Annotated in this window: 39 protein-coding genes; 18 read left to right on the plus strand and 21 right to left on the minus strand. The window is 63.1% G+C overall.

The features are described from left to right. Window positions 1–932: YvcK family protein (locus PLU72_16205; protein ID HOT29720.1), on the minus strand; the 932-nt coding region annotated here is incomplete at its 3' end. Further along, on the minus strand, window positions 932–1,855 hold the full coding sequence (hprK, locus tag PLU72_16210; protein ID HOT29721.1) for an HPr(Ser) kinase/phosphatase: 924 nt from the start codon (window positions 1,853–1,855) through the stop codon (window positions 932–934). The genes PLU72_16205 and hprK, both read right to left, overlap by 1 nt. A 209-nt stretch (window positions 1,856–2,064) precedes the next feature. Between hprK and PLU72_16215 the strand changes: the two genes are divergently transcribed. Continuing rightward, window positions 2,065–2,898, plus strand: coding sequence for a hypothetical protein (locus tag PLU72_16215; GenBank protein ID HOT29722.1), 834 nt, complete (start codon window positions 2,065–2,067; stop codon window positions 2,896–2,898). A gap of 112 nt (window positions 2,899–3,010) precedes the next feature. Then, complete coding sequence (locus tag PLU72_16220; protein HOT29723.1) at window positions 3,011–3,589, plus strand: phospholipid scramblase-related protein; 579 nt, start codon at window positions 3,011–3,013, stop codon at window positions 3,587–3,589. A gap of 124 nt (window positions 3,590–3,713) precedes the next feature. Here PLU72_16220 and PLU72_16225 read toward each other — a convergent pair whose 3' ends face one another. The 9 genes from PLU72_16225 to PLU72_16265 all read right to left on the minus strand — a co-directional run bounded on the left by PLU72_16225 (window position 3,714) and on the right by PLU72_16265 (window position 21,465). After that, window positions 3,714–4,334 (minus strand): Uma2 family endonuclease, encoded by a 621-nt coding sequence (locus PLU72_16225; GenBank protein ID HOT29724.1) that lies wholly within the window; start codon window positions 4,332–4,334, stop codon window positions 3,714–3,716. Window positions 4,335–4,454: 120 nt separating this feature from the next. After that, window positions 4,455–5,129 carry a hypothetical protein gene (locus tag PLU72_16230; protein HOT29725.1) on the minus strand — a complete coding sequence of 225 codons (675 nt, stop codon included), beginning with the start codon at window positions 5,127–5,129 and terminating at the stop codon, window positions 4,455–4,457. A 5-nt stretch (window positions 5,130–5,134) separates the two neighbouring features. Then, window positions 5,135–5,782 carry a hypothetical protein gene (locus tag PLU72_16235; protein HOT29726.1) on the minus strand — a complete coding sequence of 216 codons (648 nt, stop codon included), beginning with the start codon at window positions 5,780–5,782 and terminating at the stop codon, window positions 5,135–5,137. A 4-nt stretch (window positions 5,783–5,786) separates the two neighbouring features. Next, on the minus strand, window positions 5,787–6,344 hold the full coding sequence (locus tag PLU72_16240; GenBank protein HOT29727.1) for a prepilin-type N-terminal cleavage/methylation domain-containing protein: 558 nt from the start codon (window positions 6,342–6,344) through the stop codon (window positions 5,787–5,789). Beyond that, the gene (locus PLU72_16245) at window positions 6,341–11,794 is read right to left on the minus strand and encodes a kelch repeat-containing protein (protein HOT29728.1); all 5,454 of its coding nucleotides are present in this window, start codon (window positions 11,792–11,794) and stop codon (window positions 6,341–6,343) included. The genes PLU72_16240 and PLU72_16245 overlap by 4 nt, the downstream gene beginning before the upstream one ends. 120 nt (window positions 11,795–11,914) lie before the next feature. Next, on the minus strand, window positions 11,915–14,851 hold the full coding sequence (locus tag PLU72_16250) for a cyclic nucleotide-binding domain-containing protein (protein ID HOT29729.1): 2,937 nt from the start codon (window positions 14,849–14,851) through the stop codon (window positions 11,915–11,917). Window positions 14,852–15,003: 152 nt separating this feature from the next. Continuing rightward, on the minus strand, window positions 15,004–16,812 hold the full coding sequence (locus tag PLU72_16255) for an FHA domain-containing protein (GenBank protein HOT29730.1): 1,809 nt from the start codon (window positions 16,810–16,812) through the stop codon (window positions 15,004–15,006). Continuing rightward, window positions 16,809–19,814: a hypothetical protein gene (locus PLU72_16260; GenBank protein HOT29731.1), complete on the minus strand. Its 3,006-nt coding sequence runs from the start codon at window positions 19,812–19,814 to the stop codon at window positions 16,809–16,811. Before PLU72_16260 ends, PLU72_16255 begins: the two co-directional genes overlap by 4 nt. Window positions 19,815–19,830: 16 nt before the next feature. Then, window positions 19,831–21,465, minus strand: coding sequence for a hypothetical protein (locus PLU72_16265; GenBank protein ID HOT29732.1), 1,635 nt, complete (start codon window positions 21,463–21,465; stop codon window positions 19,831–19,833). 246 nt (window positions 21,466–21,711) lie between these two features. Here PLU72_16265 and PLU72_16270 point away from each other — a divergent pair, with 246 nt between their 5' ends. Further along, a complete protein-coding gene (locus PLU72_16270) occupies window positions 21,712–22,719 on the plus strand; it encodes a ketoacyl-ACP synthase III (protein ID HOT29733.1) in 1,008 nt (335 codons plus the stop codon). Between the two features lie 58 nt (window positions 22,720–22,777). On the opposite strand, the gene PLU72_16275 is transcribed toward PLU72_16270, so the two are convergent. Then, window positions 22,778–23,782, minus strand: coding sequence for a two-component regulator propeller domain-containing protein (locus PLU72_16275; GenBank protein ID HOT29734.1), 1,005 nt, complete (start codon window positions 23,780–23,782; stop codon window positions 22,778–22,780). 23 nt (window positions 23,783–23,805) lie between these two features. After that, complete coding sequence (locus tag PLU72_16280) at window positions 23,806–24,750, minus strand: M55 family metallopeptidase (protein HOT29735.1); 945 nt, start codon at window positions 24,748–24,750, stop codon at window positions 23,806–23,808. Window positions 24,751–24,887: 137 nt separating this feature from the next. On the opposite strand from PLU72_16280, the gene PLU72_16285 reads away from it, so the two are divergent. Continuing rightward, window positions 24,888–26,126 carry a hypothetical protein gene (locus tag PLU72_16285; GenBank protein HOT29736.1) on the plus strand — a complete coding sequence of 413 codons (1,239 nt, stop codon included), beginning with the start codon at window positions 24,888–24,890 and terminating at the stop codon, window positions 26,124–26,126. Between the two features lie 6 nt (window positions 26,127–26,132). Here PLU72_16285 and PLU72_16290 read toward each other — a convergent pair whose 3' ends face one another. The 5 genes from PLU72_16290 to PLU72_16310 form a co-directional block, all read right to left on the minus strand. Then, window positions 26,133–28,211 carry a hypothetical protein gene (locus PLU72_16290; GenBank protein ID HOT29737.1) on the minus strand — a complete coding sequence of 693 codons (2,079 nt, stop codon included), beginning with the start codon at window positions 28,209–28,211 and terminating at the stop codon, window positions 26,133–26,135. 85 nt (window positions 28,212–28,296) lie between these two features. Continuing rightward, window positions 28,297–28,836, minus strand: a complete 540-nt coding sequence (locus PLU72_16295; protein ID HOT29738.1) for a hypothetical protein — start codon at window positions 28,834–28,836, stop codon at window positions 28,297–28,299. Between the two features lie 35 nt (window positions 28,837–28,871). Next, complete coding sequence (locus PLU72_16300; protein ID HOT29739.1) at window positions 28,872–30,230, minus strand: hypothetical protein; 1,359 nt, start codon at window positions 30,228–30,230, stop codon at window positions 28,872–28,874. Between the two features lie 77 nt (window positions 30,231–30,307). Next, complete coding sequence (locus PLU72_16305; protein ID HOT29740.1) at window positions 30,308–31,168, minus strand: hypothetical protein; 861 nt, start codon at window positions 31,166–31,168, stop codon at window positions 30,308–30,310. 195 nt (window positions 31,169–31,363) lie between these two features. Continuing rightward, window positions 31,364–31,924 (minus strand): hypothetical protein, encoded by a 561-nt coding sequence (locus tag PLU72_16310; GenBank protein ID HOT29741.1) that lies wholly within the window; start codon window positions 31,922–31,924, stop codon window positions 31,364–31,366. Between the two features lie 286 nt (window positions 31,925–32,210). On the opposite strand from PLU72_16310, the gene PLU72_16315 reads away from it, so the two are divergent. From PLU72_16315 to PLU72_16325, 3 genes are read left to right on the plus strand one after another with little or no spacing between them, the layout of a single operon-like run. Next, window positions 32,211–32,699, plus strand: coding sequence for a hypothetical protein (locus PLU72_16315; GenBank protein HOT29742.1), 489 nt, complete (start codon window positions 32,211–32,213; stop codon window positions 32,697–32,699). After that, window positions 32,696–33,571, plus strand: a complete 876-nt coding sequence (locus tag PLU72_16320) for a hypothetical protein (GenBank protein ID HOT29743.1) — start codon at window positions 32,696–32,698, stop codon at window positions 33,569–33,571. Before PLU72_16315 ends, PLU72_16320 begins: the two co-directional genes overlap by 4 nt. A gap of 33 nt (window positions 33,572–33,604) precedes the next feature. Continuing rightward, window positions 33,605–35,437, plus strand: coding sequence for a M3 family oligoendopeptidase (locus tag PLU72_16325; protein ID HOT29744.1), 1,833 nt, complete (start codon window positions 33,605–33,607; stop codon window positions 35,435–35,437). Window positions 35,438–35,700: 263 nt separating this feature from the next. Here the strand turns inward: PLU72_16325 and PLU72_16330 are convergent, their stop codons facing one another. Continuing rightward, a complete protein-coding gene (locus tag PLU72_16330; protein ID HOT29745.1) occupies window positions 35,701–36,582 on the minus strand; it encodes a YitT family protein in 882 nt (293 codons plus the stop codon). Window positions 36,583–36,771: 189 nt separating this feature from the next. Between PLU72_16330 and PLU72_16335 the strand changes: the two genes are divergently transcribed. Beyond that, entirely contained in the window at window positions 36,772–37,155 is a 384-nt protein-coding gene (locus tag PLU72_16335; protein ID HOT29746.1) for an STAS domain-containing protein, read from the plus strand. 70 nt (window positions 37,156–37,225) lie between these two features. Here PLU72_16335 and PLU72_16340 read toward each other — a convergent pair whose 3' ends face one another. Beyond that, window positions 37,226–37,360, minus strand: coding sequence for a hypothetical protein (locus PLU72_16340; GenBank protein HOT29747.1), 135 nt, complete (start codon window positions 37,358–37,360; stop codon window positions 37,226–37,228). An 83-nt stretch (window positions 37,361–37,443) separates the two neighbouring features. Between PLU72_16340 and PLU72_16345 the strand changes: the two genes are divergently transcribed. The 10 genes from PLU72_16345 (at window position 37,444) to PLU72_16390 (ending at window position 48,827) form a co-directional block, all read left to right on the plus strand. Next, the gene (locus PLU72_16345) at window positions 37,444–38,796 is read left to right on the plus strand and encodes a cache domain-containing protein (protein HOT29748.1); all 1,353 of its coding nucleotides are present in this window, start codon (window positions 37,444–37,446) and stop codon (window positions 38,794–38,796) included. Then, the gene (locus PLU72_16350; protein HOT29749.1) at window positions 38,793–40,655 is read left to right on the plus strand and encodes a tetratricopeptide repeat protein; all 1,863 of its coding nucleotides are present in this window, start codon (window positions 38,793–38,795) and stop codon (window positions 40,653–40,655) included. The genes PLU72_16345 and PLU72_16350 overlap by 4 nt, the downstream gene beginning before the upstream one ends. Next, window positions 40,652–41,743 carry a hypothetical protein gene (locus tag PLU72_16355; GenBank protein HOT29750.1) on the plus strand — a complete coding sequence of 364 codons (1,092 nt, stop codon included), beginning with the start codon at window positions 40,652–40,654 and terminating at the stop codon, window positions 41,741–41,743. The genes PLU72_16350 and PLU72_16355 overlap by 4 nt, the downstream gene beginning before the upstream one ends. A 185-nt stretch (window positions 41,744–41,928) precedes the next feature. Further along, window positions 41,929–44,238 carry a diguanylate cyclase gene (locus PLU72_16360; GenBank protein ID HOT29751.1) on the plus strand — a complete coding sequence of 770 codons (2,310 nt, stop codon included), beginning with the start codon at window positions 41,929–41,931 and terminating at the stop codon, window positions 44,236–44,238. Window positions 44,239–44,400: 162 nt separating this feature from the next. Further along, entirely contained in the window at window positions 44,401–45,312 is a 912-nt protein-coding gene (locus PLU72_16365; protein HOT29752.1) for a DJ-1/PfpI family protein, read from the plus strand. 10 nt (window positions 45,313–45,322) lie between these two features. Further along, window positions 45,323–46,198, plus strand: a complete 876-nt coding sequence (locus tag PLU72_16370) for an AraC family transcriptional regulator (GenBank protein HOT29753.1) — start codon at window positions 45,323–45,325, stop codon at window positions 46,196–46,198. A gap of 2 nt (window positions 46,199–46,200) precedes the next feature. Next, window positions 46,201–47,211, plus strand: a complete 1,011-nt coding sequence (locus PLU72_16375) for a hypothetical protein (GenBank protein HOT29754.1) — start codon at window positions 46,201–46,203, stop codon at window positions 47,209–47,211. 113 nt (window positions 47,212–47,324) lie between these two features. Further along, window positions 47,325–47,585, plus strand: coding sequence for an AbrB/MazE/SpoVT family DNA-binding domain-containing protein (locus tag PLU72_16380; protein ID HOT29755.1), 261 nt, complete (start codon window positions 47,325–47,327; stop codon window positions 47,583–47,585). Then, window positions 47,582–48,016 carry a PIN domain-containing protein gene (locus PLU72_16385; GenBank protein HOT29756.1) on the plus strand — a complete coding sequence of 145 codons (435 nt, stop codon included), beginning with the start codon at window positions 47,582–47,584 and terminating at the stop codon, window positions 48,014–48,016. Before PLU72_16380 ends, PLU72_16385 begins: the two co-directional genes overlap by 4 nt. A gap of 13 nt (window positions 48,017–48,029) precedes the next feature. Continuing rightward, window positions 48,030–48,827, plus strand: coding sequence for an HAD hydrolase-like protein (locus tag PLU72_16390; protein HOT29757.1), 798 nt, complete (start codon window positions 48,030–48,032; stop codon window positions 48,825–48,827). 3 nt (window positions 48,828–48,830) lie between these two features. Here the strand turns inward: PLU72_16390 and PLU72_16395 are convergent, their stop codons facing one another. Next, the gene (locus tag PLU72_16395; GenBank protein ID HOT29758.1) at window positions 48,831–50,369 is read right to left on the minus strand and encodes a sigma-54 dependent transcriptional regulator; all 1,539 of its coding nucleotides are present in this window, start codon (window positions 50,367–50,369) and stop codon (window positions 48,831–48,833) included. Window positions 50,370–50,482 lie beyond the last annotated feature (113 nt).

Genomic DNA, 50,482 nt, shown 5'->3' on the forward strand with positions numbered 1-50,482 from the left:
CGCTCGGCGATCTCCGGCACCAGCAGGTTCGGAATGACGCTCGTATACAGGCTTCCCGGGCCGAGCACGATCAGGCGGGCGCGGTCGATCGCCGCAAGCGCTTCCGGGTTGGGAAGCGGCTCTTCCGGCCGCAGGCTCATCTCGACGATGCGCTTGCCGGCGGCCGAGATCGCGGTTTCGCCTTGCAGTTCCGCTCCATCCTCGAATCGGGCGATCAACTCGACGTTTTCGCATGTGACCGGCAAGACCTGGCCGCGGATCGAGAGAATCTGGCTCGCGGCGCGCACAGCCGTGCCGAAATCTCCAAGCACGCCCGTCATCGCGGCGATGAACAGATTGCCGAAGCTGTGGCCGCCCATCTCGCCGCCGGCCTCGCCGAACCGGTATTGGAACAGCCGCGACAGCAGGCTCTCGGAGCCAGACAGCGCGACGAGACAGTTTCTGATGTCGCCCGGGGGCAGGATCTGCAGGTCTTTTCGGAGCCGGCCCGACGAGCCACCGTCGTCGGTCACGGTGACGACCGCCGTCAGATCGATCGGAAGCTCCTTCAAACCCTTGAGCAGCGAGCTGAGTCCCGTTCCGCCGCCGACGGCCACGAGCTGGGGGCGCGGCCCCGTCGGCTGTTTCCGGAACATGAGGGCTCGCAGCTTCTCGGACGTCTCGTAGTCACGCATCGAAAGCAGCTGGAAGGAGCTCCGGATGCCGAGAGAAAGCCAAAAAAAACCGAGCAGGAACGCACTGAGCGCCGCAAGCGCGATCGCGAGGGGATCGAAGCTCCGGATGGTATCGAGATGGAACGGCGTCAGCATCATGATCGCGAGGCCGGCCAGGAACACCGAGATACACGCCATCGCGACGCCGCCCGCCAGGAAAATCACCCAGCGGCGGGTCCGTACCGACGGCCCGAACCACCGGCGCAGCGAAAACCGCATCAGAAGTCTCCGGTCATCTTGGCCTGGAGCTTCTTCGCGAACTTTTCGGCTGTCAACACGCCCATGCGCTTGAGATAGAAGTTCATCGCCGCCGTTTCGACCACGACGGCCAGGTTGCGGCCCTCGCGCACCGGGATCGTGGTGCAGGGCACCTCGACCTTCAGCAGCTTCGTCGTGCGCTGCATGATGCCGAGCCGGTCGTATTCCTTGCGATCGTCCCACTTTTCGAGGTTTATGACCATCTCGACCGTCTTCTCGTCGGACGTCGCGGCAATGCCGAACAGCGACCGGATGTCGATGATGCCGAGACCCCGGATCTCCATGTGGTGCCGGATCATCTCGTCGGGCGAGCCGACCACTTTCGTGTCGCTGATTTTGAGAAGCTGGACCGCGTCGTCGGCGACCAGCCGGTGGCCGCGTTTGATCAGCTCGAGCGCACATTCGCTCTTCCCGATGCCGGAAGGACCGATGATCAAAATACCGACACCGTATACCTCGAGGAAAACGCCGTGCACGCTCTTGCGCGGCGCGAACCGGTTGTGCAGGTAGCGCGAGAGCTGATACACGAACTCGCCGGTCCGTTCGGCCGTGCGCAGGATCGGAACCTGCTTCTGGTTGCACAGCTCGATCAGCTCGTCGAGAACGAGCAGGTCGTCACTTATTATAATACATGGTATATTAAAAAAGAGAAGCTGACGGAGCCGGACTTTCCGCGTCTCGGGGGCCTGCTCGCCGAGGTAGGCTAGCTCGGTCCGTCCCAGCACGATGATGCGTTCATAGCCGAAATGCTCGAAAAAGCCCGCCAGTTCGAGGCCGGGCCGGTGGACTTCCGACGAGATGATCTTGCGGTCCAGGCCTTCCTGGCCCGCGATGACCGTCAGCCCGTGATCGCGTGCGATTTCCTTGACCAGTACCAGCGCCATGTTGCGTTGTCCCGTTTCCGTGGTGCGATGACCTGCGCGACAGCGGAAATCCCCTGTCGTGTCGTCGGATTATACCACATCCGACCCCGCCTCGCGATGTGCCCTCTCATGCTCATTCCTGATATTCTATTCCAGCGATGATGTTGCCAATGAATGGCCGCGGGTCTAGAATGTGAACCACAATACTCACGCACCTGGAGAAAAACCGCATGTTTCTCGCCTTGCGCAAGGCTCTGCCGATCTGTGGTCTGCTGGTCGCCCTGGTCTCGGCGCCGGCCCCCGGCGCCCTTCCCGAACTGGTCTCGCCGGGTGAGCCGCCGATCACCGGCCAGGCCGTGCGCGATCACGTGCGACTGATCGAGTACACGCTCGGCACGCGCCTGACGACCGGCCAGAAAGAGCTGTTCCTCGAAACCCTGAAGAAAGAGTGCGCCGACATGGACCCCGAGGGCCGGAAGGCATTCCTCGAAGCCTCGAAGCTGGTCACGTCGATGACCTCGATGAATCCCGACCAGCGCCAGGTTATCCGCGAGATCCTGCGCGAAGACTTCGAAGGCACCGCCGCCGACGATGAAGCCGACCCCGCCGCCCAGCTCTACATGCAGGTTCGCGACGGAACGACGAAGATCATCGCAGCCCAGGGCTCGGACTCGGTCTCCCTCCAGGACCTGGAGGCCTTCACCGAGTATCTCGGTTTCGCTCGATCCCCCGACAAACCCGAAACGCTTCAGCCGGCCGAACGCGACGGTTTCATGCGGGCGATGGCCGACGGCTTTCCGGGTTACACGGAACAGGTCAGGCAGCACCTGAGCGGCTTCGACAAGACCTGGCACCTTCTGCGGGCCGGCTGGCTCGCGGCGGACGAACCGACCCGAAACCGCTGGAAAACCGGGTTGAAAGCGGCTGCCGAGAAAGCCTCTTCCGGAAACGGGCCGGCCGGCGCCGTCGATCCGGCACTCTGGGATGAAATGAAACAGGTCGCCTCGGCGGCCGGAGAGATCCCCGATGGCTGGCAGGCGACACCGACCCTGGCCGTCTGGTGACTGCGGAAACACATCATTGCACCGGCAGTTCATTTCAGGTTCACGATCTGCGTGATCTGCGGATCGTTCTTCGAAGTTGAATCAACGAATCGGGCACAAGGAGAGTGACGAGATGAGCGGATTATTCGAAAAGCGCGTGTATTGCATTCACGAGGCCGTCGGCGCGGCTGAACTTCACGAATCCTACCGGATCACCGACGAAACCGGGAAGGAGCTGTTGGGTGAAGCCGAGGAGCGGTCCTGCATCGGCAATTCCATAGCAAAAACTTTTTTTGACAAAAGCTGGCTTCCCGTCACCGTAGAGGTGAAGGATGCCTCCGGGAACCGACTGCTCGAACTGAACGGTGCCGGCTGGCGCCCCTACGCGAAGATCGTCGTCAAAAACGCGGAAGGCGCCGCCATCGCCGTCCTGAACGAAGCGGGCTGCGCCGTCAAACCACGGCTCGACGTCTCCGCCCCCGACGGCTCCTCTCTCGGGACCGTCCGTGGCGACCTGCTCGGCCGCACGTTCAGCTTCGAGGACACCTCGGGCGGCCGTCTCGCCCGGATCGAGCACCTGTGGGGCGGCCTCGCCCGCGAGCTGATGACGACGGCCGACGATTATCGCATCGACATCGCCGGCGACCTCGCGAAAGCCCCGCTCGTCCTCGCCGCCACGATCGCCATCGACCTCATCTGGCACGAAAGCTGAAAAATAGTTTTAAACCAGCATTAACACCGGGACACAGAGAAAGAAATATTCTTCAAAACGTTGTATCTCTGTGCCTCTGTGTCTCTGTGGTGAAACGTTTTTAGTATATTCGTGGAAACCTGGCCTAGAGGTATCTGGCGGGGCGTTCGCGGACGGTTTTCGGCTGGGCGGGAAAGACTTTGCCGAAATCGACGTTCAGGTCAGGGAACAGGCCCGCCTGCACCGTGTCTTCGTCGGAGTAGATCGCCGGCTTGCCAAACAACCTGTCGGCCCCGAGTGAATAGACGGTTGCCACGCGGTTGGCCGGGTCGACCAGCCAGAACTCGCGCACACCGTGTTTTTCGTATAACGCACGCTTTAGAATGCAGTCTTTCGACGCCGTCGCCGGGGAAAGTATTTCGATGACCAGGTCGGGCGCGCCCCGGCATCCCTTGTCGTCGAGCTTTTTTTCGTCGCAGACCACGAGAAGATCCGGCTGAACGACTGTCTCGATCTCGTCATCGGGCTCGTTACCTTCTGGAAGTCGTACGTCGAACGGGGCATGATATACCTTACAGGACTTTTCTTCGAAATACGCAAGCAGTTGCTTCAGGAGGGCCATCGACAGATCGGCGTGAATCCGGGCCGGAGCCGGCGTCATATCGTAGGCCACGCCGTCGATCAGCTCCCACCGGTCCTCTTCGGACCAGGAACGGTAGTCGCCGTAGGTGAACCGCCCGCCGAGCTTGCGCGCCAGATTCGGCATGGTATTCTCCTTGCTTTCGTTCAGATGACGATTCCGATCATATCATAGACAATATTTTATTTTCAACAAATCCGCGTATCCGTAGGGGCGGGTTTGAGACACCGCCCCTACAGGCACGTGTCACGGAGCCGGCGGAGGCGGGTAGATGACGGGGCGGCCGGTGAAAAATTCGGCGGTCGAGCCATCGTTTTCGACTTCCATGGCGCGGTACCGTTCTAGCTTCACCTCGTATGTGAGCGTGGCGATTCTGAGCCGGGCCAGGATCTGGGCCGAGTAGGTCGCCGTGACGGTCGTCCCGTCCTCGATATCCCGATACATGCCCTGGGATTTCACATAATAATATCCGGGATCCATGGTGACGCTGGCAGGATAGGTTGCCGGATAGCTCGTCACCCGGAACGCGACGGAACTCGCCGTCTCGCCGGACATCAGGAGGCCGGTGGTATCGGGATAGATCCACTGGCTCGAGGCGACGTTTTTGAAGTCCGCCGTCGGCGTCAGGCCGGTGAACCGTATGTTTTTCGATGCCGGCGTCGCATCGTAGGCGAAGTAGAGACGGTCTCCCTTGAGGGATACAGGGGTGTTGTCGACGAGAAACGTGCTGCTGGTCGCCATCAGCCGGGCGATCACGTAGCTGACTCCAGAGAAGGCGGCATCCTTCGCCCGCGCGATCTTGTCGACCGACGTCTGGACGCGGGTTTCCGTCTGGACCATCGTGACGTAGCTCGTCGACACGGCCATCATGAAACCGAGCACGATGATCGTCAGGATCAGGGCCGCCGAACCGCTTCGCATCGAGGTCACCTCCCCGACGGAATGGCGAAGGTCATCGTCGAAAGCTTGCTTTCGACGCGACCGTCCTCGCCGCCCATCGAGCTTTCAATACCGATGGCGATATTTGCCGTCCAGGATGACGTCCGTGTGACGGTGAAGGTCGCCACGTCCCGGGCGACGGTGAACTCGAAACCGACCGGTAACGTCTTTGTATCGACAGAGCCACCGGAATCGGTCGATTCCACGCTGGAGCTAGTGATGATCGTGATTTTCGCCAAACTGTTCCAGACACTTGTCACCGCAGGACTTTTGGCGACAATCCTTCGTCGCAGGGATTTCGAGGAAGGAACCCATTCGAGGAGGAATGTGGCTGTGCCCACATAGGCCGAACCGCTGGAGATCGCCAGATCGTATTTCAGGGCGGAGGATGCCGGCCCGTTCACTTTGGGCTCGAACACTCTGTCGGCCTGCTGGAGCTCGCGCTGGATCGTGTCGGTGACGGACCGGTAATAGGAGCCGACATCCAGTTTCTGATGCCCGGTCTTCCACGCCTGGGAACCATACTGGACGTAGGAGAGAAGCGATACCGCCATCAGGGCGAAAACCGTCGAGGCGATCAGCACCTCGACCATCGTCAATCCTGCCGTGTTCCTGCGAAATCGATACGTCGTCATGGATTCACTCCTCGTAGAAGTCTTCCGACGACCGGATCCCGATCGGCGTGATGTTCACCGTCATCACGGAAAGGCCGTAGCTGAAGGTGGCCAGACAGTCTGGCACCAGGGGAGCTTCGAACGCCGGAGCCAGAACGAGCGTCCCGTCCGGACGGAAAAAAATGGGATCCGCGAAGGGCGGGAAGAACCGAACCGCCGGGTCGAACGCCACGACGTCCTCCCCCGTGATATCGGCCCAGAACACACTGTTCGATGCCGTCCAGTCGTGCGCATGCACTTCCGTCGGTGCGTTCCACCATGCCGGTTTCACATACTCGCCGAGCTTGTATCCAGTTCCATCCGGCATAAAATACAATCTGTGATATATCTGCGTCTCCATCGCCCGATACTGCGCCGTTCGAACGTTCTGGATGAACCGGTTCGCCTCGGCCGCCACTCGCTGCGACGCGAAGAAGTTGTCCATCGCCGGCAGAGCCACGCTCGCCATCGCCGCGATGATGGAAAGCGCGGCCAGTATCTCCATCAGCGTGTAGCCAGCCCCGCCGCGCCGCCTCAGCATCATGGCGTATACCTCAGCACCTGTTTGCTGGTGCCGTTCGCCGTGCCGTTGGAGCCGCCGAGCAGATAGATATAGGGCCCCAGGGGAACCGCGTTGATCCCAAGCGGGGTGTAACTCTCGAGGGCCATTTCAGAAAAGCCCCACGTAGTCTGAAGAGGCAGGTCCTTCAGCCTGCGCACCGTTCTGGTGGCCGGGTTCCAGGCCGCGGCGGTCGAAAGCCGCGTACCGACAGGATTTTCACCGCCGAAGATGAAGATCTCGTCGCCAAAGGAACAGGCACCGGCACGTTGGCGTTTGAACAAGACAGCCGGATCGGTAAACTCATCCGTGTCCGCGGCGGCCGACAACTCCGTCCAGACATTGGTGGCCGGGTCGAACCGGTCGACAGTGGTGAGAATATTCGTTCCGTCACTTCCCCCGACGCGATAGAGCTTGTTTTCATGCCAGACAAGGCTATGATTCACCCGATTTCCCGGCATCGGCGCAAGATCACGCGAGATTCCCAACCATCTGCTTGCGATCAACGCCTGAATCTCATCCTGCGACATGGCGGCAGGAAAGATTCGAAAATCATCGATCAGCCCATTCAGCGAGGCTTCGCCAGCCCCCACAGACTTCCCGATCCTGTTTGAGCAATTCCCGAGATGCGTCAGGTTCACCGTCATGGCCGGATTTGTCCCGACAACGACTCCATTCATGTAGAGCTTGCCGTCAGTACCGGATGCCGTTACAGCCAGGTGGGTCCATACTCCGACAGGTATGGGTTCCGAGGAATCAATTGCAGGCCCCCCCGCCGTATTCGTGACACAGAAACCCGGTTTTCCTGTAAAAGACGACTGGGTTGTTAAAAATCCATAGGTGCTGGCATTGGTAGCAAAATCGCAAACCCGCGCCCAGTTGTGGTTTGCATTGAGATAGACCCAGGCGGAAATTGTATAGCTGGTTGCAGTCCCAAACCCGATCGTTGTTCCGGATGGGATGGTTACATACCCTCCATTGATATTCACCGCATTTCCAAATTTTCCCGAAGTCCAGGTCGACGTGGTCAGAGTCCCATTTTTCCCGTTTCCGGAGGAGTCATTCGCCGTCACTCCCGACGTTTCATTGAACTTGAGGTGAATAAGAGGAACCACCGGTGTTTGAGCCTCTCCGGTGAAACTGAATGAGGCAACGGCGTGGGGCCAGTAGACCTGAACCGACCGGGTTGCCGTCGTGGGAGCATACCCTCCGGCAATCACCGGACCATACGGGGTCATGCACCCGGCATGATTACGCCGCGTAATCACCGTCGCGTTGTCGTCTGCCGCTGTCTGCGACATAAAAGATCCGATCGGTTGAATGCTCGTTTGCAGAAATTTACATTCGACGACACACACACCATCACTGCCGTAATTATTCACTACAAAGAACCGGTAGTATTGGAAAGCCGACATATTCGCCCAAGGGCCGAAGCTTTGCCATCCGCTGGTATTCAGAGCAGTGAATGTCCCAATCACGAAATAATCGGTATTCAACGTTGTCCAGGTATTCGTATTGCTTCCGAGGATTTTGCAATCTTTCGCCCCATAATTTCCAAACGCAGTGAAATTGATCACCTTGAATCCGTTCACGATGACAGGGGTGCCAAAATCCATTTGCACCCACTGATTTGCTGATTTTCCGCTTCCCGCCCACCATGCCGTATAGGGGGGGCTCGTATTTCCTTCCTGACCATCGAAGAGACGCCAAGCCGGTTCGTTGGTTGTCGTCGTACTGTCGCTCGATTTTGTGACGGCGTATGGCGCCGGAGTCGTATAACCGGTCATGACAGGATTGAGAATGGGTGTCGGTGGATCGGCAGAGGTTATCAGGGTATTGGTTGTCGGGTTATATTTTTGAACCCATCCCGTTGGGACGGCTTCCATGCCGTTGAAGACCAGCAATTCGTCGTCATAGGAAACGACGGCGGGGGCTCCTGCCTTTTTCTCGAGAGTTTTTGACAGCAGAGCAATCGAATTGTCGGATGGATTGAATCGAAGGATCGTCGTCAGCGGGTCGGTCTGGTTTGCGGCGGTTCCGCCCAGGAGATAGATGCCGTTCGTCGCAACAGCCGCGATGTTCGAACCCGTGGGCGGCTCGACGGTGAATGTCGCCACGACATCATACACATCCTTCCTGCTGGCAATGCGGTTGAACGGCCGCGCAGCAATGCAGACGGGGGTTTGCGGGAGATCGATGCCGTCGATGATGCTCAGATAACTCGCACGGGCGGGAATCGAGATATCGACCAGATGCACCCGGCTCGGATTCTTCGCAGGAATCAGGAGCATCTGGCCATCAGGGGTGATTGCCAGGCCCTGTCCGGTGTTTGCCGCAATACCAGCCACAAGCGGCTTTGGGATAACAGCGCCGCTCATAGGAACCGCATACAAGAGACTGGTCTCGGCGTTGAAAAGATACAGGGTCGACGAGGCGACATCCCGACCGAACGTCAGGAAAAACCTGTTGAAGCCCGCATTCGTTGGTGAGTTTGTCCACTCGAGCACATGGGGCGGCGTGATTCGCAGAGGCACGGTGTATGTCTTGGGAATTCTGGTCCAGTTTGCACCGTTGCTCGAGCCCAAAGCCGTATACCCGTGGCAGGTGATATCGGCCGTGCCACTACCGCTGATATCCGCCCCGGCTTTGAGAGAGAAAAACGGCCCCATGGCAAGATCGTTGTCACCCTGGGTCGATTTGTCGAACTGAACCCGCGGACCGGCCGGGGGATCAAGCCCCGGCACATCGAACGCCGCAGCCCAGACACCGCCTGCCGAATTTTCGAACTGATGGCTGAACCAGGTTCCGCCGTCCAGGCTGAACCGCCCACCGTCACGCAAGGCCAGACCGATGGCCTTCACCGGCTCCGGAATCCGGAGGTAGCCGAAGAAGCGAGTGGTGCGGACACCGCCGTATTTGCTCGTCGTATTCCAATAGAAGTTGGCCGGATAGTCGACCATGTTGGCAACCGGGTCGTTGCAGGTGAAATTTTCCTTGAGCTTGTATGTCGTGCCCGTCATCGCCACATCGGATGGAACCGGGCCGTTGAAATCGATCTTGCTTCCGCTCCGATAATCGCAGATCAAGCCCGTTTGCTGGGTGAGCGTGCCGAAATTCCTGGAACGGAAATCATACACGTGCACGCTCTCCGTCGCGCCGTTATAGTTTGCGCTATAGATTGCGAGCAGGCCCCCGTCGGGGCTTATTGCCATACGGGTGGAGAGGGGGGGCGGGAAGGCATCGAACCTGCTATCCCACTTGGCATACACGGAGGCGTCCGGTCCGATCCAGTCGAGGCGGGTCCAGGTGGCACCGAAATCGGTGACGAGAACAAGCGCCCCACCGTCAGGAAGGGCGATCATGTCGCTCATCGAAGCGGTCGTGGGGAAATCCACATCCGCCTGTTTGGTGCCGCTCGCATTAAACGAGACGTAGCCGTTCGCACTCATCAAAGAAGACTGTTTCTGAATGAGAAAACCACCGTTCTGGAAATAGACGTGATGGGTCGGCTGATCGCTTGTCACTCCCCAGCTTTCGGGGTCGATGACGCCAGGCGCAACATCGCCGTTGAAGACGTCGATGACTTCCGGAAGGGTCGACGAGGCGTTGTAACAGACACTGAGTTGGCTGCCGGCGCCATTGAACGCGAGATGCGTGGGGGTCTTAGAGTATCTCACAAGCTTTCGGGTCAGGTTCTCGTAATGGTGCTTCGACCAGGGGTCGATGAACTCGATTGTTTTCGTCGGGCCGTCGCAGGCAACGGCGACCATCTCGGACATTCTGGCGGCGACGCAGCCGGCGTCGCCGCTCGGCAGGAAGAGGACCGTCCGGTCCGTCGGAATCGCCGTCGTGTAGGAGCCGGCCAGAAGGCCGGGGGTGTCGAGCGCGTAGATTTCGCCGGCCCCCTTCCGGTCGACCCAGACTTCGTTCATCGCGGGGCTGAGGACCGCCTGGTTCGTGATGTCGCCGCTGCCGGGATAGGCGACCCGGTTCGGCGGATCGGTCCAGACGTTGATCGTGCCCGCCTTCAACTCGCTGGGCATCGCGAAAATGCGCGTTTTTCCGCCGCCCTGCTTCGAGGTGGCGATGACGACCCTGTTGTCGCCGGACACCTGCACATCCTGGATATCCTCTTTGGACGGATTCACCGGGTGACTGATCTTGGCGCACCCCCAGTCGGCGGGATTATTCGAGGAGGAGCTGGCGATGTAGGCGTCTTCCCAGACCGAGTAGACCCTGCGGCCGTCGCGCGAGGTGCAGGCGGCCATCGCCTTCTTGTTCGTGCTCGCCAGCCAGCCGGGAAGGCTGTAATCCTCGAGAGCGACGAGATTCTGGGGCGCGAACATGTTCAGACGTTTGAAGCACTTGGATGCATTATCATAGTCACCCAAATATATATACCCGTCCTCGCCGACCTGCAGATCGACGAATTTGGCCGTCGATATCGGCAGAAACTTCACGAGAGAAAACGACGCCACGACGGTATCAGGAACCGAATAAATCGACAGGCCGGCAGGGGAGTGCGACGTCACGTAGCAGTAGCGCCCATCCGGCCGGAACACGACTCCGCGGTCCTTGCGGATGGCTTCATTGTCGTTCGGCTTTTCGAGATAGCTTGTGGATGTGGCATACACAACCACGCTCGTGCGCCTCGTGGCTGAAAACAGTCCCACGTTCGTCAGCAACAGGCTTTTCTCCCGCTGCGTCAGCACCCAATCGGAACTGGGATGGACGGCTATGTTGCCGGGACGGTCCGGATTGTTTTCCGTCTTGGTTTTAGGAGTTTTGCTGAACGGGAGGTCGAACGTCTCGACGACGTTTTTGGTCAGCGGGTCGATGGCATATATGCAGATGTTGTCTTTGTCCGCGATGTAGATGCGGTTCGGGTTGAAGGACTTCGGCGTGGCGACCATCGAGAAGAGGCGCACCTGCGCCGGCTCGACGCCGACGTCATCGGGGTCGGGAACGCGAGTGACGGTGACCACGACCGTCTTGAGGTTGGCCGGCTGAGAGCCGATCATCGCCTCGTTCCCGGCAAAATCGCCCTTCACATCGGAGGTGAGGGTGGCAAGCGTGATACCCTCGAGCGTCTCCACCTGCATGACGTACGTCGCGACCACCTCAGGATCGTTGATCGGCCATGTCACCGTGGCCGTGAAATCGACGACGGGCGTTCTCGCATAGGCGCTGCCGGCGAGAATCTCGGTCATCGAGGCCTGGGCGATCGTCCGCATGCGGTCCTGGTGGACGTAGGCGTTCGTCCGGTCGATGCCGGTCTGAAGGGTGCCGACGACAGGAATCAGGAGGGAGCCGGCCACGACGATCATGATCAGCGCCTCGGCGAACGTCATGCCCCATCGAATCCGGGGTTCGGCACCGACGAACCGGCGGAAACGCCGCGCCATCCTGAACACTCGCTTTGCAACCGTCGTCACGTTTCCCCTCCGAAAAGGTTCTCTCCTTTTCATTGTACCCTGAAAAGGCGCATCTTGTCACATGATACGAGGAGGCGCGCACGGACGTGCGCGCCGCCGGGAGGTTACGGGGTTACGAGGTCAGCGGGCTTCGGCGGCACGTTCCTCGATCTGCGGGAGGTTCGTGACGGCAATCGTTTTGCTGAATGCGTCGATGTCTTCCTGGAGAATGGTGAAGTCCATTGAGACCGTTTCTTTGCCCTTGGGTGAGAAGATACGGAGATTCAGACGGTCGGAGACGTGGACGACGTCCTTGCCGTCTGCCGAGGTGAGCGTGAAGGTGGCGGACTCGTTCTGGTCGGGGTTCGGATACCCGACAGCCTTGGCGCCGGTGGCCGGGTTCGTCAGCTCGGCGCGCCACTGCGGAGGCGTCATGCGCAGGCCGCGGGCAAGACCGGCGGACTGGACGTTCACGCAGAAGTATCGGACCGGGAGAGCCATGTCTTTCGCCATGCCGGCGCCGGGATAATGCCAGAGCCGGGCCTGCTCGCCGGTGAGGTCCATGACCATGCGGCCCGCCCACAGGTCGTTGGCGGTGACGAGCGCGGGCATGCTCGCGACGACGGCGTTGGTCTTCGATTCGACCATCTGCAGGACCAGCAGGTCGTCGGGCATCACGCGGCCGAGGCCGGTGCAGTGGATGACGATCTTCCCCTCGTTGAGGTGCTCCTTCGAAAGCGGCGCCATGACCTCGCGACCGCCGCGCTGGTTGCGGAGGCGGACGGCGAATCCGTCGATCCGCCCCTTGCCGGTGGCCGACTCGAGGCCGGACAGCTTTTCAAAACGCAGTTCGACGTCGAACGGCGGCTGGGTGCCTTCCTGGACTTCGGCGACATGCTGCTCGAGCTCGGTTGTGAGGACAGAAAGATAGGAGGGCATATTGCTCATCGCCTCGAGCTTCTGCTTGGCCGCCGTGTAGCCCGGGTTCACGCGCAGGGCTTCCTTGAAACTGTTCTCCGCCTCTTTGTACCGGCCGACCATCAGCAGGAGGTTGCCCAGCTTCAGGTGCAGGTCGGGATAGTTGGGATGCGCGTCGAGGAGTTCCTGGTGCATGTTCAGCAGGCTGTGGAGCTTGTCGAAGTATTCGCGCAGCGACGCGAGCCGCTCGGCCACGTCGAAGTAGTTGGACTGGAGGTTCTCGACGACCGAGAGGGCCTGCATCGACTCGTAGAACTGGCCGGCATTGTTGAAGTAGATGCCGAGCATATAATAGACACGGATATTTTTCGGCTTGATGTTCATCAGTTCGCGGATCGCCGCCTCCAGCGAGCCGCTCTCACCCATGCACATCGCCATGTACAGCCTGGCCTCGGAATACTGCGGGTTCAGTTCGAGGGCCTTGCGGAACTGCTGGATGGCCTCGTCATACATGTGGAACTGGAACATGAGCTTGCCGGCGTCGTTGTGCAGGTCGGGGAAGTCGGGATTCGACGAGATCTTCTGCTTGACCGTCGCGAGCGCCTTGTCGCGCATTTCTTCGTCCGACATGATCTGGGCGAGGTATCCGAGAGCCATGTGGTTGGTGGGTTCGAGCTCGATGGCTTTCTTCAGGGCATCGACGGCCATCGAGATGTTCTTCTGCAACGTGAAGATCTCGCCGAGAATCTGGTAGATCGCGCTCGAGCGCGGGCAGAGCGAGATCAGCCGCATGGCGTCGGCCTGGGCTTTGTCCAGGTTTCCGTGGGTCAGGTTCGCCCGGGCGTATTTCAGCAACGGAGCGCACGACTCTTCGGTGATGCCCGCGAACATATCGACGGAGGCCGGCAGTTCGGGAACGGAGGGAGTGAGCGCCTTGCGCTCGCCCCTCTCGGGAGCGAACAGGAACCGGTAGATGAAGCCGCCCTGCGCCTGGGTCTGGAGGGCCGTCTCCTGCAGGACGGTGCGGACCAGCAGCCGAACGACGTTGCTGTAGGGGCTGGTCGGACCGCGCTGATACACACTCTGGCCGTGCTCCAGGGGGGCCGACTTGAACTGCGGCAGGCCGCCGAGAACGCGGTATTTGAACAGTTTCTTCACCTTCTCGGGGTCGAACGACTCTTCCGTTTTGGTCACGAGCAGGTTCACGCGGTTTTCCGAGATGTTCAGATGCGCCATTCCCTGGAGGAAGCGGGCGTTGTTCTTGATCGCGAGGGCGTCGGCGATGTCGACCAGGAAGAACAGGTGGTCGGACAGATCGATCACGTTCAGCAGCAGTTCGGTCATACTGCTGTCGGTGTCGATGACGATGTAATCGAAATACTGCCGGCAGATCTTCAGGGCCGACACCAGGTCGGGAGCGTCGATCTTCTCGCCTTCGAGGAAGTCGCTCGGAGCGGGCAGACTGTACAGGTTGTCGGTGTGCCTGACGAGGTGGCGGACCATGACGTCCCAGCCGGAGATGCCGGTTTTGACGGCTTCGAAGAAGCTCATCATCGACTTGGGAGAGAAGACGCCCATGACGTAGGTGCCGTCGCCAAAATACACGTCGAGGTCGACGTAGAGGATCTTGCGGGGGAGTTCGGCGCCCAGCATATGGGCGAGCGTGGTCGCAAACGTCGTCTTGCCGTAGCCGTTGCGGGCCGAGGCGACTGTGACGATCTTGGCCTCGCGCTTTTTCTCGGCGATCGGCTGGGTCGAGACGTTGGCGCTTTTCAGCCGGCGGCTGAGAGCGCCGAGCAGCTTGAAGCTAATGGAGGGCTTTTCCCGAAGCAGGCGTTCGAAATCCTGGCCGGGGATCTTGAGCAGGATCGTCTGCTGAAGTGCGGTCGTCGTCGCCGACCGGGCGGAATCCTTGTCGAAGAGAGCCATTTCACCGAAGAAATCGCCGTTCTTCAGGATCGCGACGACCTTGTGCTCCTGGAAGATGTCGCGAACCGACACTTCGATCTGGCCGGTCTTGACGATGTAGAAATCACGGGAGAAGTCTCCCTGCTGGAAGATGATTTCGCCCCGGTTGTACGTCACGGCGACGGTGATCGTCGCAATCTGCTCCAACTCCTGGCGCGTGAGACCATTGAACAGTTCGATCGTATCGAGCATGGATACTCTCCTCTCTCTTTGTGACGTCGATTATGAACCGGAACTCTCTCTGCGTGATATGGACAAACGTCACTACAGTCGCAATCTTACCAGAGGTGAAAACATCCGGTCAACAAGGTTTTGCGGGTTTTTCCGAATGTACGCCGCCGGTTTCATTTCGGAAAACCGAAAGACCTCTTCAGAACCCAGAATGCGGACAGGAGGGAGAGCACTTCCGCGATGAGGCGGGGCGCGACGACGTCGATCATCTCGGGGTTGGAGGCGACGTGCATCACCAGGGTGCCGAGTTCGGGCACCCCCGACCAGCCGTATGCCAGACCAAGCAGCAGCGCGACGAATCGAAGCAGGCCGCCCTTCGCGCCCGTGACGAACGCCGTTCCTGCGAATCCATAGCCCAGGAGGATCTTTTTGAGCATCCGTTCCTCGAGGAGGATTTCCGGGGAGAGGGAGAAAGCGAGCGTCGCAAGCCGGGCCGTGAAGAAGACGCCGAACAGAAAACCGGGGAAGCTCAGCGACGGGGCCTGACGATGAGGGGTTTCTTCCGGGAGCGGAGCCGGCGCATCGGCGCCGGAAACGGCGAGAGGCGTTTCGGAAGCGGCAAGAGGGGCTCCGCAGGCCCGACAGAAGGTCGATTCGGGCGGGCAGCGATGTCCGCAGGCCGGACACGGAATTTTCTGTTTCGCGGCTTGCGGCGCGGGGGGTTCGGGAGTTGCCTGCGGAGGCGGGGCCGTCGCAGGTGCCCGAGGCGGCGCGGGCGGCGTTGCCGCTGCGCGCGGGGGCGGAGGAGCGGCCGGACGCGGAGGCGCTGGCGATTTCTGCGGCGGGAGCGGATGAAGTTCTTCGGGGACACGGAACGCGACCGTCGCCATGGCGGCGGCCGGAGATGCGCCTCCGCTGATATCGACGCGGAGGACGATATCGGCGAACCGCAGCCGGTCGCCGTTCTCGAGGCGCGTGCGGGAGTCGAGCCGGACGTCGTTCCGGAACGAGCCGTTCGCGCTGCCGAGGTCCGTCAGCCAGAAGCCGTCGGCATCCGACTCGATCTGCGCGTGCCGGCGACTGACCCGGTTGCTGTCGAGGCGGATCTCGGTCTCGTCGGAGCGGCCGATGACGGCGGGAAAGGACGGGATCTCGACCGGCCGTCCGTCTTCGAGACGAAGCGTCAGAACCGGGCCGCGACCCGGTGCGGAAGGCGCGGAAGGTGCGGCCGGCGTGGCCGGCGGTTTGGCCTGGACCGGGGATGGCGCGGGTTTCGGCGCGGGCGGGGGCGGCGCGGGCGGCCCGCCCGTTTTTCCGGGTTCGACGGCCGAAGCGGCGGCCCGGGCGACGGATCCGGCGGCCGCGGCGAGAACGGCGCCAGCCGCCGCCGCCGCGGCCCCTTTCGCGGCCTGGCCGAGCATGCCCCCGAGATCGGGAACGGAGGATCCCGCGGCCGGGCCGGCTCCGCCGCCCGGCGTTCCGTTCGGAAGCGACTCGATCGGCCGGCGGGCGATCTCGTCGAACTCCTCTTTTGCGCGGCGGAGCTTGCCGGTCGTGTCGCGTTCGTCACGGACGTCCCCGGCAAGGCCGATCAGCAGGTCGTGAAGGGTGCCGCCCGTCGGGGATTTCACGGTGACGTGGAGCCCTTTCCCGCTTCGTAATATCATCCATGTTATACATGCCGGCCCGTTCATCACGGCCGTCTGGAGCAGGCCGACGCCGAGCGTCGCCGAGAACTGGTATCCGGGCCGGAGCAGGCTGAGCCTTCCGTCCTCGAAAACGCCGTCCCAGCGGCCTGCCGCCTGTTCGCCCGGGGTCCCGGGAACGCCGCCGGGGAGCATCGCCGTGGCGGCGATTCCCTGGAACAGCGCAAGCGCGGCGTTGACAGTGCCGGCGGGGTCGGCCCCCGCATCGACGCGCCGCGCGAGTTCTTCGAGCGCCGGCTCGAAAGCGGTCAGGACGAGTTCGGTCGCGCCGCTCATGCCGTCGCCCCCCCGCCCGCCGGCGGACCGATGACGAGCTGGGTCACAAGGCAGTCATACCGCACGACGAGCATGACCATCAGCACGACGGCCACGCAGACCTGCGGCAGATCGCTCATCGCCGCCTTGATGATCGTGAAGGCGTTCTCGATGTTGCCGGTCAGCTTGGCCAGGAAGGCGGCCGCGGCACTCGCCGCGCCGCCCGAAACGACGATGCCGACCAGGATGATCGCGAGGCCACCGACCGTCACGAGCGTGTTCACGATATCCATCACCTCGTCGATCGTGGCCGTCGCCTTCTCGTAGTCCCCGTAATCCGCGGACAGGTCACCGACCTCCATCGCGAACCGGTGGCGCCGCGCCTCCCAGTCCTTCGGGGCATCGAGATGTTTCGCCATCACGTGGACGAAGCCGACGACCTTCGTCGGCTCCCGCCCGAACAGGTTCAGCCGCATCCGGGCATCGTCCATCATCACTTCCTTGTTATCCTTCGCCTGGTCGGAGCCGATCACGGCATCGATGATCGAGCCGATCACCGTATCGATGATCTTGCCGATGCCCGAGCCGGTGAAACTACCACTCCAGTCCTCGACTTCACTCGCGACCCGCTTCAGGTCAGCCTCGAGGAATTTCGCCACCTTCGCGAGCACCTCATCGCCGTATTCGGCGAGCTTTTCCATGAGCGGCGCGAGGAGCGTGCGACCGGTTCTGCAGAGCCACGCGAACGCCGATGTCAGGGCGGTCCGGCACAGGTTTCCCAGTGACGAAAGCAGGTGTCCGACGATCTCCAGGACCGTCGAGAACACACTTCTGAGGGATTCCCAAAACGCGGAAATCCAGTCTGGAATCTTCTCGGCGGCTTCCTTCGCGGCTTTGGCGGCCCATTCCTTCAGCTCGTCCCAGCGGGAAGCGGCTTCCGAGAGTTTCGACTGGAAGCCCGAGATGCGCTCCTGGAGTTCACCGGCAAGTTTCGAGACCGTTTCCATGAGACTGTCGATGATGCCACCGACGGTGGTGCGGATCCGGCGGCCGAGATTTCCCAGCCGTTCGAGGAGGGCGTAGAATTTGTCCTGCAGACTTTTCAGATACGGCATGAGCTGGTTTCTCACCGGGCCGATGAACTGGCTCGCCAGGTCGCCGAACCACGAGGCGCCGCGCACCAGCCATTTGCCGAACCGCGTGTTCGCGAGCCACTGGACGATCCGCTGCCCCTTCTCGAGCAGCCAGCCGCCGAGTTTCTTGAGATTGTCGCTCGCGCTCGCGACGCTCAGGCCGATGTTGATGAGGCTCTTGAGAAAGTTCTCGAACCGGTCGCGGGTGAGGTCTTCATGGCACTTGAAGCGCCGGAAGTAGATCGAGGAGCCTTCGAGGGCCGCCGCGACGAGGCCGACTCCGGCGAGCGCCGATTCGTACTTGTCTTCGGTCATCTTCGCGATCTGCTCGCAGAAGGTTTTGCGGTATCTGCGCACCTCCGTGAAAAAGCCGTCGGAAAACAGGCTCGCGTTGATGCGGGTGCCGTCGAACCGGGCTTCGAAATCGGCGATGGCCGCCGCCGCCTCGGCGTGGAGTGTCGTCATCGGGACATCCCCGGCCTCCGGATCCGCCGGAAGCTTCACGGGCCGGGCCTCGAGCTTCGCCCGCCGGAACGCGTCCTCGAGTTCGGGAAGGACGAGCTTGAAGGCGCCCTGGGAACCGCTTCGGACCGTCGGGCCGGGGCCGCCGGCCTGCCCGAACGCGAAGGAGAGAGACGCGTTGGCCACGGGGAAATACACGGTTTTTTCTTCCGGCATCTCGCAGGGCAGGAACACGGAGCCTTCCACCGCCGGGCCCTTGAGCAGGTCCGGGGCGATCTCGAACGGCACGGCGTCCTTGTCGTCGCAGATCCCTTTCTTTCTGATGGTGATGAAGCCGGCGAGTCTGGGGGCGAGGGGCACGACGACGGGGGTGTCGAGTGCGCGCCGGGCCTCGCCGTCGCCGATCACGATCTGCATTTCGTCGAACAGGCGCATGCCCGGCTTGTAGACGAGCTCGTCGGGCGGCGTGTAGGTGAACTCGACGATGCCCTTCGCGTCGGTGCGCCCCGTGTCGCGGGTCAGCGCGCCGACGGGCTTTCCCTTCGAGGCGCCGCTCCAGGCGAGCGCCACGGCCGTGTCGGCGACCGGCTCGCCGCGGGACTCCTCGACGAGCTCGAGGGCGATCGTCACGGGAACGCCGGCCAGGGCCGGCAGCTCGGGGGAAAACGTCACGACGGGCTTGACGGCCGGGGAATAGATACTTACAGGTATTTTCAGCTCGCCGTCGGGCCGCTTTTTCTGCCCGGCCGTGCTCCAGGCGAACACGCGAAGGGTCCCCGCCACGGGCTCCTTCAGGTCGCCGCGCGGTTTCGGGGTCTGCCAGTGGCTGTCGGCCGGCAGGACGTCCTTCTGGGCGTCGGTGCAGACGAGCAGCCCTTTGTCGAGATCGCACTGCCAGGTGAACTGGTAGGCATCGTCCGGCGCGCGGTAGACCTGGCCCGACTCGGGATCGGGCTGTTCGACCCAGACGGAAAGAGTCGCGACGGTCTTCGCATCGGCCGGGAGCCAGATCTGGCCGTCTTTCCAGCACTCCTCGGGCCGGACGGTCCAGCCCATCGCGATGCCGGGGGCCTGGACCTGCACGGCGCACGTCGCCTCGAGTTTCTGCTGTTTCCCTTCCGCGTCCTTCGGCGTCCAGGCCTGGACGGTGACGGGAATCGGCTTGTCGAACTTGGCTTCGCCCGGGGCGCGGGCGAACTCGTCAGTCACCGAGACGTCGGCGACGACGACCTTGTCCTGCTGGGACATCGAGAAGGAAAGCCAGTTTTCGGGGGTTCCGGCGACGCCGAGGTTCGCGATCTCGCACGGTTCGTAGGTTTTCGTCGTCGGGTCGAGGGCTTTCAGGCAGATATGGATGCGCGCGGGCGTCCAGCGCTTCGATGATGTATCATACGCTATATCGAACGTCTTTCCCGCATCGGGTGCCATCGCGTCGCGCTCCTGTTCAGTAGATTTCGAGGACGTAGGCCGCCGCGCCGCCCGGGGTGACCCGGACGGACGCCGTGCACGTCTGGCCGCCGCCGCTGCCGACGACGGTGACCGTGGCCGGTGCGAGCGCCTGTCCCGCGGGAAGGGGCGCCGCGGCGTTCTGGCCGACCATGCAAGTCGCCCGGCAGCCCCCGCCGGCGCTCGACAGCGTCAGCCACTGAGAGCCGTCGGACGAGATCGAGATGGCCGCGTCGGAGGCGGGCACGGTCGGCCCGCCGTTTTCGCTCTTCCAGACCGCGGCGAGAAGCTCACCCGGCTGTTCCGGCGTGACCGCCATGTCGTAGGTGTTGACCTGGAGACAGTAGACGGTCGTCTTCGTGCCGCTGTCCACGACGGCGGCGCCGGCGCCGGCGCCGATCGCCGGGGGAATGCCGCGTTTCATCGCCTCCGTGGCCCCCTGGCTGTTGATCCAGGAAACGAGCTGCTTGTCGATCGAATCGTTCCGGTTCACCCCTTCGGACCAGCCGCCGTCGTGCGCCCAGACGGCCTGATCGTGGCCGAGATACCAGGCGAGCGCCGTCAGGCCCGCCCCGAGGAGGAGCGAGACGCGGGGCGACACGGGGACGGCTTTCCCGCCCTGGGTGACGATGGCGAACACCGAGCCGATGATGATCGCCCAGGCGAGCGTCGTTCCCCACTCCCAGGCCGCCTGCGAAAACAGGCCGGCGGCGAGGCCGAGGCAGCCGACCTGGATGACCGCGGGCCAGGCGATCCCGGCGAATCCTCCGGCGGGGGCGGCGTTCGGCGGCAGGAACCGCGCGGCCCCGGAGACGAGCCCCGCGACGGGCGAGGCCAGCAGGAGCGGAAAGGCCGTCCCGAGCGTCGTCAGACTCCAGAAGCTGACGGCGAGTTGCGTTTGCATTGATATATACGAACTAGCATAGTACCCGGCGAAAATGCCGCAGCCGAGGGCGGCGAAGTTCGGTTTCTGGGCGTGCCTGAAATGCGGAAGCAGGGAGCCCGGGACCGCGAGAACCCGCCGCAGGCCAGCCGCGAAACCGGAGGCGCGCAGTCTCGACCAGACGAACCACAGGAACCCGCCGCCGATCGTCCAGGCGTAGACCGCCTGGTCCTTGTATCCGTCGCAGGCGATGAACTTGCCGGCCCAGGAGCTGTCCTGGAACCCCTCGTTCGTGACGGCCATCAGGTAGGTGTGGACGAACCAGGCGACGAGCGCGGCCTTGACCGCCGTGAACAGCCGCATCGGAAGCCCCGCAAGGGTCTGTTTCGCGACGGCGGTCCAGGAGATGGTCAGATACCCCGGCAGGGCGGCGAGCGACACGGCCCCGGCCTGCCCGGCGGCGGTTCCGCCAGCATCTCTCGCGGTGACCGGCGCGCCGGCATCCGGTCGCCGGCCGGCTGCCGCGGGACCGGCCCGACGCTCCCCGGGCGGAGTCCCCCGCTGCCAGGCATGGCCGTCCCAGCAGAGCCACTGCCCCGTTCCCGCCTCGATCTGCCACCAGCGGCCCTCTCTGTCGGTCGTGCGAAGGGCGTTCACGGCCTCGACGAAGGCGGCGTCATCGATTTCCCGCCGTTCGTGCTGGCCGGCGAGCTGGTGGTACTGTTTTTCGATATCCGAAAATGTGGACATCGGTCCCGGTTTTCTCTCGCTTCCCTCTGGAATGAGTCCGGATCAAGCCTAAATCTTCCCGCGGATAAAATCAATGAGTGGATATGACGCAAACGTCGGTGGTTGATTTTTCCCGGAGTCTCGGGTAGTATCACCCGCGGGTTTTTGCAACGCAATATCGCAATTCTGAAATCAGCTATGAATAAAGAGTTTACACATTTTGCAGCGCCACTCCCGTCATTTCATTCATCCAGGAGGATCGTCCAGGTGAGCCGTCACGCCGTCATCAGGGGAAGCGGGATGCATATCCCGTCCGAAGAGCATCCCAACGCCGAGTTTTACACCCGTTTCGACCCGGAGACCATCAAGAAGTCCGAGGAAGCCACCGGCATCAAGACCCGTTTTTACGCACCGCAGGAGTGGGCCGCGTCGGATCTCGCGGTCCAGGCCTGCCGCGCCGCGCTCGAGCACGCGAAGGTGACTCCCGACGAGATCGACCTTCTGATCCTGGGCACCGACACGCCCGACTATCTGACCCCGGCCACCTCGGTCGTTGTGCAGAACAAAATGGGCCTGAAGAACGCCGGCACGTTCGACGTCGGCTGCGCCTGCGCCAGTTTTCCGACCGGCCTCACGATCGCGTCCGGGATCATCGCGACGCAACCGCAGATCCGCAACATTCTCGTCGTGGGCGTCTACATGATGCACAAACTCGCCGATCTGGCCAACGATCCCGTCAGCTTCTATTACGGCGACGGGGCGGGCGCGGTGGTGGTCAGCGCGGCCGACAAGCCCGGCTTCATTTCGTCGGCCTATCGGGCGGACGGCTCGTATTCCCGGTGCTGGGGCATCTTCTCCGGCGGCACGGCGGAGCCGGCGACGGCCGAGTCCGTCGAGGCGGGCCGGACGCAGGTGCGATTCGTCGAGAAGTTCCCTTCGTCGGTCAACCGCGAAGGCTGGCCGTATCTCGTCCGCGAGGCGGCGAAGAACGGCGGATTCGGGCTCGGAGAGATCGATCACCTGATCTTCACGCAGGTCCGCAGCAAAACGATCGACGAGGTCATGGGCGACCTCGGCCTGCCGCTCGAAAAGGCGCACAAGATCATGGACAAGTGGGGGTATATGGGCTCGGCCTGCCTGCCCGTCGCCTTCCACGATGCGGTCACGCAGAAAAAGATCAAGGGGGGCGATCTCGTCGTCTTCATCGGCTCCGGCGTCGGCTATAACCAGTGCGCCGCCGCCGTGCGCCTTCCCGACGACTACCCCGCGGCCTGATTTCCCCACCTCCGGCCGGGGGCGGAATTCGAACCCGCACCCGGCCAGATGGGCCGTATCACCGTAACAGGGGGCTGACCGAGGCGAGGCGGGTAAGGCCGGCGCTGGTGGCGAACCAGAGATTGCCGTCGGGGTCCTGGAGCATGCTCATGACCTCGTTTCCGCCGAGGCCGTCGCGGGCCGTCAGGACGGTGAACGTCGCGCCGTCGTAGCGCGCGAGGCCGTCCATTTCCGAGCCGAACCAGAGGATGCCGCGCCGGTCCTCGAAGATCGAGCGGCATTTCTGGCCGGCGAGGCCGTCGGCCTTTCCAAACGTTCTGCAGCGAGGCGTTTCAGAAGCCCAGTCCTCGATGCAGGTGAGGCCGCCCCGGTCGAAAAAACCCGTGCCGACCCAGATCCGACGGCGCCGGTCCTCGGCGATCGCGACCACGTTCGCGTGCGGAAGTCGGTCGGGCGGCAGATACGCCGTTGCGCCGCCGCCCGCGAGCCGCACGAGACCGCCGGCGGGCGCCGCGTAGGAGCCGTACCAGAGTCCGCCGTCTGAATCCTCGAACAGGGCCTTGATCCGGTCATGCGGGAGTCCGTCCCGCGCCGTCATCGTTCGCCAGCCGTCGCCGTCGAGCCAGGCGGCGCCGTTCCAGGTGCCCGCGCAGAGCCTGCCGCTTCTCGTGATCATCAGGGCCATCACCTTGACGGGAGACAGTCCGCAGGGATTCGCGAGCCATCTTCCGCCGATGCGGGCCGTCAGGCCCAGCTCGTGGCCCACCCACAGCGTGCCGGACGCATCGATGGCGAGCGCCTCGATCCCGCTCAACGAGGGTGTTTCCGGGGGCAGGGGCAGTTCGACGCCCCGCCGCCAGTCCACGAGGAGAAGGCCGTCCCGGCCGCCGGCCCAGAGCCGCTCCCCTTCGAGCTGCAACGCCCGGAACTGGCCGGCGCGGGCCAGCGTGAGCCATCCCGGCGGCGACGAAGCCGTCGATGTCCGGTCGCTCCATGGCCGGAGGAGCACGATCGCCAGCAGGAGAACGGCCGCGCCCCACCAGGCCGATCCATGCCGGGCCATCCCCTCTCCGGTCCTTCGCGCCGTCACGGGTGAGCCATCGCTGAGGCGGCATCGAGAGCCCGCCTGCCGCGCATGTCGGCCAGCCGCAGCAGCAGGGAAATGGCCGGTTTCATCCAGGGCGAAAGGTAGGCGATGTCGGTCAGCCGCTGAAAGACGCACAGACGGTTCGGCGCCGTAAAGGAAACCGTGCTTCCCGAACATTCCAGTCCCCACCGGGCCGCCACGGCCGACGCGGCGCTGGCGCCGTCGCGCATCTCGACTTCGATCCGGAAGGGGCCATTTCCGCCCGGCGGCTCCGCGCCGGGAGCGGCGAGCGATTCGCGCGCCGCCGCGGCAAGAGCCGCCCGCCATTCGGCGAGCCTCTCCCTCCCGTGGGGATCCGACGGATCGAGCTTTATACTCTGGATGATAGAAATTCCCGGCATCACACCCGATGCCTCCCGGCACGCCACGGGACAGCCGGAAAACAGTCTCGCCCGGACGGCCGGCCCGCCAGATGTCTGCGCGGCCGCGATGGCGCCGGCGAACAACTCCGCCTCGCAGAGCGGCCTTCCGTCGATCGTCACGCGGGCGAACCGCGACGTCAGGGTGTGCGGAAGGAACCCCGGGCTGCCGGAGGATGCGTGGAACCCGATCATCGCCAGCGTATCCGCCGGCGGCAGACGGCCGATTCCCGGCACCGGCCCGGCCTTGTATCCCTGCCGGAGCACGGCCCGTCGGTCTATATTATATCTAAATATATTGAATCCGGTCCGATGGTAATCCTGAATCCGGACGTCGGTTGCGCCCGCGTCGAAAAAGGCTTTCGCGACGACGTCGACATCGCGGGTCAGCTCGCGACATGCGACGGCCCATTCCGGCGTGCCGAGCTGCGACGCGGCCCCGTTCCGGCAGGCCGGGCTGCCCTCGATATCGACCAGCAGCAGCACCCGCCGCCCCGGCGCAACGGCTTTCACGACACGATTCATGACGCCCCAAGTGTAACACGATTCAGGAACGCATTCGCAGATCGACGACTGATGAGACGCGGATGAAGAACAGATGTTGCGTCGTGGAGGCGGGCGGGGGCATACTGGAAAGGGAACACGACCGGGGAGGGGGAGCCATGTTCGAGAACGGCAATGTGCGGGTCACGCGCAGGGACGGGTTTCGCTGGGCGCTGGCGGTCATCTTCGTTTTGCAGATCATCATCGCGTATCTCCTCGTCGACGTCATCCAGGACCAGTTGAAGGCCTCGAAGGCTTTCAAGGCGGCCAGTGAGACCGATCAGCCGCGCGAGGGCGAGTATGTGTGCCTCACCGGCAAGGTGATCCCACATGATCTGAAGTCCGACGATCCGGCCTTCGAGCAAGCCTTTCGCAAGGTGCTGCGGCTTGGAGAGACGCTCATGTTCGAAGCGACCTTCACGCACTCCGAGAAGCGCGGAAAGAACACCCACACCATCACCGACCGGATCATCAGGGGCTCGAGAAGATACACCGTGGATACGCCGGCCGGCGTCGTCCGTCTCGCGGGCTCCCCGGACCGCCTCTACTCGCATCATTCCGCGCGGTTCGACGTCTTTCCCGCCTTCGAATCGTTCAGCCCGAGGTCGCGAACGCTGCGGACGACGTATTTCGCGCCGACCCGCCTGCACCTGATCGGCGTGGCCTCGCACGAATCGAACGGCGAAGTCCTTCTCTCGGGCAAGCCCGGAAAGCCGCTGATCGTCTCGGAAGTGCCGCGCGACCAGCTTCTCAGCAATACCCGGCTGGCGGCGATGCTGGCGGGGGCGGCGATCGTGTATTTTCTCACGACGCTGTTCATTCCCTGGAAGCGCTCGCTCCGGGAACAGATCGAGCGGATGCCGTCGGTCTGCTACATTTTCGACATGACCGGGGGCCCCGAGGGAATCGCGCTGCTCCTGTTCGTGCTGTATGCCGTGGGCGCCATCGTCGTTCTCAACGTGTTCGGCGGCGACCACCAGTTCCGGGTGGACCAGCTGAAGGCGGTCCTCTTCCTCGGCTTCTGCATGCTCGTCCACGTGGGGCGCAGCGTCGAGTATTTCTACGTGGCCGACAAGCGCGACGGTTTCCTGTACGAGTATTCGCGCGGGCTGTTCTCGCTTTCCCGCACCCGGCTGGCGCCCTTCGCCGATCTGCGGCTCTGGATCGATATCCAGCGGGGCAGCAAGGGGTCGAAGAGTTACTACCTGAAAGCGAGTCCTCCGAAGGGGAAGGGATTCGACCTCGGTGGTACCGGCTCGTCGGAAGCGACGCTCCTCGAGATCAAACGGGAGTTCGAAGCGTTCCGGAAAAACCGGCCGGAGCCTCAGCGCTCCGGGCTTCTCACCAGGGACGTCTGAGGGCGGTCACTTCGCTCCCTGCATCGCCTCGAGGGCGCGGCGGGCCTGGTCGATCTCGCGGAGTTCCCGCAGGGCCGCGGTCACTTCCGGGTCGTCCGTCGCACGGGACAGGGTCAGCGCCGTGTATGTCTTGTAGGCGGCCTCGCGGAGGCGGCGAAGCTCCAGGTCGGTGCGTCCGGCGTATTTTTCCGGCATCGTGACCGAGGGCGTCACGCTCACGGAGAGGGCGACCGAAGAGACGGCCGCCGTGTCGGAGGCGGTGTCGGAGGCCGGCGCGGAGCCTGTTTTACGGAGCATCTCGAGGGCGGCCACGTATTCGTCGGCGGCCCGTGCGTCGTTTTCGAGATTCCTGATCTCGTCTTTCACTTTTTCGCGGTCGGCGAGGCGGGTGATCGGGAGTTTCGCGAGGGCGGCGCGGGCGTTCGCGAGGCAGGTCGCGATCTCGCGGCGCCGTATGTCGGCCTGGTTCCAGAGTTTTTCGAGCTTCGCCGCACGGTCCGCTCCCGTGCCGATCTCCTGCTGCACCGCGATCAACTGGGCGAAGAACAGCTCCTGCGGGGCCAGGGCGGCCTCGGCTTTCTCGAACTCCTGCCGGGCATTCCACTTTTTGACCGGGTTGAACCAGCTCGTCGAGCGGGAGTTCCACATCGCCGCGCGAAGCGCGCGGTCAGCCTTCAGGAGCGCCTCTGCCCGGCTTTTCAGGACCGGCGCGGCGGCGACATCGTCGAGGATCATGCAGGCCATCAATCGCGAGGCTCTGGAGCGGGCTTCGGCGAGCTTTTCGAGGGACGGCCGGAACGGCCAGAACCACGGCCATTCGCGCCGCACATCCTCGATGCGCTTCACCTCGGCGATCGCGGCCGAGACGTCGGCGGCGCCGTATCTCCGGCGGCCGTCGGCCGCGAGGCCGAGCGCCGCGAACTGTTTCTGTCGCTTCGCGACGAACGCCGGATCGGTCTCGATGCCCTCGATGGCATACGCGATGATTTCGGGGAAGGTGAGGTCGTGACGGGCGAGAAGCCCGCTGACGAACCGGATGACGATCTGCTGGTGCCGTTTGTCGCCGGCGATGCTGCCGCCGACGGCCTTGCCCGCGACCTCCGTCAGTTTGTCCTTGAGGCCGTTCGAGACGATGCCGTCGATCGCGTGACACGCCACGAACGTGAAGATATCGTTCGCCGCGCCGGTGCGCAGAGATTTATACAGAGCGTTATATACGAATGTTTTTGTTTTATCCTTCAGCGTCCCTTCGAGGGGGACCCGCACGCGATACGTGCGGTCGGCGCTCTCGGACGAGGCCTTGGCCGTCTTCAGCAGCCCGTGCTCGCGCAGCATGGCCGCGACGTCGCTCACGCTCCGGTCGAAATGTTCCCGCCGTTCGCCGTAGAAGGCGTCCATCTCGTCGAGCAGCTCGGGCCGTTCCTCGAGGAGGTAGTCGGCGATGGTCCGGACCCCGACGGCGGTGGGCAGGAAGGCGTTTCCGGCCGTCTTGAGACGTTCGGCGGACATGGTGGCGATCTTCGAATCGCGCTCGTGTTCCGCCTTCATCGAAGCTTCGAGGAGGCGGACCGGAAAGCTCACCGACGCCTTGCGCAACGCTTCCCTCATGTCGCGGTAGACGAGAATGTCGGTGCAGAGCTCACACAGCTGATGGTTGATATACCCCGCATTCGAAAGCGGCACCGTGAGCTTGGTGGAAGGGTAGCCTTCGCTCGTGTGCGCCGACGGGACCTCGGCGAACAGGTGACCGGCCCAGCCCAGAGCCATCGCGACGTCGGCGAGGCCGTAGCGGGGATCGTTCTTCGCCAGATCGACCATTCGCAGGATGGTTTCCGGATCGAAGTGGAACTCTCGCGGAAACCCGTCGCCGGCGTTGAACTTGATGTCGGGGGCCGGACCGCCGCCGATGAACAGGTCTTTCATGCTTTCGGGAACGGCCCGCAGCAGTCGCGCATCGAGCGCGGCCTGCGACCAGGCGCACGTATTCACGGCCAGGTGCGTCATCGGCCCCCACGCCGACAACGGGGCGGCGAGGAGGGCCAGCGCAAGCACGGCACCGGCAATTCCGATTCGCAGACGTCGCATACTCACCCTCCGGATACGCTCAATTTCTTTTCATTATACCCGCAGAGGGCGGATCCCGGAGTACCCCGGCCTGCGGGGTCAGATGTCAGTTCTCCCGGGTATGGAGGGCCGGGAAATACCGGACGGCGTCGGTCTGGCGGGCGCGCTTTTCCGAATTTTTCATGATCCGGTCCACGAGGCGCTGGCGTTCGTTCGGGTCGGGATACCGGGATGGATTCTCGACCATCTGGAGCAGGCTTTCGTAATCAGGCTCGTAGACGACGCGCATGCGGATCCAGGACTCGTTCTCGACGCCTTTCGGCGGCGTTCCCGTCTTCGTGATCGTCACCCTGGTCTTCAGCGGTTCCGTCGCGAGGGCGGAAAGGCTCATTTTTTCGGGATACACCTTCAGATCGGGGGTCGACTCGAAAAAGACGTCGATATTTTTCGGCGTGCCGACCTTCGCCCGGACCGTTGCGGTCAGGGGCAGCGACTCGAGCCCGATCGCATCGGGACTCGGCTCGAGGGTCATGACGATGTTTCCGGGCACGAGATACCGGAACTCGGACGCCGGCAACAGCTTGGCTGCTCCCAGCGCACCGATCGCGACGAGAGAACATGCGACAAATTTGTACAACGGCTTCATAATCTGGTCTCCACGTATTTGTTGTGGTAGTGCATCTACGGTTCGATCGTTCCGCCCAGGAACGGGCTTCGCTGATTCTTCGAGCCGACGCTGACATCCTCGCCGGTCGCTCCGTCATCAGGTTGGGCGGTTTCCGCCGGAGGCACGGCGGTCGCGGACGACCCGGCGGCACGAGCTTCGGCGGCGGCCTGTCGGGCCTGCAGGAAGGCTTTCACGGCATCGCCGCTTCCAAGGAACCGCTTCATCTCGTCGTCGGAAAGTTTTCCGCGTGTGCAGTCATCGAAGATTCGCACGACATCCGGGGCCTGGTCGGGGTTCCTGGCGACATAGTCTTTCAGGAAATCCCCGAGCGTGCGATCGGTTTTGTTGGTCGCGCGGAACGAGAGCAAGAGCTTGTCCATGCCGCCCGGAAGTTTCGATATATTCAACAACGCGAGCCCGATGATCCCCTCGACCCGGGTCAGCGTCATTCCGTCGAGAGCGGTCGCCGAAGCGGTTTCGTAGACCCCTTTCGAGCGCTCGATCTTCACGTCTTCACAGACGACGGGCCACCACGAGGCGCGTTCGGGCGAGTCGTGCATCTGCAGGAACACGGCCCAGCCTTCCATGAACGCCGCCCGGGGCTTGATCGCCTCGTTGATGTAATGAGTGCCGTCCGGGCCGTAGGGCGCATCGCGCTCAGCCTGCGCGCGGTCCATCGAGTGGGCGCACTCATGCACGAACGTCGAGCGGGCCTCGTCTTCGCCGTCGGGGGCGTTGAATTTCAGAGAGCTGAGCTGGAGCAGGTCGCCGTTGCTGTACGGCCAGAAATCGCGGAGCACATGGCTGTCATTGTGGCCGTTGACGTCCGTCAGCACCACCTCGACCCTGCTCCGGGCCCCCTGCTTCATCCGCTCGATCAGCGCCTGTTCCTTCGCATGGCGATAGGCCGCCAGAAGGGCGCGCTGGCCGTCCGACAGAACCGAGGGATCGGGGTCCGCGCCCATCAACTGCAGCAGATGCGCCTCGTCGCGCACCTTCGTGACGAACACCCTGTACCGGAAACGCTCGTCGTTTGACGTGACGTCCTGCCGGCCTTCACGGGTCAGATCGGCCTTCAGCAGGCGTTTTCGCCAATCGGCAGCCGGAACGCGCCTGACGTTCGACGCGTGCTCGCGGACGGCTGCGACAGCCGCGCCGGGCGTTCCCTGCTGAACGGGAATGACCTCGTCGATCCGCTGATAGTAAAAAACGAACTCGAACGACTCCCGGGATGACTCGACGCGGGAAAGGGATTCGGAGCGAGACTGCGCGGCGGCCGGCGTGCGGCTCGTCCCGGCGGTCTGGCCACAGGCCAGGGTTGCCGAAAGAACTGCCGCCAGAAGCAGCGAACCGATGCGTATCGAATGTTTCATGCGTTCCTCTCCGGAAAAGGCCGAGCTCCCCGTACGGGGTTCCATGATCATACTGATCGAACGGGGGGGTCGGGGAATTATTTCGGGATCATTCCCGAGAGCACATTGTAAAAGCCGTGCATGAACGTGATCAGGGTGTCGGCGCCGGGTTCGGGAATTCGTCCGGGCGGGAACAGGCCGGCCACGTCGGGATGCTGCGCGGCGGCACCGAGCGCAAGGGGATCGACGCGCACGCGGACCGGCGGGGCGCCGTCCTGCGGAAACACCAGTTCGAACGCGGTGATGAGCCCGTCGCGCCGGCTGATGATCACGGTCGGCGTAGCCGCCTGCTCTTTCGAGAACCGAAGTTCGGAAGGGGTTTCGAGACACCAGGGGTGGGTCTCGCGCAGTTTTTTCGCGATATGCGCCGGGGTCTGGGGATGCACGCCGATATCGATGGGCCGCGTCGCGAGGAGCGCGGTAAGGTTCATCACGAGGTTCATCGCGAACTCCCCTTCCGCCGACCGGTCGATCCTGACCGTGGGGATCGGAATCTGACGCCCGGGGCCCGAGACGAACAGGGTCTGCGTGCCGCCGAGATCGAGAAGGCAGGTCGCCGTCGCCCCGACGGCCAGATACCGGAACAAAGCGTTCGGAGCGGAAAGTTCCAGGAACGCATGGTCGTTTTTCTTCATGCTGATCGTGCCGCTTCCGACGATCTGCTCCCCCTGGCCGACCGCGAGGCCGAGTCTGAACGCATCGACGTCGGGGGCGATCGGAAGCAGCGTCGCGGCGACGTCCTTCTCGAGCGCCGTCCAGAATTCCGTCTCGGATGCGACGTTTCGCGCCGCCTCTTCGCCCGAAGCCGGAAACGCCGTCATCACGACGGCAAGAGCCAGCAGAGCCGCGCACCGCACGAAAAGGCTCTTCATGTTCGAAGCTTTATTATATTTTATCATATACACAAGTTCTCCCGCCGTCGCACCGGATGTATCGAGACCCGCATGATGCCCCGATCGTACGCTTCCGGCGCCTATTGTGGCGGAACGCAGGCGGAAAGTCAAAAGGAAATCCGGGGCGCGGCGCGAAAAAGAAAGGGCCCCGGCGCACTCGGGCGGGAGTGCGGGGGACCCTTTCGGCGGGGAAAGCGGATATCAGTGGGTGAACACGTGGTTGTTGAGGGTGAAGATGTTGCTCAACTGCGTGCCGGTGCCGGTGGACACCTGGCCCCAGTTCCAGCCGCGGAACAGGCCCAGGAGCAGGGCGCCCAGGCCCGCGGCGACGGGAGCGGCGACCAGCGCGCCGGCGGCCGATCGGGTGTCCCGGGCATGGGCCGCGGGGTTGGCCTGGGCCCGTTCGACGGTCCTGAGCAGCCGGACGACGATCTCGAGCGCGTCGCCCCGGTCGTTCCAGAGGATCTGGACCTTGGCCTTGTCGATGCCGCGGCGCAGATCGGACGCGAGGTGGCGGTAGCACCCGGCAAACGCGTAGGTCCCGACGATGTTTCTCGCCTGATCGAGGTATCTCGTCGCCACCTGCAGCGACGCATACCCGGTGCTGCACGCGATCGCGCAGCGGGCCTCCTCGAGCGCGGCATGGGCGCCGTTCAGGACGGCATGGACGTCGCACGTCTGGGCCAGCACCTGCGGCGCGGCCTGGAACAGCAACGAAACGATCAGAGCGAAACAGCAGACGGTCCGAAACAACGACTTCACGAAAGAACCTCCATATCGATTCAAAACTCTGTTGAGGAAGCGGTGATAAAGCATTTTCCATGCCACCTCGAAATAGCCGGTTGCAAAGCGAAAAACCGGGAATGCATCGCCGGAGATTGTCCAAATTCCGGCAGGGCGGGCGCATGAGTTTCCACACTTCCCCGGCACGAGCGAATCGTGAATCACTCACAGGATTTCATCTGCGACATCTTCTTCATCGATGTGTCGAAGGCCTCTGCGTTTTGTTACACTTGGGGAAATTCACAATGCGGAGAGGGAGGATTGGATGGCTACCTTCCGGAATATCCTGACGGCCTTCGCGGTGACGGCCCTCGTCGGCATCGCCGCCGGCTGGCTCCGGTACTGGATGGGATTTCTGGTCATCTTTCACGGGGCGGCCTGCGCCGGCATCATCGGCTGGCTGTTTCATCGCGTGAGGCCCGACCCGGCCGGCTCTGCGGAGTCGAACGCCTCGGTCTGGCGCTGGACCCTGCCGCTGCTGGCCGCGTTCTGGGCCGGTCAGATCGCTGGAATCGGTCTCGCGCAGCCGTGGTTCGAGCCCCTGGCCTACCTGGGCGGCATCGCGTCGGGAAAGGGCGTGGAAACGTTCGCCGCAATGGGAAGCGTTCGCTCCTACGCGGGCGGCATGTCCGGCTTCCTGTGGCTGTTCAGCGTCGTTCTCGACGCGCTGGTCATGTGGATTCTCCTCGCCGTCGCCCTCCGAGACGACGGGAACGCGCCGCATGAAGCCGAACCGGAAGGAGAAGCATCATGACATCCCCGTCCGGAAGCATCTCTCGCGTTCTTCTCCTCGTCATGGCGTTCATTCCGCTCATCTTCGCGGCCGGCTGCGTGTTCGACGGCGAGGCCGACGTCGATACGGCCTGGGGCGCCCTGAAAAAGGGCGATCCGAACCAGGCGATCAGGTTCGCGAGCCGCGCAATCAACTTCGGAGGCCTTTCCGGCGAGAAGCTCGGCTCCGCGTACGAGTGCCGTGCCGCGGCGAACCGCGACAGGAACGAGTTCGACCGCGCCCTGGCCGACCTGGACAAACTCGTGGCGCTTCGGCCCGAGTATGCCGGAGGCTATCTGGCCCGCGGGGAAGCGTTGTTCCGCGCGAAGGCGCATGATCGGGCCCTGGCCGACATGGATCGGGGGCTCGAGCTCGCCGATCCCTCGGGAACCGGGAAAGGCGCCTCCCTTGCCCGGCGGTATTTCATTCGCGGCAATATCCGCCTCGTGAAAAAAGACGCCGACGGAGCGATGGCCGATTACGAGCACGCCCTGGCGATCGACCCGTCGTCGCTCGACGCGCGCATGGGGCGCAGTTACGTTCTCGAGGCGCGCGGGCAGAAGCGCGAGGCGCTGGCCGAGATGGAACTCGTCTGCCAGGCCGCGTCGAAGAACTTCTCGCTTCCCCTTTCCCGGCAAAGCGTCTACCTGCGCCGCGTCATCACGCTCCGGATGGCGAACGGCTTCGACCCGTCGAAACCGGCGCCCGTGATCCCGGCCGAGGCTCCGCCGGTTCCCGACGCCCCGAAGACTGAACCCGCGGAATCTCCCGAAGCACCGGCAACGCCCGATACCGATATAGAGCCGGACGCCGTTTCCGAACGGAATCTCGACAAGCCCCTCCTCGGCAACTGAAACGAATCTCGCACGCACAGAAAGGAAGTTCACGTGGCGAAACAACGCTCGACTGGAACCGTCAACTCCGCCTCCGGCGTCTGCTGGAACCTGAAAGACCTGTACGCATCGCCGAAAGACCCGGCCCTGGAAGCCGACCTGGTCAAAGCAGAAAAGCGCGCGATCGCATTCGAGAAGAAGTACAAGGGCGCGCTGAAGCGCGGCATGACCGGGCCGGGCCTGGCCGCCGCCGTCAAGGAATACGAGGAGATTCTCGTCCTGCGCGACCGGCCGGCCATCTACTCGAACCTGCTGTTCTCGGCCGACACGCAGAACCCGGAATATGGCCGTCTCATGCAGAGCGTCCAGGAGCGCACGACGGGCGTTCATACCCACCTGCTGTTCTTCATGCTCGAGTGGTGCGCCCTCGACGAGAAAGCCGCGAAGGCGCTGATCGGGCACAAGGCCGTCGCCCCGTGGCGGCACTTCCTCGAGGCGTCGCGCCGGTACCGGCCGCACGTGCTGTCGGAGCCGGAGGAGCGGATCATCGAGGAGCTCGAGAACACCGGCTCGCGGGCGTTCGTGCGCCTGTTCGACGAGACGCTGGGCGCGATGCGGTTCCCGGTGAAGGTCAAGGGAAAAGCCCGCGACCTGAGCGAGCAGGAAGCGCTCGCGATGCTGTACGACCCCGACCGCGAGACCCGGCGCGCCGCGGCCGAGGGCCTGACGGAGGGCTTCGAGACGAACCTGCGGCCCCTGACGTTCATGTTCAACACGCTCGTGCAGGACCACGCGACGATCGACCGACTGAGGAGCTACCCGACCCCGATGGCCAGCCGCAACCTGTCGAACGAGATCGACCAGAAGACCGTCGACACGCTGCTGCGCATCTGCGACGAGAGCACCGGCATGGTGGGGCGATACTACCGGCTGAAAGCCCGTCTGCTGGGCCTGAAGAAACTGTACGACTACGACCGCTACGCGCCGATCTCGCGCGATCTCCCCTCCTGCTCCTGGGAAGAATGCCGCGAGCTCGTGACCTCAACCTACGAAGCGTTCTCACCGCAGGCCGGCGAGATCGCCGGGATGTTCTTCTCGAAACGCTGGATCGACGCCGAACTGCGGCCCGGAAAGCGCGGCGGGGCGTTCAGCGCGCCCGGAACGCCGGACGCCCACCCTTACATTCTCGTGAATTACAGCGAGCGGCTGCGCGACGTGAGCACCGTCGCCCACGAACTCGGCCACGGCATCCACCAGTTTCTCTCGCAGGAGCGGGGCTACATCCAGTCGGACACCCCGCTGACGCTGGCCGAGACAGCGAGCGTGTTCGGCGAGATGCTGACGTTCCACGCCCTGCTCGAGCGGCAGAAGAAGCCCGAAGTCAAGCTCGCGCTGCTGTGCGGCAAGATCGAGGACGCCTTCGCCACGGTGTTCCGGCAGGTCTGCATGACCCGCTTCGAGCAGAAGCTGCACGAGGCGCGGCGCAAGCAGGGCGAGCTGAACGCCGACCAGCTGAGCGACCTGTGGATCGAGACCAACCGCACGATGTTCGGCGACTCGGTCGAGCTGACGCCAGGCTACCGCCGGTGGTGGTGCTATATAACGCACTTCATACATTCACCGTTCTACTGCTACGCCTACGCGTTCGGCGAACTGCTGGTGCTCTCGTTGTATGCGCTGTATCGGAAGAACGGCAAGACGTTCGTCCCGAAATACATGGAACTTCTCGCCGCCGGCGGCTCGGAGAGCCCGGAGACGCTGACGAAGCGCATGGGCCTCGACATCACGAAACCGGCCTTCTGGAAAGCCGGCATCACGCTGCTGTCCGACATGGTCGACGAAGCCGAACGCCTCACCGCCTCTCTGCGGCCTGTCAGGGGTAAATGACGGAAACCGCCAGAACGATCCCCTCCTACTACTCGTCTCATATATTCTTGATTTCTGCAGAATGAAAAGCCACCCGTTCGCCTTGAGCTTGTCGAAGGGCGAGTGCATTCGTGCTTCGACAAGCTCGGCACGAACGGTATCGAGCACGCGGGCGATTGCCGTGGTATTTGCGAGACGAGTCGGAATGACGCGGATGAACGCAGATAGAATATAAATCTATATTATATCTGCGTCATCTGCGAAATCTGCGGATCGTTTTCGGCTTACGTGGCGGATTCGCGGCGGACCTGTTCGCCGAGGTCGATGAAGCCTTTTCCGAGAATCTGGCGGGTTTCGCCGACGATCACGAAGGCGTTCGGGTCGAACTCGTGGATGAGAGAACGCAGCATCGGCATTTCCTGACGGCGAACCGCCACGAGCAGGATATGGGTGGGCCGGCTCGTATACATGCCCATGCCGTCTAGGCGGGTGACGCCGCGGTGCAGTTCCTCGATGATCCCCCAGGCGATCTCGTCGGCCTGTTTCGAGATGATCAGCACGGAGCGATAAACCGACATGCCCTCGAGCACGGTGTCGATGACCCTGCCGCTGAAGAACACCGTGATCAGGCCGTACAGCGCCAGATTCGGCCCGAACACGTATCCCGCGATCATGGTGATGAGGAAGTTCATGCCGAGAATGGTGTCGCCGATCGGGATGTGCCACCGGTGATGCAGGATCAGCGCCACGATGTCGATGCCGCCCGTGGTGCCGCCCGCCCGGAACGTCAGTCCGACCCCGATGCCAGACAGGATGCCGCCATACAGACAGGCCAGCAGGGCATCCTTCGCGAGCGGCTGTATCTGGAGCGGCCCCATCATGAGGTCCGTCAGGGTCGAGGTGACGATGACCGACATCACCGTCTTCCAGACCGAACCGGTGCCGACCAGCTTCGCCTGGATTCCGAGGAGAATCAGGTTTCCGATCAGTACGACCGCGCCGATCGGCGTTCCGATCGCGAAATACATGATCGTCGCAAGGCCGGTCAGGCCGCCCGATGCGATCCTGTTCGGCGCCGTGAAACAGACGATGCCGACCGACATCAGAACCGAACTGAACAAAATGAGCAGAACGTCCGTCGCCCGGACGTTTGTCTGACGTGCCATGAAGATCCTCCTCGACGCTGGTGCGGCCGGGGCGGAACCGCCCTCCCCGGCGCCGCGGCAGTGTATCACGCTCATCCCCGGAAGGCAACGGAACGCGCGACGCGAACAACCGCTCGTCCCGGCGCGGGAGAACGTGGTTGCAATCGGAGGGGGGGTTGGGGTACGCTACTAGCTCATGGGAGAGAACGCATGAGCCGTCTTCAGATAACGGCCGAAAAAATATCGGGCGTCGTCGTCATCAACGTCGAGGGCGAGATGGACGTTTACACCATCGGAAAGCTGAAAGAAGCGATTTCGATGGTGACCCAGTCAGGCGCGGTCAGCCTCGCCGTCAATCTAGGCCTCGTCACCTACATGGACTCGTCGGGCCTCGGCCTGTTGCTCGGACTGCACAAACAGCTGGCGAAGAGTCACGGCACCCTGGTCGTGGCCGGGCCGAGCGGTGCGGTGCGGGAGGTGCTTCGGGCGACGAACGCCGACCGGCTGCTGAAGATCGTGAACACGAAAGAAGAGGCGGCACAGTTCATTGTCGACAACCCCTTCGGGGACAAACCTGGCGCCAGGCAACCTTAGAGACGGAACCCAACCGTGAAAATGTATCGTTCAGATCCGTTTTTCGGGCGTGCGGGCCGGAAGAGCGCCTTCACTCGTCCTGCAGAATGCGGCCGCGATAGAAGATGACGAACTTGCAATGCGTGCAGTTGAGCGTGAAATACGGAGACTGGCGTCCTGCATGGGTTTTCTGGACCATCGGAGCGCTGCATTGTGGGCACAGCATAAACATACCTCCTGTCGAAAACGTTCTTTTATCCCTTACTCGATATATCGGCATTTTTCGACGAAGAGTTGAGAGGAATTTTCATGTTTTCCTCTGAAGCCACGAAAACGCGATCCGTGCTTGTTTTTCAAGGCATCGTCGCCGTCGTCGCCCTGCTGATCGTCTGGCTCGCCTGGGATTTCATCCGCCAAGACGGCGTCAAGCGCGACGAGGCGGCCAGGCGCCAGGTCGCTCTGACAGCCGATCTCGCCGCACGGGACATCCGGACAGCCCTCTCGGGGGCGGCCGATTCGCTCCAGCTGCTCTCCCGACTTCCCGAGCTTCGGAACACGCGTCGCCACGGCCCGGCGGCCGAGCTCGCAGGAAACGCGAACTCCGCCCTGCTGACCCTCGTCTCCGACCTGGCGGCCGCCCAGACGTCGACTTCCGATGATCTTCCCCTCTCCTCCACGATCATTTCGTTCTGGAATTTCATGGCCCCGATGGTGGAATATCGCCTGGCCGCCGTGCGCCGCCGGGCATACGACGTCGGCCTGCTCCCCCTCCTCGAAATCCTTCCGATTCCCGAAAACCTGGAACTTCCGCCCATGCGCCCGTTACCGGCCGTGTCGCGAAGACCCGGTTGGGCCGATCTGGCGGCGGTCTACGCGGAATGGCTCGAACGGCCGCTGATCGCGACGGGCCTCTTCCTCGATTCGGCGTTCGGCTGGGGCGGCATGGTTCCGGCCGATCCGCAGGAAAGCGGGCGCCTGCTCGCGGCGACCCTCAGCGATCGAGATCTGATCCGCTCCGTCGCCCTTCGCAGCCTCGACGGGAAGGAAGTGGCGGAAGTCTCCGAGATCGGCGGTCCGACGATGCCGTTCGGAGGCTGGTGGCGTCGCGGCCTGCGCCAGAATCGCCCGTTTTTCCCCGGGCCCGCCGTCTTCGACGAAGGCATGGGCAGGCCTCTCTGGCAGGCGGGCGTTCCCGTCCGCGGCGCCGCCCGCGAACCGGAAGCCCTGCTGACGGCACAGATCGATCTGGGCTTTCTCGGCGACCTGGCGTCCCGGACCAGGCTCACCCCCGGCTCGATGTTGATCGTCACGGACGAAGACGGCGTCGTCATCGGCCACCCCCGGCCCTCTCTCGTCGTCAATCAGGTCAGCCTCAGGCATACTCATCAGGCGGTCTCCGCCGCCCTCGACGGCGAGGAAGGAGAATCTGAGCTGCGCATCGCCGGCGTTTCCTACGTGGCGGCCTGGCGATCGATCCGCCAGGACGGCGGGAACCGGATGCCCGGATGGGCGCTGGTTTTTCTGATCCCCGCTTCCGAGATGACGTCGGACTGGTTCCGGACGGCGCTGCTTTCGGTTCTTCTTGCCTCGGCGGCACTCGGTGCATTATTTTATACATCCGGCTTGATTGAATCCGCATTTGAAGAGGATATCGAAGCATGAGTCGTAGAACAGTCGCCTCCGCGGCAGGATGGAAACGTCTGCTGCTGCCGGCCGCCATGGCCGCGTTGTTCGGCATTGCCGCTCCCGCCGTATCGGCGGCAGTCAAAGGCGCGACGGCCGTCATGGAGCAGGCCATCAAACAACGGTCGGCCGGAGATCTCAACGGCGCCATCCGGAACCTCCGGAAGGCCGTCGATACGGCCGAGAACCCATTCCAGCGCAGCCTGGCCCGCTTCATGTTGGGCGACTGCCTGATGGAGGCGAAGAAGCCGGACGAGGCATCCGAGATCTACACGTCGATTCTCGGCGCCGATCCGACCGAAGAGGAGCGGGCGGAAGCCCTGTTCCGGCTCGCCCAGTGCAGCAAGTCATCGGGAGATCTCGCCGGAATGAAAAAGTATTGCAGGCAGATCACCACGGATCACTCCGACAGCCCGTTCGCCGAACTCGCCGGCCTCCTGTCGAAATCCGCCGCCGCCGAGCAGGCCGCGTCGGAAGCGCTCACGGCCGCAGGTTCCGACCCCGGGACTCCGGCCGAAACGAGGTCGCCCGCCGTCGCCGATACCGCTCCGGCGCGGCCTGACCGGGCCCAGACCGCCTCATCCGCCCCGGCGCCGTCGACCAGGCCCGTTCCCGTCTACGAGGGCGTCGATCAGGAAACGCTCGCGGCCCTGCAATCGCGACCTCAGACGAAGCCTGCACCGGAACCGCCGGCGAAACCGGCCATTCAGCCCGATCGCCCCTCCGACTCGCCCGCCCCCGCCGAACCCGCGGCGAAAACCGCCGCAGCGCCCGGGCCCCAGCCTTCCGTGGCTCCGGCGCCCGCGCCGGAAGCGGCGAAACAGGCCGTTGAAGCGCAACCCCGCGCTTCCGCGGCGCAGGAACCCGCCCGGGAAGCCGTGGCTCCGCAGGCACGGGAGCCCCGCCGGCCGGAACGCCGCGGTTCATCCGCGGAAACGGTCGATATCGCCGATCTCGTCACGCTCGCTCCGCTTTCCGGCGAAGAGCGCGAAGCCCTCGCCACCCAGATCCTCCAGGACCAGGAGATCGTCAAAGCCAACCCGACGGCTCCCGGTGCGGACGAGGTTCTCGCCCGCATCGCCGAGGCCACGGCCCGGTTCGGCGAACCCGTCGAGGCCTGCAAGGTCTACGACCGCATCCTGACCGAGTTTCCCCGGTCGAAGCTGCTCGAACGGGCATATTTCGAAGGCATCCGCCTCCGCGCCGCGCTCGGGCTCAAGCCGATGGTTTCCCAATGGGGAAAGGCCTTTCTCGACACGTTCCCGAAGTCGCGGCGCGCCGACGACGTCCGCCGCCTTGTCGCCTGGGCCGATCGATCGGCGGCTGGCGACGTTCCCGCCCGCCCGGCCGATCGGGAGAAACAGCCGACCGCCGCATCGGAAGCCGTGAAACGGCAGGAAGCGGCGGGCGCGTCTTCCCGGGAATACGCTCCGGAAAAAGATCCGCGGTACCGGCAGGCCAAACGGCGGGTCGCCGACAACCGGTTTTCCCTCGCCCTGAACGATTTTCTGGGGCTGACCGACGCCCATCCCGGCGTTCCGACGCTGTGGTGGGAACTCGCGCTTGTCCAGATTCAGCTGCAGCGGTATGATGAGGCCGAGGAAAGTCTCACCCGCCTGCTCGCCCTGCAGCCGGACAACCAGGATGCCCGCTCGCTGCTCGGATACGTGCATTATCACCAGAAGGATTACCACCAGGCGGCCGACGATTACCGGCAGGCCGGGGCGTCGGAAAGCGACGGGCTGAAGTTTTTCGACTCGCAGACCGCCGCCCGCCGCATGGAACGATCTTCGAAAACCGCGAAACCCTCATCGACCCGCGAAGGAGAGAACGAATGAATATCGAGAGCCGTCAGTTGATCGAAGCGTTGAAGGAAGACGGGGACAACAGGCGCGAAGCCGAAGACTGGGGTGCCGCCAAGGGCTTCTACGGCAAGGCGTTGGAGGAGTTCGACCGCATCGCCGAGGACGACACCGAGATGCCGTTGACCTCTGACGACCTGGCGCTGAAGAACGAGATCCAGTCGCGCATGGTCGGCGTCAACGCCAAGCTGGCCCGGGCGCACTTCGAATGGGGCAAGATCGCCTCCGAGAACCGCGAATGGCAGCGCGCCCTCGACGAGCTCGAGACCGCGACCGACCTGGCCGGCGACGAGGACGTCGCGTTCCTCGAGCAGATCAAGCCGCTTCTCGACAAGGCCCGCGTGAAGGTCCGCGACCGCCAGATTTACAGCGAGATCACGCCGATGGTCGAGCGGGGCGACAGCTTCAGGCGCGCCGAGAACTTCGGCGAAGCGATCCTGGAATACCAGGAAGCCCTCAAGGCGCTTGCCGGCCTGCCCGCCGGGCATCGCTACGTCCAATACGTGCGCGACGCCCTGCGCGAGTGCCGCCGTCACCTGGTCAAGCCGTATCTCGCCCGTATCCATCGAGCAACCCTGGCCGGCCGCGTCCGGCAGGCGCTCTCCCTGCTGAAACGCGCGCAACTGCTGATCGACGACAACGACGTGATCTACCGCGCTTTCATCGACCAGATCGGCGAAGACATCGCGGCGAAGCTCTCGAAGAAAGAATTGAAGGAGATCGAGGAAGGCGACGAGGGTGAGTCGGCCGACGCCTGGACGAACGCCGTCGCCGAATACGAGGAAGCGCTCGACCTGTATTCCTCGTTCACTCAAACCGACCCGCTGTCACCGGCGTACAACAGCCCGAACGCGTATGAAGACAAGTTTCTCCAGTCGCGCCGCAAGCTCGCGACCCTGTATCGCCAGCGTGGCGACCGGTTCCGCGACAAGGCCCTGTTCGACAAGGCCATTCGTCAGTATCGGGAAGCCCTGAAGCTGTTTCCCCGCTCGGACAAGGCCTTTCACGACACCTTCCGCGACATGAAGAAGCTCCGGGCCCAGCTCGCCCCGACCACGGCCTGATCGGCACGGCGTCGCATTGTTCCTGTAGGGGCGGGTTTCAAACCCGCCCCTCCGCATACCGGTGTGAATCCGACCACACCGTTCGCCCTGAGCTTGTCGAAGGGCGAAAGCCGTTCGTGCTTCGACAGGCTCAACACGAACGTGGATACAATAGTATATAATATTACATATAGTGATATATAGACATGACTGATGTGAATGCGTCGTTCCGGGGACGGGGGCGGTTCGTCCTGAGCGGCGAAGCCCTGGCCGGTCTCGCGTTCGGCCTGATCGCCGTTCTGCTGTTTTCCAACGGCTGGTTCGTCGACCTCGAAAACGGCAGCATCGACCTGCGGTTCCGGTCGCGGGGCGAACTGCCGCCGAGCCGCGACGTCGTGCTCGTCTCGATCACCGACGAGTGCATTGCAAAACTCGGCCCGTGGCCGTGGCCCCGGGCGATCCACGCGCGGCTGCTCGACGTGCTCGCCTCGGCAGGCGCCCGGGTGGCGGCGTTCGACATCATGTTCAGCGAGCCGTCGCTCGCGGGCCCCGAAGACGACGCGATCTTCGCGAAGGCGGTCGCTTCGTTCGGCCGGGTCGTCCTGCCCCTCGTGATGGTGAAAAAGACCGTGCTCGACAACGACACGTGCGAAATGGTCGAGCGTCTCGTTGCCGACCGGCCGATTCCCGGGCTGAGGGCCCCCGTCGCGTCGGAGGGCTTCATCGACATGGAGCACCAGCTCACGAACGCCGACGGCGTGATGCGCCACCTGTTCCTGGAAAAGAGGCTGGGGGAAGAAACGTATCGCTGCTTCGGCCTCGTGATCGCGGCCAGCCTGCTCGACGCCGGCATCAACACAATACCAGGCGGTATATCCGTCGGCGGGAAACCGCTGGAATTCTACACCCGCCGGGAACGCACCCATCCCGGCTCCCCGATCAGCTCCCTGATGCTGAATTACGGGGGAAAAACCGGGTATTTCGACGACGTCGCCTATCACGAGGTGCTCGAAGGCCGTTTCCAGACCGGGCTGATGCGTGGCAAGGCCGTCATCATCGGCACGCGGGCCAAGGGAACCTCCGAGGACGTGAAATTCTCCCCGTTCGGGGCGATTTCCGGCATGGAGATCCACGCGAACCTCGTCCACAACATCGCGAGCGGCCGCATCCTGCGCCGTCTCGCCCCTTCCCGCACGTGCGTGCTTCTGCTGGCCGTCGCTCTTTTCGCCGCGTGGATCATCTGGCGGACGGGAAGCGTCGCCGGCAACCTCGCGATCGCCGCGCTCTGGCTCGGCTGGCCCCTTCTCTCCGCGTTCGCCTTCAAACGTGACCTGGTGCTCGAGACCGTACCCTTCCTGCTTCTCCTGCCGGTCCAGTGGGCGCTGATGCGCCTCGGGCAGCAGCTCGGCGACCTCCGGCAGCGCAACCGGGAGCTGGCCCGCAAGGTGCGCGAACTCTCGATGGTGAACGAGGTCAGCCAGGCCGTGAACTTCATGGGTGACCTCAAGCGGACCCTCGACACGATTCTCTCCCGCTGCGTACAGGCCCTCGGCGCCGAGCGTGGCTCGCTGTTCATGCTGGACGAGCGATACGAGAGTCTCGTCGAGGCGGCCGTCGTCTTCGGTGTGGAGGGCGAGGCGGCCGTCGATCCCGAACTGCTGGCGAAGTTCCGCGAAGGCGCCGGCATCGCGGGCGAGGTGTTCTCGAGCGGCCAGCCGAAGCTGATCCAGGACACGGCCCGGGAAAAGGGATTCGAGCGGTTCGCGGGCGGTCGCGGCGCCGTGCGGTCGATCCTGTGCGTTCCGCTCCAGGTGCGGGACACGCCGATCGGCGTCATGAACGTCGTGAACAAGACCGCCGAAGGGTTCGACCACGAGGACCTCCAGATGGCCCTGACGATGGCGAACCAGGCCGCCGTGGTCGTCGAAAAGGCTCGCCTGTTCAACCTCGCCACGATCGACGGGCTGACGGGCCTGATCGTGCGCCGCCACTTCCAGTCGCGCATGGAGGAGGAGTTCCGGCGGGCGAAGCGATACGAGAAGCCGCTCTCATTTATCATGACCGATATAGATCATTTCAAGAAGTTCAACGACACCTGGGGGCACCAGACCGGCGACATGGTCCTGCGCGAGGTCGCGAAGATCGTGCGCTGCACCATCCGCGACACCGACGTGGCGGCGCGCTACGGCGGCGAGGAGTTCTGCGTGATCCTGCCGGAAACCGACCTCGATGGCGGTCGGCTGTTCGCCGAGCGCCTGCGCCAGAAGGTCGAGTCGTCGGTGTTCCAGGGCCCGAAGGGCGACCTGCGGGTGACGATCAGCCTCGGCCTTAGCGCGCTTCCCTACAACTATGCCGAAACAACCGTCGAGATGATGAAGATCGCCGACGAGGCCCTCTACGAGGCGAAGCATGCCGGCCGCAACCGCGTCGGCGTCTCGTCCGTGACCGAACCCCCCGCCCCGGAACCGGCGAAAGAGGCTCCTGACCCCGCGTCTCCGGCTTCTAAACAGCCTTGATACGAGCGGGCGAACCGCGCATGCGTATTTTGTTCCCGAACCAGGGAAATATCCTTCCTTTTCGCCGTAGCCCCGTTCGGGTACCCTTTCGACATCGAGGGGCGGTTCCGATGATCGCTCGGGGAACACGCCTCGGAAGTTGAGAAAAGAAGAGGTATCCGTATGATCAAGCGTCTCGTTCTGGTTCTGAGTTTCCTGGTCCTGGCAGACGCCATGGTTTCGTTCGCGGCGGAGCCCGCATTCCAGGCCGTGAAGTTCGAGGAAGTCGACTCCGGCATGCCCTACAACGTTCCCGAGGTTCCGGCGACGGATCCGAAAAGCATGGAGGGAATCAAGGTCGCCCTCGTCTGCGCCCACGGCTTCGAGGAAGTCGAGGGAACCTACCCGCTCAGGTATCTGCGCGCCCGCGGCGCAACGGTGGATGTCATCACCCCCGACTGGATCAAGGGCCGCGTCATGGCCGTCCAGTTCCTCAAGCCGTCCGTCTGGATTCCGGTCACCAAGACCGTTTCCGAGGCCAACCCGACCGACTACTGCTCGGTGATCATCCCCGGCGGCGCCTGGAACCCCATCATCATGCGCACCGACGGCAAGATCCTCGATTTCGTGCAGAAGGCCCAGAAGGCCAACAAGCTGATCGCCTCGATCTGCCATGGGCCGCAGGTGCTCATCAGCGCAGGTCTCGTGAAGGGCCGCGAGATCACCGGCGTCGGCGACATCCGCGCCGACCTGCGCAACGCCGGCGGCCGGGTCGTCGAAGACCAGCCCGTCGTCGTCGATGGCAATATCCTCACGAGCCGCGATCCGAACGATCTCGCCCAGTTCTGCCAGGCGTTCGAGGAGTATCTGAAGAAGAACCTGAAGTTCTGCCACGGCCAGAAAGAGGACGGAACGAAGGACGGCGCGGCTCCGCAGGCCTCGATGGAGCAGGCTACCCAGATGTGCCCCGACTGCAACGGCACGGGCCGACTGACCGGCGGCCCCGGCAACTATCCCTACGCCTGCCCGAAGTGCAAGGGGACGGGCAAGGTGGCCGGAAACCCCAACCAGCCGCCCGTTTCGACCGATCATTGATTCGCTGACGATGGCAAGCCTGCTCGAGCACCCGTTCACGAAGCTGGTCTTCGAACACCGGAACTTTTCCCTGTACCGCTTCGAAGGCCGGTTCCAGCGGAAAACGCGTCTCACCCTCAAGAGCGACCGGATCGGCATTTTTCTCTGCGAGAAGGGCCATTTTCACTCGGATACCACGACCCTGACCCACCATCTGCACGAACGGCTCGTGTCGTTCGCCCTGTCGCACGACTGCACCAAGGTGTTCGACGCCGGCGTCGAGATCGTTTTTCTCCTGGTCATGTTCGACAGGGACGTTCTCGAGGCGTTCATCCGCAGGGTCGGCGGGGACGTCAACCTGGTCATGGGGAGTTTCTCCAGCTGCCAGTGCACGGTCAGAAACACCGGCCGCGACATCTCGGCCGCCGCGGCGAAACTGCATGCCGAGGCCACCGGCCGGTACTGGGGATACGCGACGGCCATCGAGGCGGCGTTCGACGAGCTGCTGGTGAATTTCGTGCGGATGTTTTCGGAAGCGAACCGCGAGCAGGTGCCGGCGGACCCGGTCACCGCGAAGGTGGGCATGTTCCTCGAGGCGCACATGGACCGGGAGCTCACGCTCGAGGAGATCGCCGACTGGGCCGGCGTCTCGAAGAACCACCTGTGCCGCATTTTCAAGAAGTCCACGGGCCAGCGCGTCTTCCAGTATCTCAACGCCCTGCGGATCCGACGGGTCTGCGAGCGCTTGAGGGGCGGAGGCGAGACCGTCGAGCACATCGCCAGGTCGGTCGGATTCAATAACATGAACTATTTTCACAAGGTGTTCAGGAACGTCACCGGCACCATGCCGACCGCATGGCGCAAATCCGCGGGAACGGTCTCCGCGCCCGCGATCATGGAGGGTTGATCATGCGTTTTCAGCTCGCCGCCCTGCTCGCGATCGTGCTCACGACCTGTTTCTCCGCCCCGCTTTGCGCCGAAGGGCCCGCCTGGGCCGTCGACGGCAAACTGGGATTTCACTTCGCCTTTTTCGACGCGACGGAGCATGCTCCCGACGATTCCTGGAAAACGGTTCCCGTCGCGCAGGTTTCCCCGAACCCCGCTCCCGGCGCCGCCGACATCACGAACATCGACCTCGACGGCATCCGCGGCCTCGGTTTTCCGCTGCCCGCCCGTCCCGGCCCGGGATCGTTCACGTTCTTCCTGAAATTCTTCGAGTTCCCGGCATGGCTGAGCGCCGAAGCAGCCACGGCGTGCGTCGTCGACGGATACGGCCTGCATCTTCTGCCGGGCGGCGCCGAACTTCGGGCATGGCTGTCGGACCGCGGTCACCTGCGGGTGAAGAAAGGGGTCGTCGCTCCGACCGGCCAGCTTTTCTCGGCCGCCGTCCCGTATCCCGACCTGGTCGTTCCGCAAAAGGACGTGACCATCGAAGGAACCGCGCTGAAGCCTCAGCAGTATTTCGACCGCTCCGTCCCGTTCGTCTCCCTATATCTCCTGCCGGCCGAAACCGAGCCGGCGGGCATCTCCGAAAACGACCGCGTCGTCTGGAGCGGCAAGGGCGTTCTCGCCTTCCACAAGGCGCTCACCGAGTCATATTCCAAAAACTATACTTCCGTGAAGGGAAGCAATCCCGACACGTATAGCTACTTCCGTCTGCCGGGCGCGAGCGGAACCGTGACGATTCTGAAGCTGCCTCTCAAGCCGATGACCTTCGAAGCAAACTGGCGCGATCTCCCGATGCCCGAGAACCCGGAAAAGGTCTTTCTGTCGGCTCTTCTGCTGATCTACCGCTACGAATACCAGGTGACGGGACCCCTCGGCGATGAGACGGCCGTCGACTCGCCCGCATTCGCGGCCGCCACGAAACTCCTCGACGCGCAGGTGTTCGAGGCAGGATCGGTCGTCCGCCAGCCGTGACGGGTTTCTGGCCGTGATCGGTTACAGGAACATCCGTCTCAACCCTCCTGTTATTGGCAATTAGCATTGACATTTGCCAATAATTATTTATCCTTATATGAGGAGGTGTTGCCATGGAAGCTATTTTGGATAAATTTGGGCGGATTGTTATCCCGAAAGAAATTCGTGATGCCCTGGGCCTGCGTCCAGGCTCATCTTTCCTAATTGAAGAGAAGAATCAGGGAATTCTGTTAAAGCCGGTTGAAGGCACTCCTCATATAAAAAATGAACATGGATGGCTCATTTTTACCGGCGATCTTCAAGCTGATATTTCCAATACTATCAATGATGTCCGCAAAGAGCGGTTTGAACATGTATCAGGAATGAACAAATGAAAATATTTGCTGATACTTCGTTCTTCATTGCGGCACTCATCGAAAGTCATCCTCATCACTCAAGAACCATGCCATGGATTGAAAAGCTTTCTCACAAGAAAATAGACCTCGGTGTTTCCAGCCATTCAATTGCTGAGATATTCGCAATCCTTACAACACTCCCAATTGTTCCCAGAATTCCTCCCGGCACAGCATTAGAAATCATTAACAATAACATTATTCAAAATTCTCACGTCATTGAATTGAAAACATCTGACTACTTGAAATGTTTACATTTAGCTACCGAAAGAGGTCTTCACGGTGGAATCATTTACGATATATTAATTGCTTATTGTTTCGATAAATTCAAAGGCGATGGCATTCTCACATTTAATCACAAAGACTTTGCCAGAATCTTACCCGATAAAAAAGAATTTATCATTGTCCCATAAGGGAAATATTCCTATGCGATTGAGCACCCCCTGGGATGTTCTGCTGTGCGATATCGACGGAACGCTGATGGGCAAAACGCCGTCAGGGTCCTGGGCCGCCTTTCCCGGCGCCCCGGATGCGCTGAGAGAGGTTCGCGGGCACGTGCGGACGGTGTTCGTGACGAACACGACGTCCCAGTCGCAGAAGGCCATCCATCAACTCCTGAACGACCTCGGGTTTCCGTGCGAACCAGGCGAGGTCTACACTCCGTGGGCGGTGGCCCGGGAGGTCATGTGGAAGGAAGGCCGCACGAGCGGGTATGCTTTCCTTCCGCCCCGCGACCGGAGCGAGGCGGACTGGTTCGTCATCGACGAACAAGGCGGCAATGCCGTGCTGGTCGGAGACGAATCGCTTGACGCGACGTTCCGGCAGGTGCAGAACGCATTCCGCCTGCTGATGCGCGGGGCGAAGCTGTATTCCCTTCAGAGAAACCGGTATTACCGCGGCTCCGACGGTTTGTGCCTCGATCTCGGGCCGCTGACGGCGGCTCTCGAATACGCGAGTGGCCAGCAGGCGGTCGTTTTCGGGAAACCGTCCCCCACCCTGTTTGCAAGCATCGCCGGGGCATACGGCACGAGCCCGGAGCGCATGGCCATCGTGGGGGACGACGCCGAGTTCGACGTCGCGGCGCCGATGAAGCAGGGGCTGACAGGGATTCTCGTCAGGACGGGGAAGTATCTCGCGGGAAGCGAGGACCGCCTCGAACGGCCACCCAGCTTCACGCTCGACTCGTTCGCCAGCCTGCCGGCGCTTCTGAAGGCGCTCGACTGAGCCTCAGCCTTCGAGGTCGGTGCGGGACAGGTTGAGGGTTTTGAGGTGCCTGTATAGGGTCGCCTTGTGGACCCCCAGAATCGCGGCCGCGCGGGTGATGTTTCCACGGGCATCCGCGAACGCCTGCCGGATGATTTCGGGGTCGAGGTCGATCTTGCCGCCCGGCTGACGCGAAGAAACGGCCGGCATCACCGGTTCCGCCGGTGCCTTCCGGATTTCGACGACATCGCCGTTTTCCCCGTCGACCCGAATGGGAGGAGGAGTCGCCGGGCGGGGCATTTCGACCGGCGCGGTATCGGTTCCAAGGGGAATGGCGCTCCGATAGGGCAGCATGGTGACGCGCGGGTCGTACCGGGCAAACCGGGCCGCGTTCATCCGCTCGTCATACCACTCTTTCAGTGACCGCAGGCCGATGACCTCACCCTGGGTCTCGGCGAACAACCGCTCCATCAAGTTTCGCAGCTCGCGCACGTTTCCCGGCCACTGGTACTGTTTCAGCAGGTGGATCGCCTCGCGGGTCAGGCAGCCGACGCGACGGCCGTATTTTTCGTTGAAGAGGCCGATGAAATGCCTGATGAGCAGCTCCAGGTCGTTCGGCCGGTCGCGTAGCGGCGGCACGGTGATCTGGAGGGCGTTGATGCGGTAGAACAGGTCGGCGCGGAACCGGCCCAGGGCGACCGCTTCCTCGAGCTGCACGTTGGTCGCGGCGACGAGCCGCACGTCGACCTTGATCGGCTTTTCCCCGCCGACTCGCTCGATCGTCTGGTCTTCGAGAACGCGGAGCAGCTTCGCCTGCGAGCTGAGCGGCAGGTCGCCGATCTCGTCGAGGAACAGTGTCCCGCTGTCGGCACGCTCGAACCGGCCTTTGTGGGAGCGGATCGCGCTGGTGAACGATCCTTTCTCGTGGCCGAACAGTTCGCTTTCAAACAGCGTCTCGGTGATCGCGCTGCAGTTGAGCGTGACGAAGGGCGCCGAGCTGCGCTTGCTGGACAGATGCACCGCCCGCGCGATTCCTTCCTTGCCCGAGCCCGTTTCGCCGACGACCAGCACCGGGGCGTCCGAGACGCCGTACAGCCTGATCTTGTTGAAGACGCGCTGCATCGGCTGGGACATGCCAACGAGGCCGTGGAACGAGGCCTCCCGCAGGTCGATGGCGTTCGGTTCGTCGGCCGGAAGCGGCCGTTCCTGGAAGCGGATCGCGACACCCTTCGAGCCATCCGGGAGCGTTTCCGGATGGGCCTCGAGCAGGACCTGGTGCTCCTGTTCGTGCCGGTCGCGAAGCCGGGCCTTGAATTCCCTGATCGAAGCGCCGGTCTCAAGCACCTGCTCCGCGAGCTCGATCACGTCGGGGAAGGCGCCTTCCAGCCAGTCGGTATCGTCGGCGCCGCCGTTGCGGTCAGCGGATAGGCTGCGCTGGGGCTTGCCGAGATACTCGGCGAGCCACGACGGGATTCGGCCGACGATCCAGCCGGAACCTCTCCGAAGCAGGAGAAGCTCTGGCTGCATCGGCAGCAGCGGCAGTGTCGAGTTGGCTGGTTTCATGTGGGGCACCCAACAAGATACAATCCGCGCGGCTTTGGCGCAAGCGCCCAAACTGCGCGGCAGCAATTCTCAGTGAGCGTTCTGGTACGGGTTTTGAGGGGAACCTCTGTCGG

Source organism: Candidatus Ozemobacteraceae bacterium, assembly GCA_035373905.1.
GTDB lineage: Bacteria > Muiribacteriota > Ozemobacteria > Ozemobacterales > Ozemobacteraceae > MWAR01.

What these genes read in the sequence shown, in the direction of transcription:
- hprK (HOT29721.1), bottom strand. Translation starts at nt 1,855, where the DNA reads ATGGCGCTGGTACTGGTCAAGGAAATCGCACGCGATCACGGGCTGACG.
- PLU72_16215 (HOT29722.1), top strand. Translation starts at nt 2,065, where the DNA reads ATGTTTCTCGCCTTGCGCAAGGCTCTGCCGATCTGTGGTCTGCTGGTC.
- PLU72_16220 (HOT29723.1), top strand. Translation starts at nt 3,011, where the DNA reads ATGAGCGGATTATTCGAAAAGCGCGTGTATTGCATTCACGAGGCCGTC.
- PLU72_16225 (HOT29724.1), bottom strand. Translation starts at nt 4,334, where the DNA reads ATGCCGAATCTGGCGCGCAAGCTCGGCGGGCGGTTCACCTACGGCGAC.
- PLU72_16230 (HOT29725.1), bottom strand. Translation starts at nt 5,129, where the DNA reads ATGCGAAGCGGTTCGGCGGCCCTGATCCTGACGATCATCGTGCTCGGT.
- PLU72_16235 (HOT29726.1), bottom strand. Translation starts at nt 5,782, where the DNA reads ATGACGACGTATCGATTTCGCAGGAACACGGCAGGATTGACGATGGTC.
- PLU72_16240 (HOT29727.1), bottom strand. Translation starts at nt 6,344, where the DNA reads ATGATGCTGAGGCGGCGCGGCGGGGCTGGCTACACGCTGATGGAGATA.
- PLU72_16250 (HOT29729.1), bottom strand. Translation starts at nt 14,851, where the DNA reads ATGCTCGATACGATCGAACTGTTCAATGGTCTCACGCGCCAGGAGTTG.
- PLU72_16255 (HOT29730.1), bottom strand. Translation starts at nt 16,812, where the DNA reads ATGAGCGGCGCGACCGAACTCGTCCTGACCGCTTTCGAGCCGGCGCTC.
- PLU72_16260 (HOT29731.1), bottom strand. Translation starts at nt 19,814, where the DNA reads ATGGCACCCGATGCGGGAAAGACGTTCGATATAGCGTATGATACATCA.
- PLU72_16265 (HOT29732.1), bottom strand. Translation starts at nt 21,465, where the DNA reads ATGTCCACATTTTCGGATATCGAAAAACAGTACCACCAGCTCGCCGGC.
- PLU72_16275 (HOT29734.1), bottom strand. Translation starts at nt 23,782, where the DNA reads ATGGCCCGGCATGGATCGGCCTGGTGGGGCGCGGCCGTTCTCCTGCTG.
- PLU72_16280 (HOT29735.1), bottom strand. Translation starts at nt 24,750, where the DNA reads ATGAATCGTGTCGTGAAAGCCGTTGCGCCGGGGCGGCGGGTGCTGCTG.
- PLU72_16285 (HOT29736.1), top strand. Translation starts at nt 24,888, where the DNA reads ATGTTCGAGAACGGCAATGTGCGGGTCACGCGCAGGGACGGGTTTCGC.
- PLU72_16290 (HOT29737.1), bottom strand. Translation starts at nt 28,211, where the DNA reads ATGCGACGTCTGCGAATCGGAATTGCCGGTGCCGTGCTTGCGCTGGCC.
- PLU72_16295 (HOT29738.1), bottom strand. Translation starts at nt 28,836, where the DNA reads ATGAAGCCGTTGTACAAATTTGTCGCATGTTCTCTCGTCGCGATCGGT.
- PLU72_16300 (HOT29739.1), bottom strand. Translation starts at nt 30,230, where the DNA reads ATGAAACATTCGATACGCATCGGTTCGCTGCTTCTGGCGGCAGTTCTT.
- PLU72_16305 (HOT29740.1), bottom strand. Translation starts at nt 31,168, where the DNA reads ATGATAAAATATAATAAAGCTTCGAACATGAAGAGCCTTTTCGTGCGG.
- PLU72_16315 (HOT29742.1), top strand. Translation starts at nt 32,211, where the DNA reads ATGGCTACCTTCCGGAATATCCTGACGGCCTTCGCGGTGACGGCCCTC.
- PLU72_16320 (HOT29743.1), top strand. Translation starts at nt 32,696, where the DNA reads ATGACATCCCCGTCCGGAAGCATCTCTCGCGTTCTTCTCCTCGTCATG.
- PLU72_16330 (HOT29745.1), bottom strand. Translation starts at nt 36,582, where the DNA reads ATGGCACGTCAGACAAACGTCCGGGCGACGGACGTTCTGCTCATTTTG.
- PLU72_16335 (HOT29746.1), top strand. Translation starts at nt 36,772, where the DNA reads ATGAGCCGTCTTCAGATAACGGCCGAAAAAATATCGGGCGTCGTCGTC.
- PLU72_16340 (HOT29747.1), bottom strand. Translation starts at nt 37,360, where the DNA reads ATGCTGTGCCCACAATGCAGCGCTCCGATGGTCCAGAAAACCCATGCA.
- PLU72_16345 (HOT29748.1), top strand. Translation starts at nt 37,444, where the DNA reads ATGTTTTCCTCTGAAGCCACGAAAACGCGATCCGTGCTTGTTTTTCAA.
- PLU72_16350 (HOT29749.1), top strand. Translation starts at nt 38,793, where the DNA reads ATGAGTCGTAGAACAGTCGCCTCCGCGGCAGGATGGAAACGTCTGCTG.
- PLU72_16355 (HOT29750.1), top strand. Translation starts at nt 40,652, where the DNA reads ATGAATATCGAGAGCCGTCAGTTGATCGAAGCGTTGAAGGAAGACGGG.
- PLU72_16360 (HOT29751.1), top strand. Translation starts at nt 41,929, where the DNA reads ATGACTGATGTGAATGCGTCGTTCCGGGGACGGGGGCGGTTCGTCCTG.
- PLU72_16365 (HOT29752.1), top strand. Translation starts at nt 44,401, where the DNA reads ATGATCAAGCGTCTCGTTCTGGTTCTGAGTTTCCTGGTCCTGGCAGAC.
- PLU72_16370 (HOT29753.1), top strand. Translation starts at nt 45,323, where the DNA reads ATGGCAAGCCTGCTCGAGCACCCGTTCACGAAGCTGGTCTTCGAACAC.
- PLU72_16375 (HOT29754.1), top strand. Translation starts at nt 46,201, where the DNA reads ATGCGTTTTCAGCTCGCCGCCCTGCTCGCGATCGTGCTCACGACCTGT.
- PLU72_16380 (HOT29755.1), top strand. Translation starts at nt 47,325, where the DNA reads ATGGAAGCTATTTTGGATAAATTTGGGCGGATTGTTATCCCGAAAGAA.
- PLU72_16385 (HOT29756.1), top strand. Translation starts at nt 47,582, where the DNA reads ATGAAAATATTTGCTGATACTTCGTTCTTCATTGCGGCACTCATCGAA.
- PLU72_16390 (HOT29757.1), top strand. Translation starts at nt 48,030, where the DNA reads ATGCGATTGAGCACCCCCTGGGATGTTCTGCTGTGCGATATCGACGGA.
- PLU72_16395 (HOT29758.1), bottom strand. Translation starts at nt 50,369, where the DNA reads ATGAAACCAGCCAACTCGACACTGCCGCTGCTGCCGATGCAGCCAGAG.